This is a genomic window from Paraburkholderia flava (assembly GCF_004359985.1).
In the GTDB taxonomy this organism is placed as follows: Bacteria; Pseudomonadota; Gammaproteobacteria; order Burkholderiales; family Burkholderiaceae; genus Paraburkholderia; species Paraburkholderia flava.
In genome coordinates this window covers 631,213-688,023 of sequence record NZ_SMRO01000002.1, presented here as the reverse complement: position 1 = coordinate 688,023, position 56,811 = coordinate 631,213, and the positions used below count along the sequence as shown (strand labels likewise).

53 protein-coding genes and 1 other RNA gene (1 of these 54 only partly in view) are annotated in these 56,811 nt (G+C 63.6%); 15 read left to right on the top strand and 39 right to left on the bottom strand.

Annotated features, from left to right (window positions below; genetic code table 11):
* The 5 genes from E1748_RS14475 to rpsP all read right to left on the bottom strand — a co-directional run.
* A protein-coding gene (locus tag E1748_RS14475) for a CoA pyrophosphatase (protein WP_133647908.1) crosses the window boundary here: on the bottom strand, positions 1-192 show its beginning. 489 nt of this gene lie to the left of the window's left edge; 192 of the gene's 681 nt are visible here — the first part of the coding sequence; it begins with the start codon at positions 190-192; the stop codon falls past the left edge of the window.
* Between the two features lie 91 nt (positions 193-283).
* Positions 284-670, bottom strand: a complete 387-nt coding sequence (gene rplS / locus E1748_RS14470; RefSeq protein ID WP_133647907.1) for a 50S ribosomal protein L19 — start codon at positions 668-670, stop codon at positions 284-286.
* A 156-nt stretch (positions 671-826) separates the two neighbouring features.
* Positions 827-1,594, bottom strand: coding sequence for a tRNA (guanosine(37)-N1)-methyltransferase TrmD (trmD, locus tag E1748_RS14465; RefSeq protein WP_133647906.1), 768 nt, complete (start codon positions 1,592-1,594; stop codon positions 827-829).
* 36 nt (positions 1,595-1,630) lie between these two features.
* Positions 1,631-2,353: a ribosome maturation factor RimM gene (gene rimM / locus E1748_RS14460; RefSeq protein WP_133647905.1), complete on the bottom strand. Its 723-nt coding sequence runs from the start codon at positions 2,351-2,353 to the stop codon at positions 1,631-1,633.
* 105 nt (positions 2,354-2,458) lie between these two features.
* The gene (gene rpsP, locus E1748_RS14455) at positions 2,459-2,716 is read right to left on the bottom strand and encodes a 30S ribosomal protein S16 (RefSeq protein WP_133647904.1); all 258 of its coding nucleotides are present in this window, start codon (positions 2,714-2,716) and stop codon (positions 2,459-2,461) included.
* 244 nt (positions 2,717-2,960) lie between these two features.
* Here rpsP and E1748_RS14450 point away from each other — a divergent pair, with 244 nt between their 5' ends.
* Positions 2,961-4,067 carry a PQQ-dependent sugar dehydrogenase gene (locus E1748_RS14450; protein WP_420819338.1) on the top strand — a complete coding sequence of 369 codons (1,107 nt, stop codon included), beginning with the start codon at positions 2,961-2,963 and terminating at the stop codon, positions 4,065-4,067.
* A gap of 129 nt (positions 4,068-4,196) precedes the next feature.
* A complete protein-coding gene (locus E1748_RS14445) occupies positions 4,197-4,664 on the top strand; it encodes an NINE protein (protein ID WP_133647903.1) in 468 nt (155 codons plus the stop codon).
* A 15-nt stretch (positions 4,665-4,679) separates the two neighbouring features.
* Here the strand turns inward: E1748_RS14445 and E1748_RS14440 are convergent, their stop codons facing one another.
* Positions 4,680-5,843: a PA0069 family radical SAM protein gene (locus tag E1748_RS14440; RefSeq protein ID WP_133647902.1), complete on the bottom strand. Its 1,164-nt coding sequence runs from the start codon at positions 5,841-5,843 to the stop codon at positions 4,680-4,682.
* A 98-nt stretch (positions 5,844-5,941) separates the two neighbouring features.
* Positions 5,942-6,430, bottom strand: a complete 489-nt coding sequence (locus E1748_RS14435) for an Lrp/AsnC ligand binding domain-containing protein (RefSeq protein WP_133647901.1) — start codon at positions 6,428-6,430, stop codon at positions 5,942-5,944.
* A gap of 146 nt (positions 6,431-6,576) precedes the next feature.
* On the opposite strand from E1748_RS14435, the gene E1748_RS14430 reads away from it, so the two are divergent.
* Entirely contained in the window at positions 6,577-7,863 is a 1,287-nt protein-coding gene (locus E1748_RS14430; RefSeq protein ID WP_133647900.1) for a D-amino acid dehydrogenase, read from the top strand.
* A 111-nt stretch (positions 7,864-7,974) separates the two neighbouring features.
* On the opposite strand, the gene E1748_RS14425 is transcribed toward E1748_RS14430, so the two are convergent.
* The 6 genes from E1748_RS14425 to E1748_RS14400 form a co-directional block, all read right to left on the bottom strand.
* Positions 7,975-9,762 (bottom strand): acyl-CoA dehydrogenase, encoded by a 1,788-nt coding sequence (locus tag E1748_RS14425; RefSeq protein WP_133647899.1) that lies wholly within the window; start codon positions 9,760-9,762, stop codon positions 7,975-7,977.
* A 119-nt stretch (positions 9,763-9,881) separates the two neighbouring features.
* Positions 9,882-10,814 carry an electron transfer flavoprotein subunit alpha/FixB family protein gene (locus E1748_RS14420; protein WP_133647898.1) on the bottom strand — a complete coding sequence of 311 codons (933 nt, stop codon included), beginning with the start codon at positions 10,812-10,814 and terminating at the stop codon, positions 9,882-9,884.
* 15 nt (positions 10,815-10,829) lie between these two features.
* Positions 10,830-11,579 carry an electron transfer flavoprotein subunit beta/FixA family protein gene (locus E1748_RS14415; protein ID WP_133647897.1) on the bottom strand — a complete coding sequence of 250 codons (750 nt, stop codon included), beginning with the start codon at positions 11,577-11,579 and terminating at the stop codon, positions 10,830-10,832.
* A gap of 231 nt (positions 11,580-11,810) precedes the next feature.
* Positions 11,811-12,605: a MetQ/NlpA family ABC transporter substrate-binding protein gene (locus E1748_RS14410; RefSeq protein WP_133647896.1), complete on the bottom strand. Its 795-nt coding sequence runs from the start codon at positions 12,603-12,605 to the stop codon at positions 11,811-11,813.
* Positions 12,606-12,660: 55 nt separating this feature from the next.
* On the bottom strand, positions 12,661-13,314 hold the full coding sequence (locus E1748_RS14405; RefSeq protein WP_133647895.1) for a methionine ABC transporter permease: 654 nt from the start codon (positions 13,312-13,314) through the stop codon (positions 12,661-12,663).
* A complete protein-coding gene (locus E1748_RS14400; RefSeq protein ID WP_133647894.1) occupies positions 13,304-14,338 on the bottom strand; it encodes a methionine ABC transporter ATP-binding protein in 1,035 nt (344 codons plus the stop codon). The genes E1748_RS14405 and E1748_RS14400 overlap by 11 nt, the downstream gene beginning before the upstream one ends.
* 282 nt (positions 14,339-14,620) lie before the next feature.
* Here E1748_RS14400 and E1748_RS14395 point away from each other — a divergent pair, with 282 nt between their 5' ends.
* On the top strand, positions 14,621-15,466 hold the full coding sequence (locus tag E1748_RS14395) for an alpha/beta hydrolase (protein ID WP_240766733.1): 846 nt from the start codon (positions 14,621-14,623) through the stop codon (positions 15,464-15,466).
* 21 nt (positions 15,467-15,487) lie between these two features.
* Here the strand turns inward: E1748_RS14395 and E1748_RS14390 are convergent, their stop codons facing one another.
* Positions 15,488-16,318, bottom strand: coding sequence for an enoyl-CoA hydratase (locus E1748_RS14390; protein WP_133647892.1), 831 nt, complete (start codon positions 16,316-16,318; stop codon positions 15,488-15,490).
* A gap of 37 nt (positions 16,319-16,355) precedes the next feature.
* Positions 16,356-17,279, bottom strand: coding sequence for a histone deacetylase family protein (locus E1748_RS14385; protein ID WP_133647891.1), 924 nt, complete (start codon positions 17,277-17,279; stop codon positions 16,356-16,358).
* A gap of 246 nt (positions 17,280-17,525) precedes the next feature.
* On the opposite strand from E1748_RS14385, the gene mltB reads away from it, so the two are divergent.
* Positions 17,526-18,794: a lytic murein transglycosylase B gene (gene mltB, locus E1748_RS14380; RefSeq protein ID WP_133647890.1), complete on the top strand. Its 1,269-nt coding sequence runs from the start codon at positions 17,526-17,528 to the stop codon at positions 18,792-18,794.
* A 91-nt stretch (positions 18,795-18,885) separates the two neighbouring features.
* Here the strand turns inward: mltB and cysM are convergent, their stop codons facing one another.
* The 17 genes from cysM to gyrA all read right to left on the bottom strand — a co-directional run bounded on the left by cysM (position 18,886) and on the right by gyrA (position 38,016).
* Positions 18,886-19,788: a cysteine synthase CysM gene (gene cysM / locus E1748_RS14375; RefSeq protein ID WP_133647889.1), complete on the bottom strand. Its 903-nt coding sequence runs from the start codon at positions 19,786-19,788 to the stop codon at positions 18,886-18,888.
* A gap of 259 nt (positions 19,789-20,047) precedes the next feature.
* Positions 20,048-20,389, bottom strand: a complete 342-nt coding sequence (locus tag E1748_RS14370) for a ComEA family DNA-binding protein (protein WP_133647888.1) — start codon at positions 20,387-20,389, stop codon at positions 20,048-20,050.
* Between the two features lie 77 nt (positions 20,390-20,466).
* Positions 20,467-21,459, bottom strand: coding sequence for an ADP-glyceromanno-heptose 6-epimerase (gene rfaD, locus E1748_RS14365; RefSeq protein ID WP_133647887.1), 993 nt, complete (start codon positions 21,457-21,459; stop codon positions 20,467-20,469).
* Positions 21,460-21,531: 72 nt separating this feature from the next.
* Complete coding sequence (rfaE1, locus tag E1748_RS14360) at positions 21,532-22,533, bottom strand: D-glycero-beta-D-manno-heptose-7-phosphate kinase (RefSeq protein WP_240766626.1); 1,002 nt, start codon at positions 22,531-22,533, stop codon at positions 21,532-21,534.
* Positions 22,487-23,902 (bottom strand): UDP-glucose dehydrogenase family protein, encoded by a 1,416-nt coding sequence (locus E1748_RS14355; RefSeq protein WP_133647886.1) that lies wholly within the window; start codon positions 23,900-23,902, stop codon positions 22,487-22,489. The genes rfaE1 and E1748_RS14355 overlap by 47 nt, the downstream gene beginning before the upstream one ends.
* A 93-nt stretch (positions 23,903-23,995) precedes the next feature.
* A complete protein-coding gene (gene lapB / locus E1748_RS14350; protein ID WP_133647885.1) occupies positions 23,996-25,171 on the bottom strand; it encodes a lipopolysaccharide assembly protein LapB in 1,176 nt (391 codons plus the stop codon).
* 61 nt (positions 25,172-25,232) lie between these two features.
* Complete coding sequence (locus tag E1748_RS14345) at positions 25,233-25,526, bottom strand: LapA family protein (protein ID WP_133647884.1); 294 nt, start codon at positions 25,524-25,526, stop codon at positions 25,233-25,235.
* A gap of 298 nt (positions 25,527-25,824) precedes the next feature.
* Positions 25,825-26,148 (bottom strand): integration host factor subunit beta, encoded by a 324-nt coding sequence (locus E1748_RS14340; protein WP_133647883.1) that lies wholly within the window; start codon positions 26,146-26,148, stop codon positions 25,825-25,827.
* A gap of 22 nt (positions 26,149-26,170) precedes the next feature.
* Positions 26,171-27,901, bottom strand: coding sequence for a 30S ribosomal protein S1 (rpsA, locus tag E1748_RS14335; RefSeq protein ID WP_133647882.1), 1,731 nt, complete (start codon positions 27,899-27,901; stop codon positions 26,171-26,173).
* Positions 27,902-28,043: 142 nt separating this feature from the next.
* Positions 28,044-28,730, bottom strand: a complete 687-nt coding sequence (gene cmk / locus E1748_RS14330; protein ID WP_133647881.1) for a (d)CMP kinase — start codon at positions 28,728-28,730, stop codon at positions 28,044-28,046.
* 43 nt (positions 28,731-28,773) lie between these two features.
* Entirely contained in the window at positions 28,774-30,078 is a 1,305-nt protein-coding gene (gene aroA, locus E1748_RS14325; protein ID WP_133647880.1) for a 3-phosphoshikimate 1-carboxyvinyltransferase, read from the bottom strand.
* 11 nt (positions 30,079-30,089) lie between these two features.
* Positions 30,090-31,052 (bottom strand): prephenate dehydrogenase, encoded by a 963-nt coding sequence (locus E1748_RS14320; RefSeq protein ID WP_133649362.1) that lies wholly within the window; start codon positions 31,050-31,052, stop codon positions 30,090-30,092.
* A 50-nt stretch (positions 31,053-31,102) separates the two neighbouring features.
* Complete coding sequence (gene hisC, locus E1748_RS14315; RefSeq protein WP_133647879.1) at positions 31,103-32,215, bottom strand: histidinol-phosphate transaminase; 1,113 nt, start codon at positions 32,213-32,215, stop codon at positions 31,103-31,105.
* Between the two features lie 56 nt (positions 32,216-32,271).
* Positions 32,272-33,354, bottom strand: a complete 1,083-nt coding sequence (gene pheA, locus E1748_RS14310; protein ID WP_133647878.1) for a prephenate dehydratase — start codon at positions 33,352-33,354, stop codon at positions 32,272-32,274.
* Between the two features lie 64 nt (positions 33,355-33,418).
* Entirely contained in the window at positions 33,419-34,501 is a 1,083-nt protein-coding gene (serC, locus tag E1748_RS14305) for a 3-phosphoserine/phosphohydroxythreonine transaminase (protein ID WP_133647877.1), read from the bottom strand.
* A gap of 166 nt (positions 34,502-34,667) precedes the next feature.
* Positions 34,668-35,267 (bottom strand): DUF2059 domain-containing protein, encoded by a 600-nt coding sequence (locus tag E1748_RS14300; RefSeq protein ID WP_133647876.1) that lies wholly within the window; start codon positions 35,265-35,267, stop codon positions 34,668-34,670.
* Between the two features lie 136 nt (positions 35,268-35,403).
* A complete protein-coding gene (gene gyrA, locus E1748_RS14295) occupies positions 35,404-38,016 on the bottom strand; it encodes a DNA gyrase subunit A (RefSeq protein ID WP_133647875.1) in 2,613 nt (870 codons plus the stop codon).
* A 480-nt stretch (positions 38,017-38,496) separates the two neighbouring features.
* Here gyrA and ompA point away from each other — a divergent pair, with 480 nt between their 5' ends.
* The 4 genes from ompA to ssrA all read left to right on the top strand — a co-directional run bounded on the left by ompA (position 38,497) and on the right by ssrA (position 41,264).
* The gene (gene ompA, locus E1748_RS14290) at positions 38,497-39,144 is read left to right on the top strand and encodes an outer membrane protein OmpA (protein ID WP_133647874.1); all 648 of its coding nucleotides are present in this window, start codon (positions 38,497-38,499) and stop codon (positions 39,142-39,144) included.
* Between the two features lie 191 nt (positions 39,145-39,335).
* Positions 39,336-40,034: a bifunctional 2-polyprenyl-6-hydroxyphenol methylase/3-demethylubiquinol 3-O-methyltransferase UbiG gene (ubiG, locus tag E1748_RS14285; RefSeq protein WP_133647873.1), complete on the top strand. Its 699-nt coding sequence runs from the start codon at positions 39,336-39,338 to the stop codon at positions 40,032-40,034.
* Between the two features lie 40 nt (positions 40,035-40,074).
* Positions 40,075-40,788, top strand: a complete 714-nt coding sequence (gph, locus tag E1748_RS14280; protein WP_133647872.1) for a phosphoglycolate phosphatase — start codon at positions 40,075-40,077, stop codon at positions 40,786-40,788.
* Between the two features lie 117 nt (positions 40,789-40,905).
* Positions 40,906-41,264: a transfer-messenger RNA gene (gene ssrA, locus E1748_RS14275) on the top strand.
* 127 nt (positions 41,265-41,391) lie between these two features.
* Here the strand turns inward: ssrA and E1748_RS14270 are convergent.
* A complete protein-coding gene (locus E1748_RS14270) occupies positions 41,392-41,655 on the bottom strand; it encodes a hypothetical protein (protein ID WP_133647871.1) in 264 nt (87 codons plus the stop codon).
* A 144-nt stretch (positions 41,656-41,799) separates the two neighbouring features.
* A complete protein-coding gene (locus E1748_RS14265) occupies positions 41,800-42,870 on the bottom strand; it encodes a substrate-binding domain-containing protein (RefSeq protein ID WP_133647870.1) in 1,071 nt (356 codons plus the stop codon).
* 131 nt (positions 42,871-43,001) lie between these two features.
* On the opposite strand from E1748_RS14265, the gene E1748_RS14260 reads away from it, so the two are divergent.
* The 4 genes from E1748_RS14260 to E1748_RS14245 are packed head-to-tail and all read left to right on the top strand — an operon-like array spanning position 43,002 to position 48,276.
* A complete protein-coding gene (locus E1748_RS14260; protein ID WP_133647869.1) occupies positions 43,002-43,502 on the top strand; it encodes an NAD(P)H-dependent oxidoreductase subunit E in 501 nt (166 codons plus the stop codon).
* On the top strand, positions 43,499-45,061 hold the full coding sequence (locus E1748_RS14255) for a formate dehydrogenase beta subunit (protein WP_133647868.1): 1,563 nt from the start codon (positions 43,499-43,501) through the stop codon (positions 45,059-45,061). Before E1748_RS14260 ends, E1748_RS14255 begins: the two co-directional genes overlap by 4 nt.
* A 14-nt stretch (positions 45,062-45,075) precedes the next feature.
* Entirely contained in the window at positions 45,076-48,021 is a 2,946-nt protein-coding gene (gene fdhF, locus E1748_RS14250; protein ID WP_133647867.1) for a formate dehydrogenase subunit alpha, read from the top strand.
* A 9-nt stretch (positions 48,022-48,030) separates the two neighbouring features.
* Complete coding sequence (locus E1748_RS14245; RefSeq protein WP_133647866.1) at positions 48,031-48,276, top strand: formate dehydrogenase subunit delta; 246 nt, start codon at positions 48,031-48,033, stop codon at positions 48,274-48,276.
* Between the two features lie 42 nt (positions 48,277-48,318).
* Here the strand turns inward: E1748_RS14245 and E1748_RS14240 are convergent, their stop codons facing one another.
* The 3 genes from E1748_RS14240 to E1748_RS14230 all read right to left on the bottom strand — a co-directional run bounded on the left by E1748_RS14240 (position 48,319) and on the right by E1748_RS14230 (position 51,660).
* Positions 48,319-50,049, bottom strand: a complete 1,731-nt coding sequence (locus E1748_RS14240; protein ID WP_133647865.1) for an FAD-dependent monooxygenase — start codon at positions 50,047-50,049, stop codon at positions 48,319-48,321.
* An 82-nt stretch (positions 50,050-50,131) separates the two neighbouring features.
* Positions 50,132-51,289 (bottom strand): cation diffusion facilitator family transporter, encoded by a 1,158-nt coding sequence (locus E1748_RS14235; protein WP_133649361.1) that lies wholly within the window; start codon positions 51,287-51,289, stop codon positions 50,132-50,134.
* A gap of 14 nt (positions 51,290-51,303) precedes the next feature.
* Positions 51,304-51,660, bottom strand: a complete 357-nt coding sequence (locus E1748_RS14230) for an ArsR/SmtB family transcription factor (RefSeq protein WP_240766620.1) — start codon at positions 51,658-51,660, stop codon at positions 51,304-51,306.
* Between the two features lie 99 nt (positions 51,661-51,759).
* On the opposite strand from E1748_RS14230, the gene E1748_RS14225 reads away from it, so the two are divergent.
* Positions 51,760-53,625, top strand: a complete 1,866-nt coding sequence (locus E1748_RS14225; RefSeq protein WP_133647864.1) for a tetratricopeptide repeat protein — start codon at positions 51,760-51,762, stop codon at positions 53,623-53,625.
* A gap of 367 nt (positions 53,626-53,992) precedes the next feature.
* A complete protein-coding gene (locus tag E1748_RS14220) occupies positions 53,993-55,612 on the top strand; it encodes a methyl-accepting chemotaxis protein (protein WP_133647863.1) in 1,620 nt (539 codons plus the stop codon).
* A gap of 162 nt (positions 55,613-55,774) precedes the next feature.
* On the opposite strand, the gene E1748_RS14215 is transcribed toward E1748_RS14220, so the two are convergent.
* On the bottom strand, positions 55,775-56,212 hold the full coding sequence (locus E1748_RS14215) for a GNAT family N-acetyltransferase (RefSeq protein WP_133647862.1): 438 nt from the start codon (positions 56,210-56,212) through the stop codon (positions 55,775-55,777).
* 17 nt (positions 56,213-56,229) lie between these two features.
* Positions 56,230-56,739, bottom strand: a complete 510-nt coding sequence (locus tag E1748_RS14210; protein WP_240766619.1) for a GNAT family N-acetyltransferase — start codon at positions 56,737-56,739, stop codon at positions 56,230-56,232.
* Positions 56,740-56,811: the final 72 nt, after the last annotated feature.

Genomic DNA, 56,811 nt, shown 5'->3' with positions numbered 1-56,811 from the left:
CAGCACTGCGGCCACACGCGGATCGCCGACTTCACGCCAACGACCTTCGACGGGCTCCGTGTCCCAGGGCAGCCGCTGTTCGAACCGCGCCCGCAAACCATCGGGCGTCAGACGTCCCGGCGCGACCGGCGGCAGATCGGTGCCGGTGGATTCGATGGGCAGGGTTTCGGGTTCGAAGACTGGACGGATCAAACGGGACTCTCGGCGCAGGCAATCTGGAATAAACGTATTTTGCCTCGCCAATGAAAAAAGCACCCGGGACGGGTGCTTTTTCTTACAGCTTTTACTGCTGGGAAGCCGCGCGGTCTTTCGACACGAGCTTTTCCTTGATCCGGGCCGACTTGCCCGAACGGTCGCGCAGGTAGTAAAGCTTTGCACGACGCACATCGCCGCGGCGCTTCACGACGATGCTCGCCAGCAGCGGCGAGTACGTCTGGAAAGTCCGCTCGACGCCTTCGCCCGACGAAATCTTGCGGACGATGAACGACGAATTCAGGCCACGGTTACGCTTCGCGATCACGACGCCTTCGTATGCCTGAACGCGCTTGCGCGTACCTTCAACCACGTTCACGCTCACGATCACCGTATCGCCGGGGGCGAATTCGGGAATGGTCTTGCCTGCGAGCGCGCGCTCGATTTCTTCCTGCTCGAGTTTTGCAATCAGATTCATTGACTGACTCCTGGTGCCATCTTGTCGGCGTTCGTACCTGCCTTGCGTGGAACTGCCTGTCACGCGCGGCTACGGCCCCGATAGAGGATGGGTTCACAACTGGCACCGTTCACGCATGAACGGCACCGCCTGGTTCCCGCCCGGAACGCCACGGCATCAAGCCTTGGACGCTTCCTTCGCGAGAGTAGTGAGCCATACCTCGTCGGCACGACTCAACATCTTGTTCTTTCTTGCCCGTGCAATCAGATCGGGCCGCTTCAGCAACGTGTTGCGCAACGCTTCGCGGCGTCGCCACTGCATGATTTCCGCGTGATGCCCGCCGATCAGCACGTCGGGGACGCGCACACCGTCGTACTCTTCGGGCCGCGTGTAATGCGGACAATCGAGCAGGCCGTCGACAAAACTGTCCTGCACCGCCGACTGCGCATCGTTCAGCACGCCCGGCAACTGACGCACGATGGCATCCATCATCGCCATCGCCGGCAACTCGCCGCCGGACAACACGAAATCGCCGAGACTGATTTCTTCGTCGACACACCGGTCGATCAGCCGCTGGTCGATCGCTTCGTAGCGACCGCACAGCACGATCAGACCGGGTTCGGCGGCAAGCCGCATCACACCCTCGTGATTCAGCGTCCCACCTTGCGGCGACATCATCACGACACGCGGTGCCGCGATGCCCTGCTCGGCTTGAGCGGCTTTCGCCGCACCGATCGCGTCTTCCAGCGGTTTTGCCAGCATCACCATGCCGGGGCCGCCGCCGTATGGACGATCGTCGATCGTACGGTAGTTGTCGACGGTGAAATCGCGAGGATTCCACGTTCGCAATCCGTAACGCGACTGCTTCACGGCCCGGCTCGTAATACCCCAGTCGGTCAGCGCGCGAAACATCTCGGGGAAGAGCGTCACGACATCGAACTGCATCGCCCTCTCCGTTCAGCGAAACACCGGTCGACCGGTTCAGTAATCGGCTTCCCAGTCGACGGTAATCTGCTTCGTCGCCTGGTCCACAGTTTTGACGTACACGCCGACGAAGGGGATCAGACGCTCGGCGCTTGCCGGTTTGCCGTCCTTGTCGGTTATCGCGTATTCGACGCGCAGCACCGAATGGGCGCCGTTGTCGATCATGCCGGCGACCTTGCCGAGCTCGACGCCGGTCAGATTCACGACGGCGAGGCCAACCAGGTCCACCCAGTAAAACTCGTCGGCATCGAGCGCGGGAAACTCGCCACGACTGACGTAGATACGGCAACCGCGCAGTGCCACCGCTGCATCGCGATCGTCCGTACCGGCCAGTTGAGCGACGATGCTGTCGGAATGGATTTTCGCTTCGCGCACCGCAGCCGACTTGCGCTCCGGATTCGCATCGCGTCCCTTCAACAGCCACCAGCGGGTCGCACTCAGCAGCGCGTCGCCGCCGTGCCCGGCATCCGCATGCGCGGCTACCTTGACCCAGCCCTTCAGGCCATACGCATCGACGATCGCACCGACTTCGATCGCATCGGCAGGCCAGCTTTCCGCCGACTCGACGCGCATCGACTGTTCAGTTGCCGAAGCAGCCGTCGAAGATTTTTTCTGCCCACCCGCCTTGACCGGCTTGCGGACAAACGCACCGAACGGGGCTTCGGTCGCCGACGCGCTGGCACCAGTGCGGCCGGAGCCGTCGGAATCACGCGTAGACATGGACTACCCTCGAAGCACGCCGGAGCGATTTACATCCATGCACCGGTTGACGGGCGCCGGCCATCTGGCCGTCACCATTACCGCCGATGCCTGTACCAGCCGGCATTAAACAGCAGCCGGTTGCGCCTTTTGCGCTTCCTTCACGAGACGCTCGACGGTCGGCGACAGTTGCGCGCCCACGCCTTGCCAGTACGTCAGACGATCCTGCGCGATACGCAGCGATTCGCCCTTCGTAGCGATCGGGTTGTAGAAGCCGACGCGTTCGATGAAGCGGCCGTCACGACGGTTACGCGAATCGGTTGCGACGATGTTGTAGAACGGGCGCTTCTTCGAGCCGCCACGAGCCAAGCGGATGATGACCATACTGGAATCCTTGAAAACCGGGGTTCGGAACTGCTGAAACGCGAGATTATAGCTGGAAACCAAAGCCATAACAAACACTTACCGGGATAAACTGGCTCGATGGGTCGCGCCGGCGATACAACCCGGCGTCCAGGGCCACCGGCAATCGTCTGATCATGAAGGAGCGCGCGTGAAAACCACATTATCCGGCGCCTACGCGCCGGCGTCGGCTTCGACGGGGTGTCGGCGACGCCTGCGCGGCCATCTGGCGCGGGTTGCGAAGATGGCGGCGGCCTGGCTGGTCGTCGGGACGGCGGTGTCCGCTCATGCCGCCCTGCCGGTCGAGCGGATCGCGCTACCGGCGGGTTTCCACATCGAAGTGCTATCGGACGCGGTTCCGACCGCACGCGAAATGGCTTTGTCGCCGAAAGGCATCCTGTACGTCGGCAGCTTCGACGGCCATGTTTATGCGCTGACGCTCAAGGACGGGCGCGTCGCCGCCCGCTACACGATCGCGTCTGGCCTTGAAATGCCGGCTGGCGTCGCGTGGCATGACGGCGCGCTGTATGTCTCCGCGGTGTCGAAAATCATCCGCTTCGATGCAATCGACGAGCATCTGGCCAGCCCACCGAAGCCGGCTGTCATCACCGACGACCTCCCCACCGAGCGTCATCACGGCTGGAAATTCATCGCATTCGGACCGGACGGCAAGCTGTACGTGCCGCAGGGGGCGCCGTGCAACATCTGCCGCCCCGACCCGAACCGCTACGCGATGATCGGCCGGATGAACGCGGACGGCAGCCACTACGACACGATCGCGCGCGGCGTTCGCAACACGGTCGGCTTCGCGTGGCATCCGGTCACACACGAACTATGGTTCACCGATAACGGCCGCGATCTGCTCGGCGACGATCGGCCCGACGACAAGCTCAACCGCGCCGCCCGCGACGGCCTGGATTTCGGCTACCCGTATTGCCATGGAGGCGATACGCCGGACCCCGAATTCGGCGGCGAGCGGCCATGCAGCGCGTTCACCCCGCCGGTCGCGAAGCTCGGCGCGCACGTCGCGTCGCTGGGCATGCGCTTCTATACAGGCGAGATGTTTCCCGCCGACTACCGCAACAACGTGTTCATCGCCGAACACGGCTCGTGGAACCGCAGCAAGAAGAGCGGCTACCGCGTGGTCCGCGTAATCGCCAGTGCGGACGGCAGTCATGCGCGGCAGGAGGTGTTCGCGTCAGGCTGGCTGATGCCGGACGAAACCATCTGGGGCCGCCCCGCCGATGTGCTGCCGCTGCCCGACGGCTCGCTGCTGATCAGCGACGACTACACGGGCGCGATCTATCGTGTGACCTATAGCGCACCCCATTGATCCGCGCTTCGCGATCCGTGCGACAGAGGGTCGCGTGACCCGGACGGTACGATACGGTTCGCGCGGCGTAGAATGCGCGTCGGCGCGCGAGCGCGCCGTTCGCCGTTCCTTTCCGCCGCCTGTCACTCCATGTCCATCGTCACTACGACTTCCCCCCGCTTCCGCTCCAAAACGGCAACCGCCGCGCTCGCGTTCTTTCTCGGCACGATCGGCGCGCACCGGTTCTATCTGTATGGCCGACGCGACATCTACGGCTGGGCTCACATCGCTGGCACGCTGATCGGCATCCCCGGCTTCCTGCTGCTGGCAATCACCGAACGCTCATCGACGCTCGGCTGGTGCCTCGCCATCCCGGGTGCAGTGTCGTTGCTGGCCGCGTTTCTCGCAGCGATCGTCTATGGACTGCGGCCCGACGAAAAGTGGGACGCGCAGTTCAATGCGCACACGGAACAACGTAGCCATTCGGGCTGGGTGGTGGTCTTTGTCGTGATCTTTTCGCTGCTGATCGGAGCGTTCCTGCTGATGACCGGACTCGCGATGTCGTTCGAGACATATTTCGAATCACAGGCCAACGCGACCACATCGCTGTCGCAGTAACAGCAACGCGCGAAGCTAGAACAGATCGAGCTGCGGACTGGGCGGTTTAGCACTCGTAGCCCCCGCCGTGCGCGGTGCCTGGGCACGCTCAGCACGCTTGAAATGCGACATGTCGAGAATGCCTCGATCGCGCTCGTTCAGATGAAGGCGTCGCGCAGCCTGCCGGAATCGCTGCCGCAGCAGATCGGCCCACAGACCTTCGCCCTTCATCCGATGGGCAAACGACGAGTCATAGTCCTTCCCACCCCGCATGTCGCGCACGCGGCTCATCACCCGATCGGCGCGGTCGGGGAAGTGCGCGGCGAGCCAGTCCTTGAATAGCGGCGCGACCTCCCACGGCAATCGCAACACGATATAGCTCGCGTTCGTCGCGCCCGCCTCGGCACAGGCTTCGAGCACACGCTCCATGTCCTGCTCGGTAACGAACGGAATAACCGGTGCGATGCTCACGCCGACCGGCACGCCCGCTTCGGCAAGCGTCCGTATCGTGCGCAGCCGACGCGCCGGCGTCGCGGCACGCGGCTCCAGCGTGCGCGCAATATCGGCATCGAGTGTGGTGATCGTGATCGCGGCCATCATCTGCCCGCGCGCGGCCATCGGTGCGAGCAGATCCAGATCGCGCTCGATCAGCGACGACTTCGTGATCGCGGCAAACGGCTGCCCGCGATCGTGCAGTACCTGGATGACACGACGCGTGAGCTGCAAATCGCGTTCGACCGGCTGCCATGCATCGGTGGCGACGCCGAGTGCGATCGGCTCCGGCACATACGACTTCTTCGACAGCTCGCGTTCGAGCAGTTCGGGGGCGTTGATCTTCGCGTAGATCCGGCTCTCGAAGTCGAGCCCCGGCGACAGTCCGAGATAGCTGTGCGTGGGCCGCGCAAAACAATAGATACAGCCGTGCTCGCAACCGCGATACGGGTTCAGCGAAACCGTGAACGGAATGTCCGGCGACGCATTGCGGGTCAGGATGCTTTTCGCTTTTTCCTCGAAGACCTGTGTGCGCAGCGGCCGAGGCTCGCCGTCCTCGCCTTCTGACGACAGCCAACCGTCGTCGACCTTTTCGCGCTGGTCGACCTCGTAACGGCCCTGCAAGTTGGTCACCGCGCCCCGCCCCTTGCGGGGAACCGGTGGCGCGATTGGAAATTCGGTGTCAGAAGGAGAGTCGGGATCGTTCATGGCGGTAGCGTCGGCAACACAAAATACTGTACAAATATACAGTGTTTACGCGCTTTGTCGAGCCCACCAGGCTCCGCAGATTTCCGCGGGTTTTCGCGCTATTCGCCGACCGCGATCGTCAGCGATTCCTTGATTTCCTCCATCACGACATAGCTCTTCGACTGCACCGCGCCAGGCAGCTGCAGCAGGATGTCGCCGAGCAGCTTGCGGTAGTCGGCCATCTCGCCGATGCGTGCCTTGATCAGATAGTCGAAATCGCCCGATACCAGGTGGCACTCGAGCACCTCCGGGATCTTCTGCACCTCGCGGCGAAACTGGTCGAACATGTTGCCGCTCTTGTGATCGAGCGTGATCTCGACGAACACCAGCAGCGCCGCGCCCAGTTCGGTCGGATTGACGCGTGCGTAGTAGCCCATGATCACGCCGTCGCGCTCCATCCGCTTCACGCGCTCGATGCACGGTGTCACCGACAGCCCCACCTGCTCGGCGAGGTCCTTCATGGCCATGCGGCCGTCCTGCTGCAACAGCCTGAGGATCTTGTGATCGAGCTTGTCGAGCGTGCGGATCGGTTGACGTTGGGTTCTCATTGTCTTTTTACTGAAAACTCGAAAAATACAATAACAAAACCTAGCTAACGATCAATAGTATAGCGGTTAACACTAGGCCTTCCGCGCATTACCTCGTTAATCGAATTATTCCGGCGCAGCGGCCTTTCGACCTTATCGGAGCAGCTATGCGAGTCGTCGTTTTGGGCAGTGGCGTCGTCGGGGTGACGAGCGCTTATTATCTGGCGCGCGCGGGCCATGAAGTGACCGTCATCGATCGCGAGGCCGGTCCTGCACTCGAAACCAGCTTTGCAAACGCCGGCCAGATTTCGCCGGGCTATGCGGCGCCGTGGGCTGCGCCTGGCGTGCCGCTGAAAGCCGTCAAGTGGATGTTCCAGAAGCACGCACCGCTCGCGATCCGCCTCGACGGCACGCAATTCCAGTTGCAGTGGATGTGGCAGATGCTGCAGAACTGCACGTCGGCACGCTACGCGGTGAACAAAGGCCGCATGGTGCGTCTCGCCGAATACAGCCGCGATTGTCTGCAGGCGCTGCGCGCGGACACCGGCATCCAGTACGAAGGCCGCACGGGCGGCACGCTGCAGGTCTTCCGCACGCAACAGCAACTCGAAGGCGCTGCGAAAGACATCGCCGTGCTGAAGGACGCCAACGTCCCGTACGAACTGTTGTCGCCGGCCGAACTGGCGCGCGCGGAACCGGCGCTCGCCGCCGTGTCGCACAAGCTCACCGGCGGTTTGCGTCTGCCGGGCGACGAAACCGGCGACTGCCAGCTGTTCACCACCCGCCTCGCCGCGATGGCCGAAGCGCTCGGCGTGAAGTTCCGCTACAACACGCCGATCGATGCGCTCGCGCAAGCCGGCGGCCGCATCGCCGGCGTGCAGTGCGGCAGCGAACTCGTGCGTGCCGATGCATTCGTCGTTGCGCTCGGTTCGTACTCGACCAAATTCCTGTCCGGCATCGTCAAGATTCCGGTGTATCCGTTGAAGGGTTATTCGATCACTGCACCGATCGTCGATGCGGCGGCGGCTCCGGTATCGACCGTGCTCGACGAGACCTACAAGATCGCGATCACGCGTTTCGACGACCGCATCCGCGTCGGCGGGATGGCGGAGATCGTCGGCTTCGACAAGACGCTGCGCGACGCGCGCCGCGAAACGCTCGAAATGTGCGTGAACGATCTGTTCCCCGGCGGCGGCGATACGTCGAAGGCCACGTTCTGGACCGGCCTGCGTCCGATGACGCCGGACGGCACGCCGATCGTCGGCCGTACGCCCGTGTCGAACCTGTTCCTGAACACCGGTCACGGCACGCTCGGCTGGACGATGTCGTGCGGCTCGGGCCAACTGCTCGCCGATCTGATTTCCGGCAAGCAGCCCGCGATCCAGTCGGGCGATCTGTCCGTGCATCGCTATCTCGGCGAAACCAGCGGCACGGGACGTCCTGCCTACGCGTAACGTACTCACACGCGTGCGCTGCGATTCATAGCCACGCTACGCTGCAAAAACAAACGGCGCCCTCAAGGCGCCGTTTGTTTTGCTCGCAGTCATCTCAGCCGCTGCGCTACATCAGAACTGATCCTCCGACAACGCAAGCACACCTTCATCGCCCTTCGCACTGACGATCGCCGCTTCGAACGCCGTGGCCTGCGACAGCACGTGCTCCGCGAAGAACTGCGCGGTCGCGATCTTCGCACCGTAGAACGAAGGATCGTCGCCATGCTTCTGCTTTGCGACGAGTAGCGCACGCGCCATCTGCCAGCCACCCAGCACGATGCCCGCGAGCTTCAGATACGGCACGCTGCCCGCGAACACCGCGTTCGGATCGCGCTTCGCGTTCTCGAGCACGAACTTCACCGCCGCTTCGAGCGAACGTCGACCCTGTTCCAGCTGCCGCTGCATCGACGCACACGCGGCATCCTTCTCGCGGCCCAGTTGCTCGACGGTCTGTGCGATCTCGGCGAGCAGCGCCTGCGCGACCGCGCCGCCGTCGCGCAGCGTCTTGCGACCGATCAGATCGTTCGCCTGGATCGCGGTCGTGCCTTCGTAGATCGGCAGAATCCGTGCGTCGCGATAGAACTGCGCGGCACCGGTTTCCTCGATGAAACCCATCCCGCCATGCACCTGCACGCCGAGGCTCGTCACGTCGATCGACAGCTCCGTACTCCAGCCCTTCACGATCGGCACGAGGAATTCGTAGATCGCCTGATGCTTCGCGCGCTGCGCGTCGTCCGGGTCGCGGTGCGCGATGTCGCAGTGCGACGCCGCGACATACGCGAGCGCACGCGAACCTTCTGTGAGCGCACGCATCGTCGCGAGCATCCGCCGCACGTCGGGATGGTGAATGATCGACACCGACTGCTTCGCCGAACCATCGACCGGACGACTCTGCACGCGTTCCTTCGCATACGCGACTGCCTTCTGATACGCACGGTCCGACACGGCGACGCCCTGCATGCCCACTGCGAAACGCGCGGCGTTCATCATGATGAACATGTACTCGAGGCCGCGATTCTCTTCGCCGACCAGATAGCCGAGCGCGCCGCCGTGATCGCCGAATTGCAGCACCGCAGTCGGGCTCGCCTTGATGCCGAGCTTGTGTTCGATCGACACGCAGTGCACGTCGTTGCGCTCGCCGAGCGAACCATCCGCACCGACGAGAAACTTCGGCACGATGAAGAGCGAAATGCCCTTCACGCCTTCGGGTGCACTGGGTGTACGTGCCAGCACGAGATGGACGATGTTCTTCGCCATGTCGTGCTCGCCCCACGTGATGAAAATCTTCGTGCCGAAGACGCGGTATGCGCCGTCGCCGGTCGGCTCGGCACGCGTGCGCACCAGCGCGAGATCGGAGCCGGCCTGCGGCTCGGTGAGGTTCATCGTGCCGGTCCATTCGCCGGAAATCAGCTTCGGCACGTAGACCTGCTTCTGTTCCTCGGTGCCGGCGGTCAGCAGCGCTTCGATCGCGCCGTCGGTCAACAACGGACACAGCGCAAACGACAGGTTGGACGCGTTCAGCATTTCGATGCACGGCGTCGCGATCAGCTTCGGCAGACCCTGGCCTTCGTAGTCGGCGGGATGCTGGACGCCTTGCCAGCCGCCTTCGGAGAACTGGCGAAACGCGTCGCGAAAACCCGGCGACGCGGTAACGACGCCATCCTTCCAGCTGCTCGGATTGCGGTCGCCTTCGACGTTCAGCGGCGCGAGTACTTCGCCGCAGAATTTCGCCGATTCTTCGAGCACCGCCTGAGCGGTCTCGAGATTCGCGTCTTCGAAACCCGGCAATGTTGCGATGTGCTCGATATTCGCCAGCTCTTTCATGACGAACAGCATGTCCCGGATGGGCGCGTTATACATGTCAGCTCTCCTCCGACTGCGATATGAAAAAGGGGCGAGGGGACTCGAACCCCTACACCCCTTCGACCCTACGATTGACTACGGCCGGACGCCTGTTGCGCGGCGCTGTCCGGCAGCGATCAAAGCGCGCCGACGAGTTCCGGCACCACGGCGAACAGATCGCCGACGAGCCCGTAATCGGCCACGCTGAAAATCGGCGCTTCCGGATCCTTGTTGATCGCGACGATCACCTTCGAATCCTTCATGCCGGCCAGATGCTGGATCGCGCCGGAGATCCCCACCGCGATGTACAGCTGCGGCGCAACGATCTTGCCGGTCTGGCCGACCTGATAGTCGTTCGGCACGTAGCCCGCATCGACGGCTGCACGCGATGCGCCGAGTGCAGCATTCAGCTTGTCGGCGAGCGGCTCGAGCACCTTCGTGTAGTTCTCGCCGCTGCCCAGACCGCGTCCACCCGACACGATGATGTTCGCGCTCGTCAGCTCCGGACGGTCCAGCTTCGTCACTTCGCGGCTCACGAACTGCGACAGACCCGAGTCAGCCGCTGCGTCGATCTTCTCGACCGCTGCGCTGCCGCCTTCCGCTGCGACCGGGTCGAAGCCCGTCGAACGCACCGTGACGACCTTGATCGGATCCTGCGATTGCACCGTCGCGATTGCGTTGCCCGCGTAGATCGGACGCTCGAACGTGTCGGCGCTGTCCACCGCGGTGATGTCGCTGATCTGCGCGACGTCGAGCTTCGCCGCGATACGCGGTGCGACGTTCTTGCCGTAGGCGGTAGCCGGCGCAAGGATGTGCGTGTAGTTCTTCGCGATGTTCAGCACCGTCGCTTCGACGTTTTCCGCGAGGCCGGCTTCGAGTTGCGCGGCGTCGGCGAGCAGCACCTTCGTGACGCCCGCGATCTTCGCGGCTGCGTCGGCTGCGCCCTGTGCGTTGTGACCCGCGACCAGCACGTGAATGTCGCCACCGATCTTCTGCGCCGCTGCAATCGTGTTCAGCGTCGCGGCCTTGATCGATGCGCCGTCGTGTTCAGCTATTACCAGATTCGTCATCTCTATCCGCTCCTCTTACAGCACCTTGGCTTCGGTCTTCAGCTTGTCCACCAGCGCGGCAACGTCCGGCACCTTCACACCGGCAGCGCGCTTCGGCGGCTCGACCACTTTCAGCGTCTTCAGACGCGGACTCACGTCCACGCCGAGGTCTTCCGGCTTCACGGTTTCGAGCGGCTTCTTCTTCGCCTTCATGATGTTCGGCAGCGTCACATAGCGCGGCTCGTTCAGGCGGAGATCGGTGGTGATGACGGCCGGCAGCGTCAGCGCCAGCGTTTCGGCACCGCCGTCGACTTCGCGCGACACCGTCGCCTTGCCGTCGGCCACGACGACCTTCGATGCGAACGTAGCTTGCGGCAGGTTCGCGAGTGCGGCGAGCATCTGGCCGGTCTGGTTCGAGTCGTCGTCGATGGCCTGCTTGCCGAGGATCACCAGTTGCGGCTGTTCCTTGTCGACCAGCGCCTTGAGCAGCTTTGCGACGGCGAGCGGCTGGAGGTCTTCATTCGATTCGATCAGGATCGCACGATCCGCGCCGATTGCGAGCGCCGTGCGCAGCGTTTCCTGCGCCTGCGCGACACCGGCCGACACTGCGATCACTTCGGTCGCGACACCTGCTTCGCGCAACCGCACCGCTTCTTCCACCGCGATTTCGTCGAACGGATTCATCGACATCTTCACGTTCGCGATGTCGACACCCGTGCCGTCCGATTTCACGCGGACCTTCACGTTGTAGTCGACCACTCTCTTTACTGGCACCAGGATTTTCATGCACACGCTCCAAAGTTACGAATACGTCAACCCAGCGGCCATTATAACGACTGCCCCTTTCCGGCAGCCCCGCCGAAGGTAGGGTCCTCGAGGATATCGCTTCTCAGTGGCGCACCGACAATAGCGAACGATCGTTCTATTCTAAGCGAAAAAAAACCCGGACGCCAAGTCCGGGTTCCGATCCGCCCTTCTAATCGGGCTACGCGCCAAGGTCTATGCGCCGCGCGGCCATCACCACGCCGCAATCACCGAGCCGCCGAACTTGCTCGCGACGAACTGCTTCACTTCCGTCGAGTGATATGCGGCGACCAGTTTCGCGACCCACGGCTTGTTGCGGTCGGCTTCGCGGATCGCGATGATGTTCACATACGGGCCCTTCGGATCCTCGATCGCGATCGCGTCCTGGGTCGGCTTCAGTCCCGCTTCCATCGCGAAGTTCGTGTTGATCGCGGCGGCGTCGACGTCGCCGAGCGAACGCGGAATCTGCGCTGCGTCGAGTTCGACGATCTTCAGCTTCTTCGGGTTGTCGACGATATCGAGCGGCGTCGCCTTCAGACCCGCGTCGGCACGCAGTTTCAGCAGGCCGTTCTTCTGCAGCAGCAGCAACGCGCGGCCGCCGTTGGTCGGATCGTTCGGCACCGCGATCTTCGCGCCCGCCGGCAGCTCGGCCAGCGACTTGAACTTCTTCGAATAAATGCCCATCGGGAACGTCACCGTATCGGCGATCTTGATCAGCTTGTAGCCGCGATCCTTGATCTGCGACTGCAGATAGGGCTCGTGCTGATAGCTGTTCGCGTCGAGATCGCCGGCGGCCAGCGCCGCATTCGGCTGCACGTAATCGGAGAACTCGATGACCTTGATGGTCAGTCCGTTCTTCGCGGCGACGGTCTTCACGACGTCCATCAGTTGCGCATGCGGACCGCCGGTGACGCCGACCTTGATCGTGTCTTCGGCATGCGCCGAAGCGGCGAACAATGCAGCGGCGCCGAGTGCGGCTGCGAATCCCAGGAAAGAACGACGTTGCATGATCGACCTTTTATTTTTGCTGTGAACGTATGAGCGGACGCGAAGCCCGCGTGATTTATTTATGGCTCAGCCGACGCACGAGCCAGTCCCCGAACGACTGCACCACCTGAACGAACACGATCAGGATCACGACGACCGTGAGCATCACCTCCGGCAGGAAGCGCTGATAACCGTAGCGAATGCCGAGATCCCCGAGCCCGCCGCCGCCGATCGCGCCGGCCATCGCCGAATAGCCGACCAGCGAAACGAACGTGATCGTCAGTCCGGCGACGACGCCCGGTAGCGATTCCGGCAACAGCACCTTGAATACGATCTGGCTGGTCGTCGCGCCCATTGCCTGAGCGGCTTCGATCAGTCCGCGATCCACCTCGCGCAGCGCCGTTTCGACGAGCCGCGCGATGAACGGCGCCGACGCGATGGTCAACGGCACGACGGCCGCCGCCGTGCCGATCGACGACCCGACGACGAGCCGCGTGAACGGAATCACGGCGACCAGCAGGATGATGAACGGCGTCGAGCGCACGGCATTGACGACGACACCCATCACGCGATTCACCGCGATGTTCTGCAGCACGCCCTGGCGGTCGGTCAGATACAGCAGCACGCCGAGCGGCAAGCCGACGAGTGCACCGATCGCGCCGGAAATGCCCACCATCACGAGCGTTTCCCAGAACGACTGCACGAACATATCGAACATTTCACTCAACATACGAAAGCTCCTCGACGACGACGCCCTGCTCGCGCAGGAACGTAATGGCCTGCGCGACCTTTACCGGTTCGCCGCCCGCGAGTACCGCGAGCGAACCGAATGCCTGCCCCTGGATCTCGTCGATCTGTCCATGCAGGATGTTGAAATCGAGTTCGTAGCGGCGGATCGTCTCCGACAGGATCGGCTGGTCGACGCCCGAACCGGTGAACGCGAGCCGCAGCAGATGGCCGCTGCCGGACTTCAACCGCTCGGCGACACGCGCCTTCATCGCGGGCGGCAGTTCCTGCGCGATCACATCGCCGATCAATGCACGCGTCACTTCGTGATGCGGCTGCAGGAACACGTCGATCACCTTGCCCTCTTCGACGACGCGGCCCGCGTCCAGCACCGCGACGCGATCGCACACCTGCTTGATCACGTCCATCTGGTGCGTGATCAGCACGACGGTCAAACCGAGTTCGCGGTTGATGCGTCTCAGCAAGTCGAGAATCGCGCGGGTGGTTTCGGGATCGAGCGCGGACGTGGCTTCGTCGGACAACAACACCTTCGGCTTGCTGGCGAGCGCGCGTGCGATGCCCACGCGCTGCTTCTGTCCGCCGCTGATCTGCGCGGGATAGCGGTCGCGTTGCGCGGACAGCCCGACGAGTTCGAGCAGCGGCTCGACGGTCGCCTGGATGTCCGCGCGCTTCATGCCAGCCAGTTCGAGCGGCAGCGCAACGTTGTCGTAGACGGTGCGCGACGACAGCAGATTGAAGTGCTGGAAGATCATGCCGATCTCGCGACGCGCTTCGCGCAGCTGCGCGGCGGGCAAGGTCGTGAGATCGCGGCCATCGACGACGATGTTGCCTTCGGTGGGCCGCGTCAGCAGATTGATCGTGCGCACCAGCGTGCTCTTGCCGGCGCCGCTGCGTCCGATGATGCCGAAGACTTCGCCGTGCGGAATCGACAGATTGACGTTGTGCAGCGCTTCGACCCATCCGCGGGGCCCCGCGAAGCGCTGCGAGATGTTGCGTATTTCGATCATGAAAACGAAACGGCGGTCTGCCGGGCGACGTATCGCCGCCGACGGTCAGCCGCCGCTGCAGGTAAGGAAAAGAGCCGCGATTTTACCGCAGCGTCGACATTTCCCTTAATAATCAATTCCGATCTTTTCATAACAGAGAAGAATTAGAGGCCGCGCGCGGTGCTCGCGCGTGCGATCTGTACATGACTGCCTCTATGATCGTTCGCACCACGATAAAGGGAGAGGGCCATGGAGACGACCCGCCACGATGTACGCGCAGTCAGCGCGTCTGCGGCGCCGCAGATGTCCGTCGCAATGACCGCCGACGGCGTCGAGCTGCCGCTGTATCGCTGGCCGACGGCGAGCGCGCCGCGCGCGACGGTCGCGCTGGTGCACGGTCTCGCCGAGCATGCGGGGCGCTACGCGGCGCTCGCTCAGCGTCTGAACGACGCTGGCATCGAACTGGTCGCGATCGATCTACGCGGTCACGGTCGCGCGCCTGGCCGGCGCGCGTGGGTCGAGCGTTTCGACGACTATCTGCACGACGCCGACGCGCTCGTCGGCGTCGCCAGTCGCAGCAGCGCGCCGCTGTTTCTGATGGGACACAGCATGGGTGGCGCGATCGCCGCGCTGTATGCAGTCGAACGCGCCGACGCGCGTGCTCGACCGTTCGCCGGCCTGATCCTGTCGAGCCCCGCGCTCGCGCCCGGACGCGACGTGCCGCGCTGGATGCTCTCGTTGAGTCAGGTCATCAGCCGCGTGTGGCCTGGCTTCCCCGCGCTGAAAATCGACGCGGCGCTGCTGTCGCGCGACCCGGCGGTCGTCGCGGAAAATATCGCCGACCCGCTTGTGCATCACGGTGCCGTTCCCGCGCGCACCGGTGCGGAACTGCTGCTCGCGATGGCGCGCATCGAACGCGGTCGCGACGCACTGCGCGTTCCGCTGCTCGTCTATCACGGCACCGAGGACAAGCTCACCGAGCCGGACGGCAGCCGCGCGTTCGGCGCGCACGCGGGCTCGCCGGACAAGACGCTGACGTTATACGAAAAGAGTTATCACGAGACGATGAACGATCTCGACCGGGATCGTGTGATCGATGCGCTGATCGCGTGGATTACGTCGCACAGCACGCGTGCTGAAGCGGCGTAGCTCGCGTCGACCAGGATTGCGTCAGCGCGAGTGTGACCAGTCCGGCGGACGTTTGTCGATGAACGCCTGCACGCCTTCTAGCGCCGACTCGTCCATCATGTTGCAGGCCATCGTGTGACCAGCCAGTTGATATGCGGCCTCGACGCCCATCTCGAGCTGCCGGTAGAACAGCGCCTTGCCTGCTTGCACCGCTTCACGCGGTTTCGCACAGATGCTCGCGGCGAGTGCGGCGACCGTCGCATCGAGCTCGTCGAGCGGCGCGACTCGATTGACGAGCCCCTGCTGCTGCGCGCGATGCGCATCGATGAACTCGCCGGTCAGCAGCATTTCGAGCGCGGCCTTGCGCGACAGATTGCGTGACAGCGGCACCGACGGCGTCGCGCAGAAAAGCCCCAGGTTCACACCCGACACCGCGAAGCGCGCGGAGTCCGCCGCGACCGCGAGATCGCACATCGCAACGAGCTGGCAACCGGCCGCGGTCGCGATGCCGTGCACCCGCGCGATCACCGGCTGCGGCATTCGCTGGATCGCCAGCATCACTTTCGTACAGCGCGTGAACAACGACTCGTAGTACGCCGCCGATGGCGCCGCGCGCATTTCCTTCAGATCGTGGCCCGCGCAGAACGCGCGACCTGCGCCAGCGATTACGACCACGCGTGCATCCGATTGCCCGAGCGCGGTGAGCTGCATGTGCAGTTCGTCGAGCAACGCTTCCGACAACGCATTGAATGCGTCAGGCCGGTTGAGCGTCACGCACACGATGCCCTGCACGCCGAACGCATCGTGCGTAAGCTCGACGAGCGCACCGGTGGTGTCGGCCTTATCAGAGGACGAATGGGGTATCGCGCTCATGACGGACTCCTTTGCGTGACGACGGTGGAACAAAAATCTAGATGCCGGCCAGCGCGCGCACGTGCGCGACCACGCTGCGCCCGAGCGCCGACAGGTTGTAGCCGCCTTCGAGGCAACTGACGATGCGGCCCTGCGCATAGCGGTTCGCGATGTCGCGAATCTGGTCGGTCAGCCACACGTAGTCGTCTTCGACGAGCCCCATGTTGCCGAGATCGTCCTCGCGATGCGCATCGAAACCGGCGGACACGAACACCATCTCCGGCTTGAACGCATGCAAGCGCGGCAGCCACACGAGATCGACGGCTTCGCGTACTGCCATCCCCTTCGAGCGCGCCGGCATCGGCACGTTGACCATATTCGTGGCCTGGTTGTCCGCGCCCGAAAACGGATAGAACGGGTGCTGGAAAAAGCTGCACATCAGCACGCGCGGATCGCCAGAAAATGCAGCCTCGGTGCCGTTGCCGTGATGCACGTCGAAATCGATGACCGCGACCCGCTCGAGCCCATGCACCTCCAGCGCGTGACGTGCCGCGATCGCGACGTTGTTGAAGAAGCAGAAGCCCATCGCACGCGCAGGCTCCGCGTGATGACCCGGCGGCCGCACCGCGCAGAACGCGTTGTCGTAGCGGCCTTCGATCACTGCGTCGGTGGCAGCGACCGCCGCGCCCGCCGCACGCAACGCAGCCTGCAACGAGTGCCGGTTCATCGTGGTGTCGGGGTCGATCTCTGCGTAACCTTCGGACGGCGCGCGCTCGCGCAGGTAGTCGACGTGTGCCTGCGTATGCACGCGCAGCAGCGCGGCTTCGTCGGCGAGCGGCGGCGACTCGCGTTCGATCAGCGCGTCGATGCGGCTCGCGATCAACTGGTCTTCGATCGACTGCAGACGTGCGGGGCATTCGGGATGCCACTGCCCCATTTCGTGCAGTAGACAGTCGGTGTGGGAGTAGAAGCCTGTGGCCATGAATCGTGTTCTGCCGGCAGCGCGAAGCGTGCGCGGCGTGTCTCCGTCTGGGCGCGGCGGGGCGCGCGAATAAACATCAACTTACCACACGATGCGGCGAGGAATGTGCGGGGGCCTCGTGGATACGTGCCGTAGCCGCGACACCGGCCCGTTTTCGTCCGGAGGCGTGGAAAGCGTCGGGTATACTGGCCTGAGCTGCCCCGAGTTTTCCTCTTGTTCTCCCTGTCCGCGCACAACCGCTCCCCTATGACTGTCAAGCTTGCTTCGCCCGCCTCGGCAACGACCTTCTCACGCGTATCGAACCGGTTCGGCATCACGACTCTGGCTGTAGCAGCAGCGGCATTCTGTCTGATCGCAGGCAGTGCGCCGGCGGATGCACAAACCGCTCAGACAACGCCGGTAGTGCCTCAGCCCGCACTGCTCGCACAGTCCCAGCCGCAGCCGCGCGTGCCGCAAGGACAGACATTCGAAGAAGAGATCATCCCGCAGCGCTACGCAAACAACGCGAACGTCGACGCGTTCATCAACGACATGGTCGCGCGCTACGATTTCGATCCCGCCGCGCTGCACACGCTGTTCGGCGGCGTCAGTTACTCGGCAACGGCCGTGAAACTCGTGACGCCCTCGCCGTCGCCAACGATCAAGAACTGGCGCGTCTATCAGGCGCGCTTCCTCGATCCGGTCCGGATCAATGCGGGCGTGCGCTTCTGGCGCAGCAACCAGGCGACGCTGCAGCGCGCGTATGAAGAGTTCGGCGTGCCGCCGGAAGTGATCGTCGGCATCATCGGCGTGGAGACGATCTATGGGCGCTACATGGGCAACTTCCGCGTGCTCGATGCGCTGACAACACTGACGTTCGACTATCCGGATACGAAGAACCGCGCGGACCGCGAGGCGACGTTCCGCAAGAACCTCGCCGACTACCTCGTGTGGACGCGCGATTCGCAGATCGACCCGACCACAGTGCTCGGTTCGTACACCGGCGCAATCGGCATTCCGCAGTTTCTGCCGAGCAGCATCGTGCAATACGCGGTCGACTACGACGGCAACAAGCAGATCGATCTGCGCAACAGCCCGGCCGATGCGATCGGCAGCGTCGCGAACTATCTAAAGCAGAACGGCTGGGAGAATGGCCGGCCGGTGGTGTGGAAGATCGCCGGCGACGCAGGCAGCCAGGGCATCGCGCAGGCGGCCGCGGACGGTCAGCCCGAACCGCACTGGCCGCTCGCGCAACTGCTGCGCGCCGGTCTCGTGCTCGACGAACCGACGCTCGACATCGCCGCCGAAGCGGGCACGCCGGTCACGGTGGTCGATCTACCGACACCCGGACGGCCGACCGAATACAAGCTCGGCCTGAAAAACTTCTACGTGCTGACGCGCTACAATCGCAGCTTCTTCTATGCACTCGCGGTGTATCAGCTGGGAGAGCGCATCAAGGCTCAGATGGAAGCAGCGGATGCGGCGGCGCCTGCTGTGCCGATGCCTGCACCCGCTTCGAATCCTGCGATGCAGTGAGCGCGAGACAAGTCGCTCGACGATAAAAAAAGCGCTGGCTCGACCAGCGCTTTTTCTTGCTGCGGAAGAACCCGCTAAAACACCATCACACTCAGGCCGGAAACACACCCGTCGACAGATAGCGATCACCACGATCGCAGACGATAAACACAATCGTCGCATTCTCGACCTGACGTGCGACGCGCAGCGCAACCTCGCACGCACCCGCCGACGAGATCCCGCAAAAAATCCCTTCGACTGCCGCGAGCCGGCGCGCCATCGCTTCCGCGGCAGCCTGGCTCACGTTCTCCGTGCGATCCACACGGCTGCGATCGAAGATCTTCGGCATGTACGCTTCGGGCCACTTGCGGATGCCCGGAATGCGCGAGCCATCTTCCGGCTGCGCACCGATCACCTCGATCGCGGAATTCTGTTCCTTCAGATATTGCGACACGCCCATGATCGTGCCCGTCGTGCCCATCGCGGAGACGAAGTGCGTGACGCGTCCTTCTGTATCGCGCCAGATTTCCGGGCCGGTCGATTCGTAATGCGCGAGCGGGTTATCCGGGTTCGCGAACTGATCGAGGATCACGCCCTTGCCGTCGCGCTGCATCTGCTCGGCGAGATCGCGTGCGTACTCCATGCCGCCCGTCACCGGCGTCAGCACGATCTCCGCGCCGTACGCGCCCATGCTCTGTCGACGTTCGATCGACAGATCCTCCGGCAGCAACAGCACCATCTTGTAGCCGCGAATTGCGGCGGCCATCGCGAGGCCGATGCCCGTGTTGCCGCTCGTCGCTTCGATCAATGTATCGCCCGGCTTGATGCGTCCGCGCTTTTCGGCCTGGCGGATCATCGACATCGCAGGCCGATCCTTCACCGAGCCCGCCGGGTTATTCCCTTCGAGCTTGCCGAGCACCACGTTGTTGCGGCCGCGGATCTCGTCGTCGACCAGGCGGACGAGCTGAACGAGCGGCGTATTGCCGATCGTGTCTTCGATTGTTTTGTAAGCCATATGGAATTCGATTGCCGGGACGATCAGTAATCTGCTGATTCTAAACCACCCGGCAACGCATCGCTGTTCGTCCCTGCTGGCAGTACAGATAGCGATACCGCGATCGCCACGCAAAAAACCCGCGGCGAGTACCGCGGGAGCCAGTCATCTGAGCGACGGCTGAAGGAGTGATCTGATCGTGAAATCCAACCGGAGGCAAAGCACGCAGCGTTGCATGGCCACATGCACATGCCACATGCAGAGCCCGTGCAGCGACCGGCTATTTCTTCGCCACCGTCGTCGCGCCGCTCTTCACTGCGGGTGCGGTCTTCGCCGCAGCCTGTGCGCCAGCAGCAGCGCCAGCCGGACCGACAGCGAGACCTTCCGCCTGCAGCCGCTCGATGGTATGCCCACCCATACCCTTGACGCGCTTGCCGAGATCGCTCGCGTCCTTAAACGGACCGTGAGCGCCGCGCTCGTCGAGAATCGCTTTTGCTTTCGCCGGGCCAATGCCCTTGATGCCGCGCAGTGCGTCCTCGTTCGCCGTGTTGACGTCCACGGCCGCATACGCGTGACCGAACGCGGCGAGCATGGCCGCCGTAACCAAGATTTTTCGGAACATATGGAATCTCCCTGATGCTACCGGCCGGCGACGATCGCCGACCGGGAGATCCCAGTGTAAGGACGCGGGAGGAGGAGTTACAGCTGGCCGAACAGCCAACGCACGTAGCGGTCGACGCCTTCCTGCACCGTCAGGAACGGCGCATCGTAGCCGGCCGCGCGCAGCTTCGTCTGATCGGCCTGTGTGAAGCATTGATACTTGCCGCGCAACGCATCGGGGAACGGTACGTATTCGATCAGCCCGCGCTGCACCTGCTCGGCGAGCGACAGCGGCACCTCGTTATTCAGCGCGCGCAGCGTGTTGACGACGCTCGTCGCGATATCGTTGAACGGTTGCGCGCGGCCGGTGCCCAGATTGAAGATGCCGGACTTCTCCGGATGATCGAAGAAGAACAGGTTCACCTTCGTCACGTCTTCGACCGAGACGAAGTCGCGTGTCTGCTCGCCCGCACCGTAGCCGTTGTATTCGCCGAACAGCTTGACCTTGCCTTCCGCGCGGAACTGGTTGAAGTTGTGAAACGCGACCGACGCCATGCGCGCCTTGTGCGTTTCGCGCTGCCCGTACACGTTGAAATAGCGGAAGCCCGCGATCTGGCTTTTTGCGGTCGGCAGCACGCGACGGATCACTTGATCGAACAGGAACTTCGAATAGCCGTACACGTTCAGCGGCGCTTCCACTTCGCGGTCTTCGACGAAGCGGCTCGAGCCGCCGTAGATCGCCGCCGACGACGCGTACAGAAACTGCGCACCCTGCGCGAGACACGTGTCGAGCACCGCGCGGCTGTAGCGGAAGTTGTTGTCCATCATGTAGCGGCCGTCGGTTTCCATCGTGTCCGAACAGGCGCCTTCGTGGAAGACTGCACGCACCTTGCCGAAGTCGCCGCGTGCGAAACGCTCGACGAATTCGGTCTTGTCGAGATAGTCGTCGATCTCGCAGTCGACGAGGTTCTTGAATTTGTCGGCACGCGTGAGGTTGTCGACGGCGATGATGCGCTGCTCGCCTCGCTCGTTGAGCGCCTTGACGATATTGCTGCCGATGAAGCCGGCTGCGCCGGTGACGATGAGGGTCATGATGGTCCCGCGTTGAGTGAGAACCGCCGGGCAGGCCGCGCATCGCTGTGCGACGCACGGCCGTGCGCGGCATCAGTTGAACAGTTCGTCGTAGTCGACGGTAGCGGTGCCGAGCTTGCCGACCACGATGCCGGCCGCGCGGTTCGCGAGCGATACGGCTTCGACGAGCGACAGGCCCGCGCCGAGCATCGTGGCGAGCGTGGCGATCACGGTGTCGCCGGCACCCGACACATCATACACTTCGCGTGCAACCGCCGAAGCGTGCAGGATGCCCTCCTCGCAGAAGAGCGTCATGCCCTCTTCCGAGCGTGTGAGCAGCAGTGCGTCGAGTTCGAGATCGGCACGCAGTTTCGCGACGCGTGCATGCAGATCTTCTTCCGATTTCCACTGCCCGACCACCTCGCGCAGCTCCGCGCGATTCGGCGTGATCAGCGTCGCGCCGCGATAACGCTCCCAGTCGTCGCCCTTCGGATCGACCAGTACCGGCCGGCCCGCTTCGCGCGCCCGCGCGATCATCCGCGTGACGTGCGTGAGGCCACCCTTCGCGTAATCGGACAGCAGGATCACATCGTGCGCGGGCAGCAGTTCGTCGAAGCGCGCGAGGCCGGCGAGCAGCACTTCGTGCGTCGGTGAATTCTCGAAATCGACGCGCAGTAACTGCTGCTGACGCGACAGCACGCGCAGCTTGATCGTCGTGAGCAGCGCGGGATCGCGTTCGAGGTACGGCGTGACGCCGCTGTCGCCGAGCAGTTGCACGATGCGCTCGCCCGGCTCGTCGTGGCCGACCACGCACAGCAGCCCCGATTGCGCGCCGAGCGCCGCCGCGTTGCGCGCGACGTTCGCCGCGCCGCCCAGGCGGTCTTCCTGCTTCTGCACGTGCACGACCGGCACCGGCGCTTCCGGCGAGATGCGATTGACGTCGCCGAACCAGTAGCGGTCGAGCATCACGTCGCCGACCACCAGCACGCGCGCCCGCGCGAGCCGTTCGCGCGGCACGACGACAGCGTCCGGAACGGGTGTCGTGGCTTCAGGCACGTGCGGTTGTGTCGGCCTGGCGGTCGGTGGGTTCAGCATAGGGGCGTCCAATCGAGTGGTAGTCGATGCCGAGTTCCGCCATCGTTCCCGGTTCGTACAGGTTGCGGCCGTCGAAGATCAACGGCGACTTCAGCACCGATTTCAGATGCGCGAAATCGGGGCTCTTGAATTCCTTCCATTCGGTGACGATGACGAGCGCGTCCGCGCCGGTCAGCGTTTCGTCCTGCGTGTTGACGAAGTGCAGGCGCGCGCGCTGGTCGGGCGCGTTGTCGAGATCCATCGCGAACACGCGACGCGCCTCGTCGACCGCGACTGGATCGTACGCTCGCACCGTTGCGCCGCGTGTGAGCAGTTCGGCGATCAGTCGACGGCTCGGTGCTTCGCGCATGTCGTCGGTATTCGGCTTGAACGCGAGTCCCCACACGGCGAACGTACGGCCGTTCAGATCGGCGCCGAGCGAATCGGTGATCTTGCGCACGAGGATTTCCTTCTGCGCGTGATTCACGTCCTCGACGGCTTCGAGAATTTTCAGGTTGTGGCCGCTCTCGCTCGCGGTGCGGATCAGCGCCTGCACGTCCTTCGGGAAGCACGAACCGCCGTAGCCGACGCCCGCGTACAGGAAGTGATAACCGATGCGCGGATCCGAGCCGATGCCGCGACGCACCGCTTCGATGTCGGCGCCGACGCGATCAGCGAGATTCGCCATCTCGTTCATGAACGAGATGCGCGTCGCGAGCATCGCGTTGGCCGCGTACTTCGTGAACTCGGCGGAACGCACGTCCATGTACAGCGTGCGTTCGTGATTGCGGTTGAACGGCGCGTACAGACGCTTCATCGTTTCGCGGGCCTTTTCGCCGGGTACGTCGTCGTCGATGCCAAGCACGATGCGGTCGGGTCGCATGAAGTCGTCGACAGCCGCGCCTTCCTTCAGGAACTCCGGATTCGACACCACCGAGAAGCGATGCTTCGGGCTGTCCGCGAGGCCGCGTTTCGCGAGCTCTTCGGCGACGACCGTGCGCACGCGTTCCGCCGTGCCGACCGGCACCGTCGACTTGTCGACGATCACCTTATAGCTGTTCATGTAGCGGCCGATGTTGCGCGCCGCTTCGAGCACGTATTGCAGATCGGCTGAACCGTCTTCGTCGGGCGGCGTACCGACTGCAATGAACTGCACGTCGCCGTGTTCGACGCTCGCCGCGACGTCGGTCGAGAATGTGATTCGGCCGGCCGCACGCGTGCGCGCGATGATTTCCTGCAGACCGGGCTCGTGAATCGGCACACCGCCGCCGTTCAGGATCCCGATCTTGCGCGGATCGACGTCGAGACAAAACACGTCGTTGCCGATTTCGGCAAGACACGCGCCTGTGACGAGGCCGACATAGCCCGTACCGATGATGGAGATTTTCATACGCGTTCCGGTAGTAGATTCCGGTGAAGGGTTCCGGTGATCGGTTCGGCCGTGCCGTGCGTCACGCGACGCACGGCGCTCGCCGTCCCGCGTTCAGCTCGTCGCCGCGATCGGTTCGACGCGGCGCGGCGCATAGGTTTCCCAACCGCTGCAGCCCGGACATTGCCAGTAGAAAAGCCGCGCCCGGAAACCGCAATTCTGGCACGTGTAGCGCGGCAGATTCTTCGTACGCTGTTTGATCAGCGTACGCATCAGATCGAGTTCGCCGCGGCGCGGCTCTTCGGCCGTCGCCTGCTGTGCTTCGAGCAGGCGCGTCATGCCCGCGAGCGTCGGCGACTTCTGCATTTGTGTGCGTGCGAGCGCGTGCGCCGCGTCGGGTCCGCGCACCGATGCGACATGCTGATACGCGACGTCGAGCAGATCGTTCGACGGATAGCGGTCCACCCACGTGGTGAGTAAATCCGCGCCCTCTTCCTGACGGCCCAGCGCCGTGTAAGCCTTCATCAGCTTCTCGGCGACGAGTGGCAGATACGCGGGATTCTGCTCCTCGACCTTGCGCCACTGCACGATTGCTTTCGCGTCGTCGCCGCCGGTCGCATCGACTTCGCCCGACAGGATCGTCGCGCGCACGCTCTGCGGATTCGCGCGCAACGCGAGGTCGAGTTGCCGGCGGGCCTCATCGGACTTCTTCGCCTGCAATGCTTCCTGCGAGAGCTCGCAGTGGAACTGAGCGATTTCCTTGTCGAGCGACCCTGCGCCCATCGATTCGAGACGACGCGCGGTATCGATCGACTTGTTCCAGTCCTTCTCGATTTCGTAGATGGTCAGCAGCGCACGCTGTGCGCCGAGCGCGTGATCGCCGGTCTCGAGCGAACGGAAGGTTTCTTCCGCGCGATCGAGCAGCCCCGCCTTCAGGAAGTCCTGCCCGAGTTCGAACAGCGCGTGATCGCGCTCTTTCACCGGCAGGTCGGTGCGACTCAGCAGATTCTGATGCACGCGGATCGCGCGATCGGTTTCGCCGCGCCGGCGAAACAGGTTACCGAGCGCGAAGTGCAGCTCGATCGTTTCGGGGTCGAGCTTGACGACCTCGATGAACGCGTCGATCGCCTGGTCCGGCTGCTCGTTCAGCAGAAAATTGAGACCTCGAAAATACGAACGCGGCAGGTTGGCGCTCTCGGACAACAGCGTCTTCAGGTCGTAACGCGCGGCCATCCAGCCGAGCGCGAAAGCGACGGGTATGACGAGCAGCCACCAGTAGTCTAGATCCATGCGTAAGGTCGTGAATGCGGAAACGAACGCCGCGCGTCGGAACGCGCGGCATGGAGGTGGCTCACATCAAAGGCGGCATCGGCGGCTGTTCGACGACCACGGGCGCTTCGCGCGCGACACGCAGATCGCGCTTCAGACGACCGTTCTCGAGCCGCAGCCGGAACACCGCCGGCAACGACGACACGAGGCCGGCCAGCAGCCCGACGACGAAGAACGCGAGGCCGATCAGGATCAACGGTGCCTGCCATTGATAGCCAGCCAGGAAATTCAGCGTGGCGGTTTGCGTATTGGAGAGTGCGAGCACCAGCAGCAGCACGAACACCAGTACGCGGATCAACCAGACGATAAATTTCATGAGTAGATCTCTTGACGGCGGTTGCGGGATGACGCCGGCCTGATGACGCATCGCGCCACGGTGCTGCCCGCGCCGAAGTGACCCGTATTGTAAATGAAGCCCCTTACCGCTGGACAGAACCGGTGGTGTGGGCGGCTTACGGAGGCTTTCGGGTCTCTATCGACTCATGTCGCTTACGGGCAAAACTTACGGGCAAAACTTAAGGGCGAAAAAAAAGCGCCCGCAGGCGCTTTTTTCTGGTCTTCTTGCCGAGTGGCTTGGGCCGCCGGCAACTGTGGGCACGTTCAAACAGCGGTGCTCACAGATCGTCGTCGGGCCCTTCGTCTTTCAGCGGCTCACCCGCGCGCCGGTCGACCCGCTCGCGCAATTCCTTGCCCGGTTTGAAATGCGGTACGTACTTCTCGGGTACCAGCACCTTTTCACCGGACTTCGGATTGCGACCGACACGAGACGGACGGCGGTTAAGGCCGAAGCTGCCGAAGCCGCGAATTTCAATGCGATGGCCCTTGGCAAGTGCCTCGGACATCGCATCGAGCATCGTCTTCACCGCGAAATCCGCATCCTTGAGGACAAGTTGCGGAAATCGCGTAGCCAGCTGGGCGACCAATTCCGATTTGGTCATACTGCAGCAGACCCCTTAAGGCTTACTGATTCTGGCCGTCGAGCTTGGCCTTCAGCAGCGCGCCGAGGTTCGTCGTGCCGGTCGCTGCCGAGCTGGTGTCGGCTGCGAGGCCGCGGATGGCTTCCTGCTGTTCGGCCGAGTCCTTCGCCTTGATCGACAGGTTAATGCCACGCGACTTGCGATCGATGTTGATGATCATCGCGTTGACCTTGTCGCCTTCCTTCAGCACGTTGCGCGCATCTTCCACGCGGTCCTGAGCGATTTCCGAAGCACGCAGGTAGCCTTCGACTTCCGTCGACAGCTGAACCACTGCACCCTTCGCGTCCACCGTCTTGACCACGCCGTCGACGATCGAACCCTTGTCGTTCATTGCAACGAAGTTGCTGAACGGGTCGCCTTCGAGCTGCTTGATGCCCAGCGAAATGCGTTCCTTCTCGACATCGATGCCGAGCACGATCGCTTCCACTTCGTCGCCCTTCTTGTACTTGCGGACGGCTTCTTCGCCGGTTTCGCTCCACGACAGGTCCGACAGGTGAACCAGACCGTCGATGCCGCCAGGCAGACCGATGAACACGCCGAAGTCGGTGATCGACTTGATCGCGCCCTGCAGCTTGTCGCCCTTCTTGAAGTTGCGGCTGAAGTCGTCCCACGGGTTCGGCTTGCACTGCTTCATGCCGAGGCTGATACGGCGGCGGTCTTCGTCGATTTCGAGAACCATGACTTCGACTTCGTCGCCCAGCTGCACAACCTTCGACGGTGCAACGTTCTTGTTCGTCCAGTCCATTTCCGACACGTGAACCAGGCCTTCGATGCCCGATTCCACTTCGACGAATGCGCCGTAGTCGGTGATGTTGGTGACCTTGCCGAACAGACGCGTGCCCGACGGGTAACGGCGGGAAATGCCTTCCCACGGATCGTCGCCGAGTTGCTTGATGCCGAGCGAAACGCGATTCTTCTCTTGATCGAACTTGAGGATCTTCGCGGTGACTTCCTGGCCAACCGACAGAACTTCGCTCGGGTGACGCACACGACGCCATGCGATGTCGGTGATGTGCAGCAGGCCGTCGATACCGCCGAGGTCCACGAACGCGCCGTAATCCGTGATGTTCTTCACCACGCCTTCAACGATCGCGCCTTCCTTCAGCGTTTCGAGCAGCTTCGCGCGCTCTTCGCCTTGCGTGGCTTCGATCACTGCGCGGCGCGACAGCACGACGTTGTTACGCTTGCGGTCGAGCTTGATGACGCGGAATTCGAGGGTCTTGCCTTCGTACGGGGTCGTGTCCTTGACCGGACGCGTGTCGACCAGCGAACCCGGCAGGAACGCGCGGATACCGTTGACCATCACGGTCATGCCGCCCTTGACCTTGCCCGTGATCGTGCCGGTCACGAGTTCGTTGTTGTCGAGTGCCTTTTCCAGCGACAGCCACGAAGCCAGACGCTTCGCCTTGTCGCGCGACAGGATCGTGTCGCCGTAGCCGTTTTCCAGCGCGTCGATCGCGACGGAAACGAAGTCGCCCGCCTGCACTTCCACTTCACCCGCGTCGTTCAGGAACTCTTCGAGCGGGATGTAGGCTTCGGACTTGAGACCAGCATTCACAACCACGAAGTTGTGGTCGACACGAACGACTTCGGCGGAGATCACTTCGCCGGCGCGCATGTCCTGCTTGGTCAGCGACTCTTCGAACAGAGCCGCAAAAGATTCGGTATTCGGGGTGGAGGTTTGCAGGTCGGACATAAAAATCGGAATTTGCATGGTTTTCGCGCGGCCCTGGCGGCCGATGCAGCGGCGTGTGCCTCTGCGATAAAGCGAATCCCACACGGGGTTAAGGGGTTGAATACACGCCCCGCGGACTTCGCGAAGCACCTACCTTGCCGCTCGTACGCTCATGCGCACGTCATGCCTGCGGCTCCAGCGACTGATACCACTGCACTACCTGTTCGACCGCCTGGTCGACCGACAGCGCGGAGGTGTCGAGCAGCCTTGCATCTGCTGCGGGCTTGAGCGGCGCGGCCGTGCGCTGACTATCGCGCTCGTCACGTTCACGCAAATCCCGGAGCAAGTCATCTATATTAGCAGAAAAACCTTTTTGGATCAATTGCTTATAGCGCCGCGTAGCACGAGCCTCGACGCTGGCGGTCAGAAACACTTTCAGCGCCGCATCCTGGAAGATCACGGTGCCCATGTCGCGGCCGTCGGCTACCAGCCCCGGCTCCTTGCGGAACGCCCGCTGACGCGCGACCAGCGCGGCCCGGACGGGCGCGTGGACGGCAATTGCCGACGCCCGCTGGCCGATTTCCTCGGCACGGATTTCGCTCGATACATCGACGCCATCGAGCTGCGAAAGCCCTTCGCGGAACGTGATGTGGAGTTCATCGACCAGCTTCGCGAGGGCCTCCGCGTCGTCTGCGGATACGTTGTAGCGGACGCTGGCGAGCGCGGCGAGCCGGTACAGCGCGCCGCTGTCGAGCAGGTGGAAGCCCAGGTGGGCGGCCACCAGCGCGGCCACGGTGCCCTTGCCGGAGGCAGTGGGGCCGTCGATCGTAATGACGGGCGTCTGGTGAAAAGGACGGATCGGTTTCATCGAAAAAGTCGCTCGTCGGGGCCAACCGGAGGAAAACCCGGCGTCAGCGCGTGGCGAGCGCCGTAAAGCGCTCGAAATAATCGGGGAACGTCTTGCCGACGCACTTCGGATCGTTGATCCGCACCGGCACGCCGCCCAGGCTGATCAGCGAGAAGCACATCGCCATCCGGTGATCGTCGTAGGTATCGATCGCCGCGTTCGGCGTGAGGCGTGCCGGCGGCGTGACGACGAGGTAGTCCGCGCCCTCCTCCACGGTCGCGCCGACCTTGCGGAGTTCGGTGGCCATCGCGGCGAGACGGTCGGTTTCCTTCACGCGCCAGCTCGCGATGTTGCGCAACGTGGACGGGCCGTCCGCGAACAGTGCGGCAATCGCGACCGTCATCGCAGCGTCGGGGATCAGGTTGAAGTCCATGTCGATCGGCGCGAGCTTGCCGTGATCGTGGCCGATCCCGCGCACTTCGATCCAGTCGTCGCCCATCGACACGTTCGCGCCCATCCGGTTCAGCGCGTCGGCAAATCCGACGTCGCCCTGGATGCTCGACCGGCCGACACCCTCGACCCGCAGCGGACCGCCGCCGATCACACCGGCCGCGAGGAAATACGACGCCGTCGACGCATCCCCTTCGACCATGATCTTGCCCGGCGACCGGTAGCGCCGGCTCGACGGCACCGTGAAGCGCTGCCAGTCTTCGCGCTCGACGCGGATACCGAAGCGCGCCATCAGCTTGATCGTGATGTCGATGTACGGCTTCGAGATCAGTTCGCCTTCGACTTCAACGACGATCGATCCGCTGCTGGAGCGCACCAGCGGCAGTGTCATCAGCAGCGCGGTCAGGAACTGGCTCGACACGTCGCCGCGCACGCGGATCGGTGCATCGACGGCGATCTGTGCCGCGTGGATGACGAGCGGCGGATAACCCTCGTTCGCTTCGTAATCGATTTTCGCGCCGATCTGCCGCAGCCCGTCGACCAGATCGCCGATCGGCCGTTCGTGCATGCGCGGCACGCCGTGCACTCGGTATTCGCCGCCGTTCACCGCGAGCGCGGCCGTCAGCGGACGCACCGCGGTGCCCGCATTGCCGAGGAACAGATCGGCGGTCTTCGCGGTAAACGCGCCGCGTGTGCCGGTCACGACGCAGGTATCGCCGTCGCGCACGAGCTTGACGCCGAGCTGCTCGAGCGCCGCGAGCATCACGCGGGTGTCGTCGGAATCGAGCAGGTTGGTGATCGTCGTTTCGCCTTCGGCGAGCGCCGCGAGCAACAGCACGCGATTCGAAATGCTCTTCGAGCCCGGCAGACGCACGGTGCCGGACGCATGGGAGAACGGTCCGAGATCGAGGTAATCCATGATGTGTCCTGTTATTTCGACGCGTCGTCCGCGTCGGTCTTGCCGTCGGTCTTGCCGTCGGTCTTGCTACCGCCCGCCTGCCATCCGGCGCGCGCGACGCGCGAGCGCGCAAACACCGCTTCGAGCGCAGCGCCGTCGCCGGCTTCGATCGATGCACGCAGCTTCGCGAGCACGGCCGTGTAGGCGTCGAGTTCGTCGAGTAGCGCCACGCGATTCGCGACGCACACGTCGCGCCACATCTCGGGACTCGACGCAGCGATCCGCGTGAAGTCGCGGAAGCCGCCGGCAGCGAACGAAAATTTCAGCGATGCGTCGGGCGAACCGAGAATCTGCTCGACAAGCGCGAACGACAACACGTGCGGCAAATGGCTCACCGATGCGAGCACGCGATCATGCTGCTCCGATGACATGTCGTTCACATCGGCACCCGTTGCACGCCACATCGCCGCGACCCGAGCGACGTCCTGAGCCGAATTCTCTGGCAGCGGACACAGCACCACTTTGCGGTCCACATACAGATCAGCGAGCGCCGCGTCGACACCGCTCGATTCGCGACCGGCAATCGGATGGCCCGGCACGAACTGTCCGATGCGTGAACCCAGCGCGGCGCGCGCGGCGGCGACGACGTCCGACTTGGTGCTGCCGGCGTCGGTGACGATGGTCATATCGTCGAGCAGCGGTGCAATGCGTTCGAGCAGCGGTTGCGTCTGCGCGACCGGCGCGGCGAGCAGCACGAAATCCGCGCCGGCCAGCGCATCGCGCAGCGCGACCGGATCGTCGAGCGATGCCGTTGCGTCGATCACGCCGAGCTCGAGCGCCCGCGCCGTCGACGCAGCCGACCGTCCCACGCCGATCACGCGCCGCGCGCCGCCCACGTCATCGCGTTCGCGCAGCGCGCGCGACAGCGATCCGCCGATCAGGCCGACGCCGAAAATCACGAGCTTGTCAAAAGAGAATGCGGCCACGGCGAACAGAAAAAAACGCGCCGGCCCACGGCCGGACGCAGAGGAAAAACAGCGACCGCTCAGGCAGCCGCGAGGATTTTTTCGAGCGCCACGATAAACGCGTCGTTCTCTTCCGGCAGACCAATCGTGATGCGCAGCCACTGCGGCAGACCATAGTTGCCGACCGGACGCACGATCACGCCCTGCTTCAGCAGTTCGATATTCACACGGCTACCCGCACCATCGTCGTTACCGACTCGCACCAGCACGAAGTTGCCCGACGACGGCACGTACTCGAGACCGAGCCGGTCGAACGCTGACGTCAACTGACGATAGCCCTGCGCATTGAGCGCCGCACTCTTTTCGAGAAACGCCTTGTCGTTCAGCGCCGCGATCGCCGCAGCCTGCGCGAGCGTGTTGACGTTGAACGGCTGACGCAGCCGGTTCAGCAGATCGGTCAGTTCCGGCTGCGCAATCGCGAAACCGACGCGCAGACCAGCAAGGCCGAATGCCTTCGAGAACGTGCGCGACACGAGCAGGTTCGGATAGCGACGCACCCATGCGATCGAGTCGTAGCGCTGTTCCGCCGGCAGATATTCGGTGTATGCCTCGTCGAGCACGACGGCGACGTGGCGCGGCACCTTCGCGAGAAACGCGTCGATCTGCGCGCCGTCGAGGAACGTGCCGGTCGGGTTGTTCGGATTCGCGACGAACACCAGCCGCGTGTCGTCGTCGATTGCGGCGAGGATCGCGTCCAGATCGTGACCGTACTTCACAGCCGGCACGACGACCGCACGCGCACCGAGACCTTGTGTCGCGAGCGCGTAAACCGCGAACGAATACTGCGCGTAGACGATCGACTGGCCCTTCTCGACGAATGCATGCGCGGCCAGTTCGAGAATGTCGTTGCTGCCGTTGCCGAGCGTGATCCAGTCGGCGGGCACGTCATAGCGCTCGCTCAACGCCGCCTTCAGTTCGAACGCGTTCGCATCCGGATAGCGGCCCAGTTCGCTCGCGGCCTTCACCATCGCCTGCTGGGCAGACGGCGGCATGCCGAGCGGGTTCTCGTTCGACGCGAGTTTGACGATGCGCGCCTCGTCGAGACCGAACTCGCGCGCGACTTCCGAAATCGGCTTGCCCGCGATATAAGGCGCGATCGCACGCACATAGGAAGGACCGAAAGGCGTTGTCATCAGTATCTCCGGATCACTTTATCGATGTATTGGAATGGCGGCAGGTGGGCGCGGCGTCAGCGAGCGCGCGGATACGAGCCGAGAATCTTCAGGAAAGCCGCTTTCTGTTCGAGCTCGCCGAGCGCGGCCGTCACGGCCGGGTCGTCGCGATGGCCTTCGACGTCGATGTAGAAGTAATACTCCCACTTGTCGATCCGCGCGGGCCGCGATTCGAAACGCGTCATCGACACGCCGTGCCGCGCGAGCGGTTCGAGCATCCGGAACACAGCGCCCGGCTCGTTCTTGACCGAGAAGATCAGCGACGTGCGATCGCGACCGCTGACACCCGCCGGCTCCTTGCCGATCATCAGGAAACGCGTGCGGTTGTGCGGATCATCCTGGATCAGCGAGTACGCGACCTGCAGGCCGTAATGCGTCGCGGCACGATCGCCGGCGATCGCGGCGACCGTGGGATCGGTAGCGGCAAGACGTGCGGCCTCGGCATTGCTCGATACCGCCTGCGGCTCGAGATGCGGTGCATTCGTGGCGAGCCAGCGCTGACATTGCGCGAGTGCCTGCGGATGCGCGCAGACGCGCGTGACGCCCGTCAGACTACCGGTCGATGTCAACAGATTGTGGTGAATCGGCAGCGCCAGTTCGCCGCCGATCAGCAGCGACGATTGCAGCAGCAGATCGAGCGTGCGCGACACCGCGCCTTCGGTCGAATTTTCGACCGGCACGACGCCGAACTCGGCAGCACCCGCTTCGACGGAGCGAAACACTTCGTCGATCGACGGACACGGCAGACCTTCGATCGACTGACCGAAGTATTCGTGCATCGCCTGTTCGCTATACGTGCCGACCGGCCCGAGGTACGCCGCGCGGATGGTCTGTTCGAGCGAGCGGCTCGCGGCCATGATCTCGCGCCAGATCGCGCTGATGTGTTCCTCCGCGAGCGGGCCCTCGCTCATGCCCTGCAGACGCGCGATGACCTGCTGCTCGCGCTCCGGGCGGAACACGGGCGCGTTGAAATGCTTCTTTACCTCACCGACTTCGAGCGCAACCGACGCCCGCTGGTTGAGAAGCGCGATGAGCTGCGCGTCGATCGCATCGATGCGTTCGCGCAGCGGTTTGAGTCTTGAATTGAGATCGTCGTCCATGCGCAAAAAACGGCAGTTGGCGGAAAGAGTGACGCGGTATGACCCGGCTTGCTTGAACCTCGGCTCAGGCCTCGCGCCGTTCGAATTCCTTCATGTACTCGACGAGCGCTTTGACGCCTTCGAGTGGCACCGCGTTGTAAATCGACGCCCGCATGCCGCCGACGGACTTGTGGCCCTTCAGCTGCACCAGCCCGCGCGCTTTCGCGCCGGCCAGAAAATCTTCGTTGCGTGATTCGTCGGCGAGGAAGAACGGTACGTTCATCCTCGACCGCGATCCGCGCTCGACCTTGTTCAGATAAAAGCTGCTCGCATCGATCGTGTCGTACAGCAGTTTCGACTTCTCGAGATTGCGCGCTTCGATCGCAGGCAGGCCGCCCTGCTGCTTCAACCACTTGAACACGAGCCCCGCGATGTAGATCGCGTAGGTGGGCGGCGTGTTGTACATCGAATTGTTGGTCGCGACGGTCTTCCATTCGAACGCCGACGGACAGATCGGCATCGCGCGTTCAAGCATGTCCTCGCGCACGATCACGACCGTGACGCCGGCCATGCCGATGTTCTTCTGCGCACCGCCGAACAGCACGCCGTACTTCGCGATGTCCATCGGACGCGACAGAATGTGCGACGACGCATCGGCGACGAGCGGGATGCCGCCCATATCGGGGATATCGAAAGTCTCGACGCCGTGGATCGTCTCGTTCGTACACAGATGGACGTAGGCCGGATCGTCGGAGAGCTGCCACTCGGCACGGCCGGGCGCGCGGGTGAAACCGTCTGCCGTCTGGCCGGTCGCGGCGAGATGGGCCGTACCGTACTTGCGCGCTTCGTTGAGCGACTTCTGCGACCACGAACCCGTGACGACGAAATCGGCACGCGGCTTCGAACCCATCAGGTTCATCGGCACGATCGCGTTTTCGCCGAGGCCGCCGCCTTGCAGAAACAGGATATGGTGGCTCGCCGGCACGGCGAGCAGTTCGCGCAGATCGAGCAGCGCGGCTTCGTGGATCGACGAGAATTCTTTTCCGCGATGGCTCATTTCCATCACGCTCATGCCGCTGCCTTGCCAGTCGAGCATTTCGGCGGCGGCCTGACGCAATACCTCTTCGGGCAAAGCAGCCGGTCCGGCGGAAAAATTGAAGACGCGCATCGTGAATGTCCCGAAGCAGGCGCGGCGATAACACGACGTTTCCGCGCCCAAAAAGAAATGGCTGTTTGCGCCTGGACGCAAACAGCCATTATCGCACTGTACCGGCCACCCGCCAATCGAAGGCGCCTGTATGCGGCGCCCCGCTGGCGTAGCCGGTTCGAGCCGCTTACTTGGCCGGCTTGACCGACGCGACTTCCTTGTCGGCCTGGTCGCGCGTTGCCTTGATCGATTGCGGCATGTACTTCTGCATCAGACCGTTCACGACGTCGCGGCCCACCTGGTCTTGCACCTGGATGAACTTGCGGCCCGTCGGGCTCTTGTAGAACGTCGTCAGATCCTTGATTTCCGACGTGCTGTAGTACTTCGCGTACGCGTCGTACTGAGCCTGCATCGCATCCTGACGGAAGCCGTCCGTTGCGAAGACCTGACCTGCGCCGTCAACCAGCTTCGGCACAGCGTTCTTTTGCAGCGTCGGGACGGAAGCCTGCTTCTGCTTGTCGGTCAGCGTCTTGTTTTCCGACAGCGCATCCGACAGGATCGCCGGGACCAGTTGCTTGGCTTGCATCTGCGCGCTGTTGCCGATCGCGCCGACGAGCTTCTGTGCGTCGATTGCATCCAGAAGATCCTTGATCGCGGCCTGCTTGGCCGGATCAACCGGCGCCGCCGCCGGGGCGGATGCCGGAGCCTGGCTCTGCAGCGCCTGGGCCATTGCGAGGGTCGGCAAGAAAGCAGCAAGCACCATCAACTGTTTGAATCGTTTTTGCATCATTACTCCCTAAGAGAAATTAGTCGAACCGCATGCCGCGCGAACCGCGCATCGGCCCGATGCGCATCGTTGGTCCCGCAGCCAGGTTAGTCCTTTACTTCAATGCCGGTCAGCTCGTCCGGGTGGGTTGCGCGCATCACGCCGCGCCACCTTCCTCACCGTTCTCGCCATTTTCGACATCGCCATCCGCATCGGCTTCCGCGACCTGCTGCAGACCCGAAAGCTTCGTACCCTCGTCAAGGCTGATGAGTGTAACACCTTGCGTTGCACGGCCCATCTCGCGGATCTCCGACACGCGCGTACGGATCAGCACACCCGTCGTCGTGATCAGCATGATCTGCGCTTCCTGATCGACGAGCGTCGCGGCGACCACCTTGCCGTTGCGCTCGGATGTCTGGATCGCGATCATTCCCTTCGTTCCGCGACCATGACGTGTGTATTCGATAATCGGCGTGCGCTTGCCGTAGCCGTTCTCGGTTGCCGTCAGCACCGACTGCTGCTCGTCGCCGGCAACCAGCAGCGCGATGACCTGCTGACTTTCGTCGAGCTGCATGCCGCGCACGCCGCGAGCCTCGCGGCCCATCGGCCGGACGTCGTTCTCGTCGAAGCGCACTGCCTTGCCCGAATCCGAGAACAGCATCACGTCGTGCTGACCGTCGGTGATCGCGGCGCCGATCAGGTAATCGCCGTCGTCGAGACCGACCGCAATAATACCCTTGCGCAGCGGCCGGCTAAAGGCTTCGAGCGGCGTCTTTTTTACCGTTCCTAACGCGGTCGCCATAAAGACGAACTTGTCTGCCGAAAATTCCTTGACCGGCAGCACAACCGTGATCTTTTCGCCTTCCTGCAGCGGGAACATATTGACGATCGGACGGCCGCGGGAATTCCGCGAACCTTGCGGCACTTCGTACACCTTGACCCAATAGACACGGCCACGGTTCGAGAAGCACAGGATGTGGTCGTGCGTATTGGCGATGAAGAGCGTGTCGATCCAGTCGTCTTCCTTCATCGACGTCGCCTGCTTGCCGCGACCGCCGCGCTTCTGCGCGCGGTATTCGGACAGCGGCTGCGACTTGACGTAGCCCGCGTGCGACATCGTGACGACCATGTCCTGCGGCGTGATCAGGTCTTCCGTGTTCAGATCGGTCGCGTTCATCTCGATCTTCGAGCGACGCGCGTCGCCGAATTCCGCCTTGATCGCAGCGAGTTCGTCGACGATGATTGCCGTGATCCGTTCCGGACGCGCGAGGATATCGAGCAGGTCGGCAATCTGCGCCATCACCTCGCGATACTCGCCAATGATCTTGTCCTGCTCGAGCCCGGTGAGGCGCTGCAGACGCATCTGCAGAATTTCCTGCGCCTGCGTATCCGACAACCGGTACAGGCCATCGCCCTGCATCCCGAACGCCGGGTTCAGCCCTTCCGGACGATACGCCGCGCCGCCGCCGGCCGACGCGTTGTCGGCCTCGGCCCGCGTCAGCATCTCGCGCACGAGCGACGAATCCCACGAACGCGCCATCAGCTCCTGGCGAGCGATCGGCGGCGTCGGCGCCGCCTTGATGATCGCGATGAACTCGTCGATGTTCGCGAGCGCAACCGCCAGACCTTCGAGCACGTGACCGCGTTCGCGCGCCTTGCGCAGCTCGTATACAGTGCGCCGCGTCAGCACTTCGCGACGATGCGCCAGGAAATGCACGAGCATTTCCTTCAGGTTCAGCAGCTTCGGCTGGTTGTCGACCAGCGCGACCATGTTCATGCCGAACGTGTCCTGCAGCTGGGTCGACTTGTACAGATTGTTGAGAACGACCTCGGGCACTTCGCCGCGCTTCAGTTCGATCACGAGACGCATGCCGCTCTTGTCGGATTCGTCGCGGATGTCGGAGATGCCCTCGATCTTCTTTTCGTTGACCAGTTCGGCCATCCGCTCCTGCAGAGAGCGCTTGTTGACCTGGTACGGCAGCTCGTCGACGATGATCGCCATCCGCTGGCCGCGGTCGATTTCCTCGAAGTGGGTCGTCGCGCGCATCACGACGCGGCCGCGCCCGGTGCGATAACCGTCGCGCACGCCGGCGACGCCGTAGATGATGCCGGCCGTCGGGAAATCGGGAGCCGGGATGATCTCGATCAGTTCGTCGATCGTGGCATCCGGATTCTTCAGCAGATGCTGGCAAGCGTCGACGACTTCGTTGAGGTTGTGCGGCGGGATGTTGGTCGCCATGCCGACCGCGATACCCGACGAACCATTGATCAGCAGATTGGGAATGCGGGCCGGGAGAATCGTCGGCTCGTTTTCGCTGCCGTCGTAGTTCGGTTGAAAATCGACCGTTTCCTTGTCGATGTCGGCGAGCAGTTCATGGCCGATCTTCGCCATGCGGATTTCGGTGTACCGCATCGCGGCGGCGTTGTCGCCGTCGACCGACCCGAAATTGCCTTGCCCGTCCACCAGCATGTAGCGCAGCGAGAAGTGCTGCGCCATCCGGACGATGGTCTCGTAAACCGCCGAGTCGCCGTGCGGGTGGTATTTACCGATTACGTCGCCGACGATACGCGCCGACTTCTTGTACGCCCGGTTCCAGTCGTTGTTCAGTTCGTGCATCGCGTACAGCACGCGCCGGTGCACCGGCTTCAGGCCATCGCGGACATCGGGAAGTGCGCGCCCCACGATCACGCTCATCGCGTACTCGATGTACGAGCGGCGCATTTCCTCCTCTAGGGAGATGGGCAGAGTCTCTTTGGCGAATTGATCCATTTATCCGTGTCTTTTTCCATGCGAACGGCGAAGATGCAGCGCCTTACGCGTCGGCGCTGCAGGCGCAGCGCATCACGCGATTCTAGCATGCAGCGCACCCCCGACCTCCCACCTGCGTATACCTATTAGTGGGATGGGCGACGAGGACGCCTGGAGCCCGTCAAAAAGCGGCTGGACCGGGCCCGAAAACTGCTGCCGCAAAATCCGCGCGGAACCACGACGGGCGGGCCTTTCAAGAGTTAACGTTCTGTTGCGGATGCACCACAATTGCGAGGGGGTGATTGAAGGGGCCAGATTTTTTTATCGTCGGAAGGGAACGATATGGCAAAATGCCAACGCACAAGGAGTTAGACACTGCTCGAAGTCTACACAGCACGTTTTTTGTTCCGCACCAATGTTATACTTCGAGCAATGTATGACTTGTCTTCGTCAACAGGCTCGCAGTAAACCTGCGGTAATCTCAATTTCGAGAGGAGAAATATGAATAAACTTTCAAAGCTCGCGTTCATTGCAGCTACCGCGGTAATGGCTGCATCGGCTTCGGCACAATCGGTGCCGGCATCGCGACAAGCCGTGAACGACAACTGGGTGAACGGCACGGGCGAATACGTGTGGATGAACGGCACGAACGAGCTTTGCTGGCGCGACGCGTTCTGGACGCCGGCAACGGCAAACGCGAAGTGCGATGGCGCACTGGTCGCCCAGGCTCCGACGCCGCCGGCTCAATCGCCGGTTGCTCCTGCGATCACAAGCCAGAAGATCACGTATCAAGCGGACGCTCTGTTCGACTTCGACAAGGCTATCCTGAAGCCGACTGGCAAGGCCAAGCTTGACGACCTCGCCTCGAAGATCCAGGGCGTGAACCTCGAAGTCGTCGTGGCAACGGGTTACACCGACCGCATCGGCTCGGACAAGTACAACGACCGTCTGTCGCTGCGCCGTGCTCAAGCTGTGAAGGCATACCTGGTCAGCCGTGGCATCGAAGCCAACCGCATCTACACGGAAGGCAAGGGCAAGCGTAACCCGGTTACGACGGGCTGCAACCAGAAGAACCGCAAGCAACTCATCGCCTGCCTCGCACCGGATCGTCGCGTGGAAGTCGAAGTTGTCGGTACTTCGAAGCAGTAAGCTACAAAATTACCGCAGCATCAAAGCCCCGCTTCGGCGGGGCTTTTTTTATCCGCGCTCGCCTGAGGTAACCGCAGGCCGGACCGAAGTCAGAACCGACCCCGCGGCATTTTGCCGCCCTGATCACCGGCCTATATACTCAGGGTTTATCCTCGACGCGCCGCTCAACCGCGCCACACGCCGCCTCCGCCATGACCAATGCCGATCCCCACGAGCTACAGAAATTCAGCGATCTCGCCCATCGCTGGTGGGACCCGAATGCCGAGTTCAAACCGCTGCACGAACTGAATCCCGTCCGGCTCAAATGGATCGACACGCACGCAGGCCTTGCCGGCAAACGCGTGCTCGACATCGGCTGCGGCGGCGGCATCCTGTCGGAGTCGATGGCTGGGCTGGGCGCGATCGTGAAGGGCATCGACCTGTCGACGCAAGCACTCGGCGTCGCGGACCTTCATAGCCTCGAGAGCGGCGTCACCGTCGAATACGAAGAGATCGCGGCCGAAGCGCTCGCCGCACGCGAACCCGCTACGTACGACGTCGTCACCTGCATGGAAATGCTCGAGCACGTACCCGAGCCGGCCGCCGTGGTCGCCGCCTGCGCGACGCTCGTCAAGCCGGGAGGCTGGGTGTTCTTCTCCACGCTCAACCGCAACGTGAAGTCGTACCTGTTCGCCGTGGTCGGCGCCGAGTACATCGCGCAGATGCTGCCGAAGGGCACACACGATTACGCGCGATTCATCCGACCGTCGGAGCTCGCGGGTTTCGTCCGCGTCGCGGGCTTGCAGACGCAGGACATCAAAGGCATCACGTACCGGCCGCTCAGCAAACACTTCTCGCTATCCGACGACACCAGCGTGAACTACATGCTCGCGTGCCGTCGCGAAGCCTGATCCGAGCCACCGGCCGACCGCCCTTCTTCTCACTGATTCCATGAGCGACCCCACGCCCCTGCCGCAACGCGAAGGCGACGATGCATCGATCGGCCTCTGCCAGGCTGTCCTGTTCGATCTGGACGGCACGCTTGCCGACACTGCCCCCGACCTCGCCGCCGCCGTCAACAAGATGCGCCACGAGCGCGGCCTCGAGATGGTGCCGCTCGAACAACTGCGGCCACTCGCGTCGGCGGGTGCACGCGGATTGATCGGCGGTGCGTTCGGCATCGGTCCGGACGATCACAATTTTGCCGACATGCGCGCGGAGTTTATCGCGAACTACGAAGCGGATCTCTGCATCGAGACCACGCTGTTCCCCGGCGTCGATGCCGTGCTGGACGACCTCGACGCCCGCGGCGTGCGCTGGGGGATCGTCACGAACAAGGCGTCCCGGCTGACCGAACCGCTCGTCGCGCTGCTCGGTCTCGATACGCGCGCCGGCTGCGTGGTCAGCGGCGACACGACACCTCACGCGAAGCCTCATCCCGCACCGCTGCTACACGCGGCTCGCGAGCTCGACATAAAACCGGAACGGATCGTCTACGTCGGCGACGACCTGCGCGACATACAGGCCGGCTTCGCGGCCGGCATGGTCACCGTGGCGGCCGCATACGGCTACTGCGGCAACGATCTGCCGCCTACCCAATGGCACGCGCAATACGTCGTCGATTCGACGTCGGAACTGTTGCGGCTACTGCGCGAGATCGGCTGAACATCGCGGCTAAACATCGCAGCTGACGACAAACCGCTAGCGCCCTTGCCGCACAAGCCTTGCAACGACGCGGATTAGCCTCATATCGGGTTCTATGGGATAATTCCCGTTCACTTTGGGGCCGACCTGGTTTCGACGTGGGTAACAAAGCAACTCAGGGCATACCGAGGACCCGTCACCTCGTAAATCAATGGGACTTTAGTAACTGCGAACGACGAAACGTACGCACTGGCGGCTTAACCCCGCCAGCCTTGCACTAACTCACTGACGGGTTAGGGGTCGCAAGACCCGGCAAGGTCATTCACGTCAGTTAATCCCGGGTGGTGTCACGACGCCAGGGCCGAAAATCTAGTGACTCGCCGTAACGAAGCGTGTTCGTCCGCGTCGGCCCGGTTAAATCAAATGACTGAACTAAGTATGTAGAACTGGTTGTGGAGTACTTACGGACGCGGGTTCGATTCCCGCCGGCTCCACCACACTCCCTGTAAAAAAGCCCGCTCGGTGAGCGGGCTTTTTTTATTCCTGCGCCGTGCGGGCGACACCAGCCTTCGAGATCCGGCGACTGCACACGCCGGCCCGAAGACCGCGCACACCAAAGCCTGGTTAATCCAGCGGACACTTCAGGTTGCATCCATCCGGATCGCCATCGTCGCCCTTGCGCCGCAGTTTCGACGGTGCGCCCTTCTGATATTTCTTCGATGGTGCCGACGCCGCGAACGGCATCTGCGGATGCTCCTGCAGACGGAACTCGTCCTGCAGAATGCCGCCAGGCACACCCGGCGAATTCTGCGCGAAAGCGATCGAAACGGTTGCGCTCAGGGCGCCAGCCGCGGCAGCGGCGATGCATGCGTGAAGAAGGAATTTCATCTGGAGTCGTGACGGCGATGCGCCGTGCAATCAAAGCGAAAGGCGAAGCCCAGAGAGTATCGCAAACGATCGCGCGATGCAGCGTTCGCGGTGTTACTTCGGCTTACCTAACAACCCAACGATCGCCAGGCACTTCGAGGAACGTCACCCGCTCCATCCCACCTCAAGATCGAACACCTGTCCGCAGTCGACCGGATCGTAGCCCTCCAGGTGCGACACGCTCTGCAGAAACGCATCGCCACGCAACAGATCGATGACCGTCGCGAGCGGCGTTCGCGATAGCCGCGTCCGGTCGCACGCGAAGTAATAGTCCTCGTCGACGACCGGAACGAAATCGAGTCCGAAGTGATGCGCGGCCGGCTCGACGCCGAAGCCGACGTCGGCCATCCCGCTCGCGACGAACGCCGCGATCGCCGAGTGCGTCAGCTCGGCGGACGCATAGCCGTTCACCCGATCGGGATCGATGCCGATACCGCGCAGCGCCAGATCGAGCAGCAGACGCGTGCCGGAACCCGGCTGCCGGTTGACGAAGCGGATGTCGTCGCGCGAAAGATCGCTGAGCCCCGCGATCCGCTTCGGGTTGCCTCGCGCGAGAAACAAGCCTTGTTTGCGCTGCGTCAGATGCACCAGCACATGACGCTCAGGATCGAGCCAGCGCCGGTACGTATCGGCACACGCCTCACGAAACTCGCCACGCGGCAGATGAAACCCGGCGAGGTCGCACTCGCCTCGCGCCAGTGCCGTCACCGCTTCCGCACTGTCGCGGTACTTGATGTCGACCGGCACGTCGGCCGCAACCAGCGCGGTCACCAGCGCCGCGACCGCATAGCCGTGCGACGCATGGATGCGCACGTCGTCGGCGGGCGGCGCGAGCCAGCGGTTCAGATCGCTGGCCACTTCGCTCGCGAGTGCCTGCATGTTGCCCGCGAGCCGCTCGCCGCATAGACGCTGCGAACGCAGCACCGCCTGCCCCAGCTCGGACAGCACCGAGCCACGGCCGCGCTCCTTCGCGATCAATGGTCCGCCTAACCGCTCTTCGATACTGCGCAGCAATCCCCACGCGTGACGGTAGGACAAACCCTTGAGTGTCGCCGCCTGCGCAATGCTCCCCGCCTCATCGACGAATGCGAGCAGCGGCACGACATCCGTCAGGCTGGCCTCTCGCCCATCCACATCGCGCACGACCAGCTGCGCCCGGCATTCAATCTTGATCATATATGTTGAGACGCATCCTATTGCACAAGCCGGCGTCGCCGCCTATCGTTCGAGATACCCACAGTAAATAGAAGAAGCATAGATGCACGCATTATGAATCACAAGTGCATATTTGACTTCGGAGGAGCCACATGTTGGACGAATCTCAGGACCTCGCCCCCGAGGCGCTCGTCGAGCGTCACGCGCGGCCAGGCATGTCGCTGATCGCAGTCCTGCACGCGATCCAGGACGACGTCGGTTTCGTGCCGCAGGCCGCGATCGGTCCGCTGGCCCGCACGATGAATCTGTCTCGCGCCGAAGTGCACGGCGTCATCACCTACTACCATCATTTCCGCACCGAGCCGGCCGCGACCGTCACGGTGCAGCTGTGTCGCGCCGAAGCGTGCCGCAGCATGGGAACCGAAGCGCTCGCGCAGCACATCGAAGCGCGCACCGGTTGCCGCTTCGAAACGCAGCACCCTGCGCACGGCGGACCCGTCGGGCTCGAATCGGTGTATTGCCTTGGTCAGTGCGCGCTGTCGCCGGCACTGACGATCAACGGCGAGCTGCACGCCAAGGTCACGCCGCAGAAATTCGACCGGCTCTTTAATGCTGCCGTCGAAGCAACGAAGCCCATGGAGAAAACAGCATGACCCGCGTGTTTATTCCATGCGATTCGTCGGCACTTGCGCTCGGCGCCGACGCACTCGCTGCATCGATCGCAGCCGAAGCGGCACGCCGCGGCATCGCGCTCGACATCGTCCGCAACGGATCGCGCGGATTGCTGTGGCTCGAACCGCTCGTCGAAGTCGAAACGCCGCAAGGCCGCGTCGGCTATGCGAACGTCGATGAAGCGGACATCGCGTCGCTGTTCGACGCAGGCTTCGTCGAAGGCGGCGCGCATGCAAACAACGTCGGCATCGTCGACGAGATTCCGTATCTGAAGAAGCAGCAGCGCCTGACGTTCGCACGCATCGGCATCACGGATCCGCTCTCCACCGACGACTACGTCGCGCACGGCGGCCTCGAAGGATTGAAGAACGCGCTCGCAATGGACGGCGACGCTGCCTGCGCCGCACTGATCGAATCCGGGCTGCGCGGCCGCGGCGGCGCCGCGTTCCCGGCCGGCATCAAGTGGCGCACGGTACGCGGCGCGCAGGCCGACCAGAAGTACATCGTCTGCAACGCGGACGAAGGCGACTCGGGCACGTTCTCCGACCGCCTCGTGATGGAAAGCGATCCGTTCGTGCTGATCGAAGGGATGACGATCGCTGGCATCGTCACCGGCGCGACGGTCGGCCACATCTACGTACGCAGCGAATACCCGCATGCGATCGCGGCGCTCGAAACGGCCATCGATAAAGCACGTGCGGCAGGCTGGCTCGGCGACAGCGTACTCGGCTCCGGACATCGCTTCGAACTGTTCGTTGCAAAGGGCGCGGGCGCGTACGTGTGCGGCGAAGAAACCGCGATGCTCGAATCGCTCGAAGGCAAGCGCGGCATCGTGCGCGCGAAGCCGCCGTTGCCGGCGCTCGCAGGGCTGTACGGCAAGCCTACCGTGATCAACAACGTGATCACGCTCGCCACCGTACCGATCATCTTCGCGAAGGGCGCCGCGCACTACAAGGACTTCGGCATGGGTCGCTCGCGCGGCACGCTGCCGTTCCAGCTTGCGGGCAACGTGAAGCAAGGCGGTCTCGTCGAACTCGCGTTCGGCGTAACGTTGCGCGAACTGCTCTATGAATACGGCGACGGCACCGCAAGCGGCCGGCCCGCACGCGCCGTGCAGGTCGGTGGCCCGCTCGGCACGTATCTGCCCGAAAGCCAGTGGGACATCCCGATGGATTACGAGGCCTACGCAGCGGTCGGCGCAGTAGTCGGTCACGGCGGCCTCGTCGTACACGACGACACGTCGAATCTCGCGGAGCTCGCACAGTACGCGATGCATTTCTGCGCACTCGAATCGTGCGGCAAGTGCACGCCATGCCGGATCGGCGCGACGCGCGGCGTCGAAGTGATCCAGCGCATCCGCAACGGCGACACCTCGACGCGGCAGGTAACGCTACTGCGCGACCTGTGCGACACGATGGTCTCCGGCTCACTCTGTGCGATGGGCGGCATGACGCCGTTCCCGGTACTGTCCGCACTCGATCATTTCCCCGCAGACTTCGGTCTCGATACCGTTCCGACCGCCCGCGCGGCGGCAGCCTGAACAGGGAGCACACCATGTCCGACGCGCTTATTTCCACTGCCGGCGGTTGCGGCTCCGGCAACTGCAGTTGCAAATCGCAGGCGCAGCAACGCGGCGCCCGCTCACCGATGGACGAAACCGACTACGGCACGCCGATGCGTTACTCCGACGTCGACGTGACGCTCGAGATCGACGGTCAGTCCGTCACGGTGCCGGCCGGCACATCCGTGATGCGCGCCGCGATCGACGCGGGCGTCAACGTGCCGAAGCTCTGCGCGACCGACTCGCTCGAACCGTTCGGCTCGTGCCGTCTGTGTCTCGTCGAGATCGAAGGACGACGCGGCTATCCGGCATCGTGCACGACGCCGGTCGAAGCCGGCATGAAGGTGCGCACGCAGACCGACCGTCTGCAGTCGCTGCGCCGTAACGTGATGGAGCTGTACATCTCCGATCACCCGCTCGACTGCCTCACCTGCCCCGCGAACGGCGACTGCGAACTGCAGGACATGGCCGGCGTGACGGGTCTGCGCGAAGTGCGCTACGGCTTCGACGGTTCGAATCACCTGAAGGACAAGAAAGACGAGTCGAACCCGTACTTCACGTACGACCCGTCGAAGTGCATCGTCTGCAATCGCTGCGTGCGCGCCTGTGAAGAAACGCAGGGCACGTTCGCGCTGACCATCGCGGGCCGCGGTTTCGAGTCGCGCGTCGCTGCGAGCGAAAACCAGCCGTTCATGGATTCCGAGTGCGTGTCGTGCGGCGCGTGCGTCGCTGCGTGCCCGACCGCGACGCTGCAGGAAAAGAGCATCGTGATGCTCGGCCAGGCCGAACACTCGGTCGTGACGACCTGCGCGTACTGCGGCGTCGGTTGCTCGTTCAAGGCCGAGATGAAGGGCAACCAGGTCGTGCGGATGGTGCCGCACAAGAACGGCGACGCGAACGAAGGTCACGCGTGCGTGAAGGGCCGCTTTGCATGGGGCTACGCAACGCACAAGGACCGCATCACGAAGCCGATGATCCGCGCGAAGATCACCGATCCGTGGCGCGAAGTCAGTTGGGAAGAAGCGATCGCTTACGCGGCTTCCGAATTCCGCCGCATCCAGGCCAAGCACGGCCGCGATTCGATCGGCGGGATCACGTCGTCGCGCTGCACGAACGAGGAAACCTACCTCGTGCAGAAACTCGTGCGGGCCGCGTTCGGCAACAACAACGTCGACACCTGCGCACGCGTCTGCCATTCGCCGACCGGCTATGGCCTGAAGACGACGATCGGCGAATCGGCGGGTACGCAGACATTCCGCTCGATCGAAAAGGCCGACGTGATCGTCGTGATCGGCGCGAATCCGACCGACGGCCACCCGGTGTTCGGCTCGCGTCTGAAGCGCCGCGTGCGCGAAGGCGCGCAGCTGATCGTGATCGACCCGCGCCGCATCGACATCGTCGACACGCCGCACGTGAAGGCATCACACCATCTGCAACTGCGGCCCGGCACGAACGTCGCGATGGTCACGGCGCTCGCGCACGTGATCGTCACCGAAGGTCTGGCGGCCGACGCCTTCATCGCCGAGCGCTGCGAAACCCGCGCATTCGAACAGTGGCGCGATTTCGTCTCGCTGCCGGAGAATTCGCCCGAAGCTACTGCTGACGTGACCGGCGTGCCCGCGCAACTGGTTCGCGAAGCCGCGCGTATCTACGCGACCGGCGGCAACGCAGCGATCTACTACGGCCTTGGCGTGACCGAACACGCACAGGGTTCGACGACGGTGATGGGCATCGCGAACCTCGCGATGGCGACCGGCAACATCGGCCGCGAAGGTGTCGGTGTGAACCCGCTGCGCGGCCAGAACAACGTGCAGGGCTCGTGCGACATGGGCTCGTTCCCGCACGAACTGCCGGGCTACCGCCATATCGGCGACCCGATCGTGCGCACGCAGTTCGAAGACGCATGGAACGTCACGCTGCAACCAGAACCCGGCCTGCGCATTCCGAACATGTTCGACGCCGCCGTGCACGGCACCTTCATGGGCCTGTATTGCCAGGGCGAAGACATCGTGCAGTCGGATCCGGACACGCACCATGTGTCGCAGGCGCTGTCGTCGATGGAATGCATCGTCGTGCAGGACATCTTCCTGAACGAAACCGCGAAGTACGCACACGTGCTGCTGCCCGGTTCGACGTTCCTCGAGAAGGACGGTACGTTCACCAACGCCGAACGTCGCGTCTCGCGCGTGCGCAAGGTGATGCCGCCGCTCGCGGGCTACGCAGACTGGGAAGTGACGCTGCTGCTGTCGCGCGCGCTCGGCTACGAGATGGACTACGCGCATCCGGGCGAGATCATGGACGAGATCGCCCGCCTCACGCCGACTTTCCACGGTGTGTCGTACGCGAAGATCGACGAGCTCGGCAGTATCCAGTGGCCGTGCAACGAGGAAGCGCCCTTCGGCACGCCGACGATGCACGTCGACGAGTTCGTGCGCGGCAAGGGCAAGTTCGTGATCACGAAGTTCATCGCGTCGCCGGAAAAGGTTACGCGCAAGTATCCGCTGATCCTGACGACCGGCCGGATCCTGTCGCAGTACAACGTCGGTGCGCAGACGCGCCGCACCGAGAACTCGCGCTGGCACGACGAGGACCGTCTCGAGATCCATCCGCACGACGCGGAGGAACGCGGCATCCGCAACGACGACTGGGTCGGCATCGAATCGCGCGCGGGGCAGACCGTGCTGCGCGCGAAGGTCAGCGACCGGATGCAGCCGGGCGTCGTGTACACGACGTTCCACTTCCCCGAATCGGGCGCGAACGTGATCACGACCGACAGTTCCGACTGGGCAACCAACTGTCCGGAATACAAGGTCACGGCGGTGCAGGTGACGCCGGTCGCGCAACCGTCCGAGTGGCAGCAGGAATACTCGCGCTTCAATACGGAACAGCTCGAACTGCTGCGCAAGCGCGAGCTGGCCGGTGCGACCACGGGCAAGTGAGGACAGGCAATGAACGACAACAACCTGATCGACATGGCCAACCGGATCGGCGAGTTCTTCGAGTCGCTGCCCGATCGCGACGAAGCGATCACCAGCATCGCCGATCACATTCACCGCTTCTGGGAGCCGCGGATGCGGCGTGCGATCCTCGCGACGCTCGACGGTCCGCCGACGGCCATCGCGATGTCGCCGATCGTTCGCGAGGCGTTGCTGCTGCATCGTGAAGCGCTGACGCCGGCGCCTGCGACTGCGTGACGTTGTTCTGCATGCTGACGTTGCCATGTCAATGCGGCAACGTCAGCGCTCTACCGTAGCCGCCTCAGTCGAACCCTCTCTCGCGAACCACGCTTCGCAATAGCGCACCAGCGCGTGCAGGTCGGAAGACGGCCTGCCGCGCGCGCCGACATACCCATCCGGGCGCAGCAGATAGAACGACGGCCGCGTGCGGCCATACGCTTCGACGAGCGACAGCGCCGCCTCCCCTTCGAGATCCGTCACGCGCCAGACGCGCACCGCGTCCGGCAACGCCTGCTCGACCGCTTCCGCGAGCCGGTCGAGATCGTCATGGCGCGCGCCGTCGCCGAGTGCCGAGTCGGCATCGTCGGTGCTGTCGCTCGAGCGCGCGGGCGAGCCCGAGCCGTCCGGCGCGATCAGCAGGAACAGCGAGAAGAACGCGGGATCGTGCAGATCGAACACGCAGCCGATGCCCGGCGCGCGTCCGAGCGGCCCGTCGACCACATGCACGCGCGCATCGGGTGCCCGTGCGCCCGCACGTGGACCACCGTCGAGCATGTGCTCAAGCGTCAGCGGCGAGCGCCGGTACTGCACGGCCAGCTCGCTGATCTGCCGACGCGCCGCATCGCGCAGCGGCCCAAGCGCGGCGAGCGCGGGCATCACGCGTTCGCGCAGCAGTTTCAGCGGACCGTGATCGGCCTGCGCAATCTGCGTAATCATGCTCGTCTGCCGCAGCACCTCGCGTTCGATCGGATGACGTTCCGCGTGATACGTGTCGAGCAGCCGGTCGGGTGCGCCGCCCTTCATCACGCGGGCGAGTTTCCAGCCGAGATTGAACGCTTCCTGAATGCCGGTGTTCATCCCCTGCGCGCCGGCAGGGCTGTGCACGTGCGCCGCATCGCCTGCGAGGAACACACGTCCGCTGCGCAACTGCTCGACCATCCTGCTGTTCACGTGAAAGTACGAGGACCAGCCAGGCGCCGACAGTTCGAGCGGATGATGAATACGCCGTGCGACGATGTCGCGGCATTCGTCGAGCGAAGGTTGTGTGGCGGTGAGCGATGCGTTGCTGTCTGCATTCGCCGCGTCGGGCGGCAAAGGCGAGCGATCAGCGATCAACCGATGTCGACCCTCCCCCATCGGAAACAACGCGACGAGCCCTTCGCCGGACGCGAAGATATGGAATTCGTCGTCGGGCCAGCCGGTCTCGGCGTGCAGGTCGGCGAGCAGGAAAGTCTGCTCGAACGTCTTGCCGACGAAACCCATCTTCAGACCATGACGCACCGTGCTGTGCGCCCCGTCGGCGGCGATCAGATACGCGGGCCGCAGCATTTCGACGCGACCGTCCGCGCGACGCAGCGTCGCGCTCAACCCATCGGCGCCCTGCTCGAACGACGTCATCTCGACGCCGCGTTCGACGTCGACACCGAGCGTCGCGAGATGCGTGGTCATCAACCGCTCGGTGATCGACTGATCGAGAAACAGCAGATACGGATAGCGCGTCTGCAATGGATCGAAATCGAGTTGCACGAGACGCTGCCCGTTCGAGTAGAGATTCGCGGCGCGCGCGCGATGCCCGAGATCGAGAAACGGTTCGATGAGCCGATGCTGTTCGAACAGTTCGAGCGTGCGCGCCTGAATACCGATTGCGCGCGAATGCGGCTCGGCTTGCGGCGCCTTGTCGATCACGCGCACGGGCACATGCGCGCGGGCAAGGCTGAGCGCAGCGGCGAGACCGGTCGGCCCCGCACCGACGATGAGTACCGGCGATGCATCGAGGGAAGCGGCAGTCATGCAGGCCTCCACGGATGAACACGTCGCCTAGTGTACGCCGCCGGATCGACGCCGCCGGGTGCGCTGCATCAACGCACGAGGTTCAATGCGCGTGCGGCGGATGATCGAGCGTGCAGCGGTGCGACGTGGTGCCGAGGTCCACCTGCAGCGTCGCGTGATGCATCTCGAAGCGTTCGCGCAGCGTGCCGACCATCGCGTCGACGGCGGCATCGCCGGGATGGCCTGCGGGCATCACGAGGTGTGCGGTCAACGCGTTGCCGGTTGTCGACAGGGCCCAAACGTGCAGGTCGTGCACGTCGGTGACGCCGGGCTGCGTCGCGAGAAACTCGCGGATGCGCTGCATGTCGATGCCGGGCGGCACCGCGTCGAGCGCGAGCCGCACCGAATCGCGCAGCAGCCCCCACGTGCCGTAGACGATCACCGCGACGACGACGATGCTCATCGCCGGATCGAGCCACACCCAGCCGGTGAAAAGAATCACGAGGCCGCTCACCGCGACCGCTGCGGAAATCGCGGCGTCGGCGGCCATGTGCATGAACGCGCCGCGCACGTTGAGATCCTTCTCCTGGCCGCGCATGAAAAGCCACGCGCAGAAGCCGTTCACGACCATCCCGATCGTCGCGACGACGAACACATCGAGCCCCGCGACCGGCGCAGGCGAGAACAGCCGCCCGATCGCTTCCGCGACAATCACGCCGCACGCGAACAGCAGCAGCCCCGCGTTCGCGAGCGACGCGAGAATCGACGTGCTGCCCAGGCCGAACGTGTAGCGCGCGGACGGCCGGCGCGTCGCGAGCCACATCGCGCCCCACGCGAGCAGCAGACCGAGCACGTCGGACAGGTTGTGGCCGGCATCGGCAAGCAGCGCGGTCGAGTGCGCGAGCACGCCGTAGACGGCCTGCACGACGACGATCAGCACGTTCAAGGCGACGGCGAGCGCGAATGTGCGGCCCTGGCCTGCAGCGGGGGCGTGGTGGTGGGAGTGGCCGCTGTGGGAATGGGAGTGACTGTGGGTTTTGTGGTCGTGGTTCGTGTGGTCGTGCGCCGCGTGATCGTGTGCCGCGTGACCGTGGTCTGAGTGGTCATGCGCTGCGTGGTCATGCGACGCGTGGTCATGGCCTTCATCACCTTCCACGCGAGCAGGCTCACGCTCGCTCCGACCTTGCGGCCCGTCATGCTCACGCGCACGACCACCCAAAGCCTCGCTCCCTTCACGAGCCTCATCGCTAGAACCCGGCATATTCGTCATTCGCGTCATTGGGAATCCTGGGGAAATTCGTTGGCCGGTTCGGCGACGTGTTCGAGCATGTCCGCCAGCATCCCGCTGATATGGCGATCGGCGGCGCAGTAAAACACCTGCTTGCCCTGGCGCTCTGCCCGCACGATCCGCGCCGCGCGCAGCAGCCGCAGATGGTGGCTCACCAGCGACGGCGACAGCCCGAGCAGATCCGCGATCGCCCCGACCGCGCGTCGTTCGTCGACGCACACCAGCACGATGCGCAGCCGCGTCGGATCGCCGAGCAGGCGAAACAGATCGGCAATGGGAACGACGCGGTCGTCGACGAAGGCAGGCAGCATTTCGCGTTGAAAAACATATGAACAAGTATTCATATGTTAGTCGATCGTCGCGCGGACGGTCAAATCGCCGGAGCCTCATGGCGAGTGTGGGAAAATGTCGCTTTTGCATCACCCGATCCGCCCGCCTCCTTCATGGAACCTGCTTTCGACCGCGCTTTCGCGGCACACCGCGACGGCCGCCTCGACGACGCCGAACGCGGCTACCGCGCGACGCTCGACGTCGATCCGGTGCACGTCGATGCGTTGCATCTGCTGGGCGTCCTGCGTCATCAGCAGGGACAGCACGCGGAAGCGGCCGACCTCGTGCGCCGCGCCGCCGATCTGCGTCCCGACGACGCCGCGTTGCAGCTGAATCTCGGCAACGCGCTGAAGGCGATGGGCCAGCTCGACAACGCGATCGAACGGTTTCGCAACGCACTCACGCTCGCGCCGACGTTTCCGATGGCGCACTACAACCTCGGCAACGCGTACGCGACAGCAGGCCGTCACGCGGATGCCGCCGACGCCTTCCGTCGCGCGCTGCATCTACAACCCGCCGACCCATCGATCCACAACAATCTCGGCAACGCATTGCATGCGCTCGGCGAACATCGCGAAGCGATCGTGTCGTTTCGCCGTGCTCTCGAACTCCGTCCCGGTCACGCGGGCGCGCACAACAACCTGGGCATGGCGCTCAACGCGCTGAACCGGCCAGACGAAGCGATCGTCGAATTCCGCGCGGCACTGGCTGCGGAGCCGCGCTTCGTCGCCGCGCATTTCAACCTCGGCAACACGCTCGATGTAATGGGCCACCACGGCGAAGCAGTCACCGCGTTCGAAACGGTGCTCGCGCTGCAACCAAACCTGCCACCCGCGCAGTTCGGTCTCGGCAATGCGCTCGCCGCCGTGGGCCGGCACGCCGATGCGCTGCCGCTGCTCGAGCGCGCGGTCGGACTCGATCCGACGTTCGCGCTCGCGTGGCTCAATCTCGGCAGCGTGCATCACGCGCTCGGCGCATACGAGGCCGCGTTGCGTGCATTCGATCAGGCGCTGCGGCTGCGTCCCGATCTCGCGCCCGCGCACATGAATCGCGCGATCGTGCGGCTCACGCTCGGCGATTTCGCGCGCGGTTTGCCGGAGTACGAATGGCGCTTCGAGGTCACCACGCCGTCTTCGACGGATACACCCGATGCGCTCATGATGCTGCCACGCTGGCACGGCGAGCCGATCGACACGCGCACGGTGCGGCTCTACGCGGAGCAGGGTTTCGGCGACACATTGCAGTTCATCCGCTACGTGCCTGAAGTGGCGAAGCGCGCGGCGCGTGTGATCCTCGAAGTGCAGCCTGCGTTGATGCCGCTCGTCGAGTCCTTCGCGCAAGCATCGCGCGTGCAGCTCGTCGCGCGCGGCGATGCGTGTCCGAAAGCGGATCTGCAGTGCGCGCTGCCGAGCTTGCCGTTCGCGTTGGGTACGACGTTCGAGACGATCCCCGGAGGCAAGCCCTACCTCGCGGCACCGGCCGCATACCGACGCAAATGGCGCGGGTCGCTCGGCGGTCACGCAAAACGCAAGATCGGGATCGCGTGGTCGGGCAGCCTGCAACGCCAGGAGAATCGCGCGTTGCCGCTCACGGCACTCGATCCGCTGTTCGCGCTCGAAGGCATCGACTGGATCGTGCTGCAACCCGACCTCACCGCCGACGATGCAGCCGCGCTCGATGCGCATCCGCGCGCCGCATCGATTCATCGTTTCGGTTCGCGCATCCGCGACTTCGCGGATACGGCGGCGATCATGGAGCGGCTCGAAGCGGTTGTATCGATCGATACGTCGGTCGCGCATCTTGCCGGCGCGCTCGGCCGGCCGCTGTGGTTGATGCTGCCATTCGCCGCCGACTGGCGCTGGTTCACCGGCGATGCGCGCAGTCCGTGGTATTCGTCCGCGCGGCTCGTGCGACAGTCGCGGCCGGGGGCCTGGGACGATGTGGTCGCGACGGTTGTGCAGGCGTTGCGAGACGCGTGATGCGAGCGGGTCGTGATGCTCATACGCCGCAACTCGCAGGGCGTCCTGGTTGTCGCGACGGTACGTCTCAAGAATCAAGTGCCTGCGTGTAGTCACACCACGACTGACTGGGCCGGTGCGTCACAGCCCTTGCGGCTGGCGGCAACATCCAGTCAAGCCGACGCACAAGAGCCCTCCGATACGCCTTGGCAAGGTGGTAACCGAGGGTTTCACAGGACAAAACTTTCATTCGCATCCGCCGATAACTCGAACAGGAACCACTGGACGGCCGCCGGACAGCCCCCTGGCGCCATCCGGCGCACCCATTCACGCGCCACTTCGCATGGCAGCCCTGCGCAGTTTCCATTCGTTTGCTCAAGGACTCGGGATGCACAAGCTCAGTTTTAAGCAGAAGCTGTGGCTGCCGCTGATCATCAGCCTCGTCGCGTTGCTCGCTGTCTCCGTATCGGCGGCGTGGCAGTCGCGCGAGACGCGGATCGAGGAGCGTAAGCACGATCTCACGAACATCGCGCACGTCGGGCTCAGCATCGTGACGGAGTATGCGGCGCTTGCCCAAAGCGGCGCGCTGCCGGAGGCCGATGCCCGCAAGCAGGCACTCGAACGACTGCGCGGCGTCCGCTACGGCGAAGACGGCTACTTCCTCGTAATCAACTCGAAGCCGCAGATGGTGATGCATCCGATCAAGCCGGCACTCGAAGGCAAGGATCTCTCAGGCAGCGCGGATGCCGACGGTCGTCACCATTACGTGACGTTCGCGTCGGCTGCACAGGCGCCGGACGGCGGCTTCGTCGACTACGTGTTCCCGCATCCGGGCGCGGCGTCGGCGCAGGCGGTCGGCAAGATCGGCTACGTGGTGCGCTATGCGCCGTGGGACTGGATCATTGCAACCGGCGCCTATGTCGATGACATCGATGCTGCGTTCATGGCGTCACTGTGGCTGATCGGCGGGATCTTCCTGGCAGTGTCAGCCGTACTCGTGATGCTCGTCGCGGTGACGAACCGCAGTATCGCGCGCACGGTCGGCGGCGATCCGGCCTATGCGGCGAATGTGGCGGAAGCGATCGCATCGGGCGACCTGACTGTTGCGATCCGTACGCGCGACGGCGACACGTCGAGCCTGCTGCACGTGATGCAGCGCATGCGTGACGCGCTGACCAGCACCATCTGCCAGATCAAGCATGCTTCCGACAACGTCGCGTGCGGCGCGAACGAGATCGCGAACGGCAATGCGGACCTGTCGTCGCGCACCGAGAGCCAGGCGGCGTCATTGCAGGAAACGGCGTCGAGTATGGAGCAGATGACGGCGATGGTCCGTCAGACTGCGGACAACGCGCGCACCGCCAGCGAGCTTGCGGCCGGCGCCACGAAAATCGCGAACCGCGGCGGCGACATGATCACGCAGGCCGTCGCGGCGATGAAGGGTATCTCGAACGAATCGGGCCGCATGGTCGAGATCATCGCGACGATCGAGGGCATCGCGTTTCAGACCAACATCCTCGCGCTGAATGCAGCGGTCGAAGCGGCACGCGCGGGCGAGCAGGGCCGCGGCTTCGCGGTCGTCGCAAGCGAGGTGCGCAGCCTCGCTCAGCGTAGCGCGACCGCGGCGAAGGAAATTCGCGAGCTGATCAGTCATGCGGTGGGCAGCGTCGGCAGTGGTGCGACGCTGGTCGAAAACACCGGCTCGACGATCGACGAAGCGCGCGACGCGATCATGCGTGTGACCGGTGTCGTGCAGGAGATCGCGGCGGCCGCGGCGGAACAGAGCGCCGGCATCGATCAGGTGAATCTCGCGGTCACGCAGATGGACAGCATGACGCAGCAGAATGCGGCGCTCGTCGAGGAGGCAGCGGCAGCGGCGCAATCGCTGAAGGAGCAGGCGATGAGCCTGCAACGCTCAGCGGCGGCGTTTCAGGTGAACGACGTCGACGCTAGCGGCAGTGCACCGCTCGCGCCGGCTTCGGCGCAGCACCGCGCAGTGTTCGCGTAGGGATCCGTGCCGCGATCTCGCGGCGAACCTCGCGGTCCATGGCACGTCGGTGTGGTTTTTTGGATCGTTACCTTGCGCCCCATTGCAGCCGTTCGAGCCACAGCAAAACGGACATTCAGCCCGCCCGGTGCACCAATGTTGCGTGCACCTTGAATGCCACGCCTAAGCACGCACGTACAGGTGCATGTCATCGAGCCTTTTATGCAGATAATGCCGTTCATGCTTGCCGCTGAATTCTTCAAGCCGACCGAACTCCGTATAGCCGAGCTTTTGATAGAAGCCGAGTGCCTGAAAGCTGAATGTATCCAGAAAAGCGTGTGTGCAGCCACGCAGACGCGCTTCGTCTTCTGCGGCGCTCATTAATTGAGATGCATGCCCTTTGTTTCGATGAGTCTCGTTTACCCAAAGCTTGTGGATTTCGAGGTATTGCCAGTAGGTGTCCGCCAACAAACCGCCAATGATGCTGCCGTTCGCGTCACGTGCAAAGACGCGCAACAACCTGAAATCTCTAACTGCGAAGGCGGCATTGTAGGCGCTGAGTTGCGTTGCCACGAATGACTCATCCCGATCATTTCGCTGGTCAGTGACTTCGATTTCCATGATCTTGTCCTGCAACGTTAATGAGCCAGTTTTTCGTATAGTGACCAGACATAGCCACCGGGACCGGGTTCCTGCCACAGGCCTGCGCGGATGAAACCAAGCGACTCATACCAGGCGCACAACTTCGCGTTGTGAGCTGGGCAGTCGAGCCGGACATAGCGCCGGTTCAAATCCCGCACTTTGCTCGCGCAGCAGTCGAGCATGAAGCCACCGAGTCCTCGTCCATTAAAACCTGTACGCACGCTCAGTCCGTGCACGTAAGCCGCGATCGGGTCCTGCGCCCCCCAGCGCTGCTCATCGTCGAGATCGAGCGAAAACATGCCCGCCGGAATGCCACCCAGCTCAACGACATACACTTCCTTTTGGGCGACAGTGTTTCGCATCCATCGCTCGGAAACGCCGTCCCCTTCCTTGCCCCACGCGTAGTCGCGGTGCGCCACCTTCCATGTGTGTGCTTCATTGCGGATCTGTACGAGCACCAGGACATCCTCTGCCATTGCCCGGCGGATGCTTTTCGAGTCCATCATTCATATCCCCATTGGACATTACTCGTGAACGAAAGACGAAAGGTTGACACGAATGGGCTGCAGATTGTCACC

Excerpts from the sequence above, each read along its gene's own strand:
- E1748_RS14430 (WP_133647900.1), top strand. The coding sequence starts at position 6,577 with ATGCGAGTCGTCGTTTTGGGCAGTGGCGTCGTCGGGGTGACGAGCGCT.
- rfaE1 (WP_240766626.1), bottom strand. The coding sequence starts at position 22,533 with ATGCTGAACCCACCGACCGCCAGGCCGACACAACCGCACGTGCCTGAA.
- E1748_RS14340 (WP_133647883.1), bottom strand. The coding sequence starts at position 26,148 with ATGACCAAATCGGAATTGGTCGCCCAGCTGGCTACGCGATTTCCGCAA.
- serC (WP_133647877.1), bottom strand. The coding sequence starts at position 34,501 with ATGCGCGTCTTCAATTTTTCCGCCGGACCGGCTGCTTTGCCCGAAGAG.
- E1748_RS14255 (WP_133647868.1), top strand. The coding sequence starts at position 43,499 with ATGACCCGCGTGTTTATTCCATGCGATTCGTCGGCACTTGCGCTCGGC.
- E1748_RS14260 (WP_133647869.1), top strand. The coding sequence starts at position 43,002 with ATGTTGGACGAATCTCAGGACCTCGCCCCCGAGGCGCTCGTCGAGCGT.
- E1748_RS14435 (WP_133647901.1), bottom strand. The coding sequence starts at position 6,430 with ATGAGAACCCAACGTCAACCGATCCGCACGCTCGACAAGCTCGATCAC.
- E1748_RS14300 (WP_133647876.1), bottom strand. The coding sequence starts at position 35,267 with ATGCAAAAACGATTCAAACAGTTGATGGTGCTTGCTGCTTTCTTGCCG.
- pheA (WP_133647878.1), bottom strand. The coding sequence starts at position 33,354 with ATGGACGACGATCTCAATTCAAGACTCAAACCGCTGCGCGAACGCATC.
- E1748_RS14240 (WP_133647865.1), bottom strand. The coding sequence starts at position 50,049 with ATGACTGCCGCTTCCCTCGATGCATCGCCGGTACTCATCGTCGGTGCG.
- ompA (WP_133647874.1), top strand. The coding sequence starts at position 38,497 with ATGAATAAACTTTCAAAGCTCGCGTTCATTGCAGCTACCGCGGTAATG.
- mltB (WP_133647890.1), top strand. The coding sequence starts at position 17,526 with ATGACTGTCAAGCTTGCTTCGCCCGCCTCGGCAACGACCTTCTCACGC.
- rfaD (WP_133647887.1), bottom strand. The coding sequence starts at position 21,459 with ATGACCCTCATCGTCACCGGCGCAGCCGGCTTCATCGGCAGCAATATC.
- E1748_RS14400 (WP_133647894.1), bottom strand. The coding sequence starts at position 14,338 with ATGATCGAAATACGCAACATCTCGCAGCGCTTCGCGGGGCCCCGCGGA.
- E1748_RS14425 (WP_133647899.1), bottom strand. The coding sequence starts at position 9,762 with ATGTATAACGCGCCCATCCGGGACATGCTGTTCGTCATGAAAGAGCTG.
- E1748_RS14395 (WP_240766733.1), top strand. The coding sequence starts at position 14,621 with ATGTCCGTCGCAATGACCGCCGACGGCGTCGAGCTGCCGCTGTATCGC.
- E1748_RS14410 (WP_133647896.1), bottom strand. The coding sequence starts at position 12,605 with ATGCAACGTCGTTCTTTCCTGGGATTCGCAGCCGCACTCGGCGCCGCT.
- E1748_RS14420 (WP_133647898.1), bottom strand. The coding sequence starts at position 10,814 with ATGACGAATCTGGTAATAGCTGAACACGACGGCGCATCGATCAAGGCC.
- E1748_RS14235 (WP_133649361.1), bottom strand. The coding sequence starts at position 51,289 with ATGCCGGGTTCTAGCGATGAGGCTCGTGAAGGGAGCGAGGCTTTGGGT.
- E1748_RS14230 (WP_240766620.1), bottom strand. The coding sequence starts at position 51,660 with ATGAATACTTGTTCATATGTTTTTCAACGCGAAATGCTGCCTGCCTTC.
- aroA (WP_133647880.1), bottom strand. The coding sequence starts at position 30,078 with ATGGATTACCTCGATCTCGGACCGTTCTCCCATGCGTCCGGCACCGTG.
- E1748_RS14215 (WP_133647862.1), bottom strand. The coding sequence starts at position 56,212 with ATGGAAATCGAAGTCACTGACCAGCGAAATGATCGGGATGAGTCATTC.
- E1748_RS14370 (WP_133647888.1), bottom strand. The coding sequence starts at position 20,389 with ATGTTCCGAAAAATCTTGGTTACGGCGGCCATGCTCGCCGCGTTCGGT.
- E1748_RS14445 (WP_133647903.1), top strand. The coding sequence starts at position 4,197 with ATGTCCATCGTCACTACGACTTCCCCCCGCTTCCGCTCCAAAACGGCA.
- gyrA (WP_133647875.1), bottom strand. The coding sequence starts at position 38,016 with ATGGATCAATTCGCCAAAGAGACTCTGCCCATCTCCCTAGAGGAGGAA.
- E1748_RS14390 (WP_133647892.1), bottom strand. The coding sequence starts at position 16,318 with ATGAGCGCGATACCCCATTCGTCCTCTGATAAGGCCGACACCACCGGT.
- E1748_RS14225 (WP_133647864.1), top strand. The coding sequence starts at position 51,760 with ATGGAACCTGCTTTCGACCGCGCTTTCGCGGCACACCGCGACGGCCGC.
- gph (WP_133647872.1), top strand. The coding sequence starts at position 40,075 with ATGAGCGACCCCACGCCCCTGCCGCAACGCGAAGGCGACGATGCATCG.
- hisC (WP_133647879.1), bottom strand. The coding sequence starts at position 32,215 with ATGACAACGCCTTTCGGTCCTTCCTATGTGCGTGCGATCGCGCCTTAT.
- E1748_RS14385 (WP_133647891.1), bottom strand. The coding sequence starts at position 17,279 with ATGGCCACAGGCTTCTACTCCCACACCGACTGTCTACTGCACGAAATG.
- E1748_RS14440 (WP_133647902.1), bottom strand. The coding sequence starts at position 5,843 with ATGAACGATCCCGACTCTCCTTCTGACACCGAATTTCCAATCGCGCCA.
- lapB (WP_133647885.1), bottom strand. The coding sequence starts at position 25,171 with ATGGATCTAGACTACTGGTGGCTGCTCGTCATACCCGTCGCTTTCGCG.
- E1748_RS14345 (WP_133647884.1), bottom strand. The coding sequence starts at position 25,526 with ATGAAATTTATCGTCTGGTTGATCCGCGTACTGGTGTTCGTGCTGCTG.
- trmD (WP_133647906.1), bottom strand. The coding sequence starts at position 1,594 with ATGCAGTTCGATGTCGTGACGCTCTTCCCCGAGATGTTTCGCGCGCTG.
- E1748_RS14245 (WP_133647866.1), top strand. The coding sequence starts at position 48,031 with ATGAACGACAACAACCTGATCGACATGGCCAACCGGATCGGCGAGTTC.
- rplS (WP_133647907.1), bottom strand. The coding sequence starts at position 670 with ATGAATCTGATTGCAAAACTCGAGCAGGAAGAAATCGAGCGCGCGCTC.
- E1748_RS14405 (WP_133647895.1), bottom strand. The coding sequence starts at position 13,314 with ATGTTGAGTGAAATGTTCGATATGTTCGTGCAGTCGTTCTGGGAAACG.
- E1748_RS14265 (WP_133647870.1), bottom strand. The coding sequence starts at position 42,870 with ATGATCAAGATTGAATGCCGGGCGCAGCTGGTCGTGCGCGATGTGGAT.
- E1748_RS14220 (WP_133647863.1), top strand. The coding sequence starts at position 53,993 with ATGCACAAGCTCAGTTTTAAGCAGAAGCTGTGGCTGCCGCTGATCATC.
- E1748_RS14415 (WP_133647897.1), bottom strand. The coding sequence starts at position 11,579 with ATGAAAATCCTGGTGCCAGTAAAGAGAGTGGTCGACTACAACGTGAAG.
- E1748_RS14270 (WP_133647871.1), bottom strand. The coding sequence starts at position 41,655 with ATGAAATTCCTTCTTCACGCATGCATCGCCGCTGCCGCGGCTGGCGCC.
- cysM (WP_133647889.1), bottom strand. The coding sequence starts at position 19,788 with ATGGCTTACAAAACAATCGAAGACACGATCGGCAATACGCCGCTCGTT.
- rpsA (WP_133647882.1), bottom strand. The coding sequence starts at position 27,901 with ATGCAAATTCCGATTTTTATGTCCGACCTGCAAACCTCCACCCCGAAT.
- E1748_RS14355 (WP_133647886.1), bottom strand. The coding sequence starts at position 23,902 with ATGAAAATCTCCATCATCGGTACGGGCTATGTCGGCCTCGTCACAGGC.
- ubiG (WP_133647873.1), top strand. The coding sequence starts at position 39,336 with ATGACCAATGCCGATCCCCACGAGCTACAGAAATTCAGCGATCTCGCC.
- cmk (WP_133647881.1), bottom strand. The coding sequence starts at position 28,730 with ATGAAACCGATCCGTCCTTTTCACCAGACGCCCGTCATTACGATCGAC.
- rimM (WP_133647905.1), bottom strand. The coding sequence starts at position 2,353 with ATGTCTACGCGTGATTCCGACGGCTCCGGCCGCACTGGTGCCAGCGCG.
- rpsP (WP_133647904.1), bottom strand. The coding sequence starts at position 2,716 with ATGGTCATCATCCGCTTGGCTCGTGGCGGCTCGAAGAAGCGCCCGTTC.
- fdhF (WP_133647867.1), top strand. The coding sequence starts at position 45,076 with ATGTCCGACGCGCTTATTTCCACTGCCGGCGGTTGCGGCTCCGGCAAC.
- E1748_RS14210 (WP_240766619.1), bottom strand. The coding sequence starts at position 56,739 with ATGATGGACTCGAAAAGCATCCGCCGGGCAATGGCAGAGGATGTCCTG.